Genomic DNA, 53029 nt, shown 5'->3' on the forward strand with positions numbered 1-53029 from the left:
ACAAGGCGAATTGACGCGTCAATAGCTAGCCTATTGTAAGTCGATTCAACGCAGTGAGCAGGGCAAAGGACTGTTTGAAAGGCATTTATTATCCCGAGCTCAGGTTACTTAGTACTGGCTTTACTGTTCACTTTAGAGCCAATTACAATACCTTTTTCAGTAAAATCGACAGACATGTTTAACCGCATGTCATAATCTTTTAATGCCGATAATTCTGCTGGCATTGGCTCACCGCTCATTTCAATCATGTCGACTAATGGCATAAACATTTTTTGATAATCAACTGCAAAATCAAAGAAACCATTGGCGTCTAATGTTTGCTTATAAAGACCATCAGCCAGCTCAGTGCCTCTGTCGCCCGTGTAAACGACGAGGTGATTACCTTTTATCGCCATTTTTGCGCTGACACCATACTCAGGCGGCAACATTAACATTGGCGTAATATCAACAGGATCGCCATTGTCTTTAAGATCAACACTCGCCAAAGGCGGGAAGAATGGTTTAGCCATATCAATTAACATCATCGGTTTTTCAGCCGAAATACTGATTAACGCATCAAGCTTCTCAAAGCTGGGCTCACCATTGGTTTCGGCTAACTTATAGTCTGCCAAGGTGACACTCATGCCTTTAACGCCATTGGCCATGCCGGTCATCATACCGACCATTGCTGGGTTTAAGTCATCTAACTCACCTTGCAGTTGCGCAAGGGCTTCGCACTGATAAGATGGCGTTTGTAAGTCTTTCCATATTTCATTTAACGCTGGCGCTAATTGATTAACATCCATGCCTAAACCTAGCGATAAAATGTTTTCGTGGTCGTTATTATTAAACGATGGAATAAAGCCGCGCATTTTGTTCAACGCAGACAGAATCACCTGATTATTACTTTCAACGACAACAGCAGCATCAATAGTGCTTTCTGCACGGCTAATCGAATAACTGTTAAGCCCCATTACAGTGCGAGGCCAATTGGCAGCAATTGCAGCAAACTCGGTTTGGCAAGTCGGCGTTTTAAACTCAGCCAGTGGATCTTCGCCTTGTATCTCAGCCATTTTGCTAATTTGTTTAGCAAGCATGTTGCCGTCTGTGGTGGTTAGCCCTTTAACTAGTTCAACATGGTTAATAAAGCTAATGCTGTCTTGCATAAAACCATGTGCGCTCGCGATATCTTGCAACATCGTGGTACCACTGAGTGGATTATCGACTTTTTTCTCGCCCAGTGCAGTTTCAAGCAGCGCCACATCATTAACTGAGGTGTTTAATGTAACCGTTAACCATCCTTGCTTTTCAGCAAAAATAAGATTGATTTGTTCTTTATCATCAGCATCGGTTAGTGCATAGGCGCGATATTCACTGCCACCAGCGTTACCCTTGGTATGAACTAAACCGCTTTCTTGCTCGGCACGGTCAAGCTCTAACCAAAATGCAGCAGGATTACTGAGCTGAGTTTTCATGACAGGTAATGCACCGAGTGTGTAGAAATAGCTTTTTATCGAATCGGCTAAACCATAAGTGCTCAGCAATGCATCCGGAGTAGGCAGCAATGTCATGTATTGCTTATACAAGCTTACAAAGAAACGCTCTTGTGGGCTTGAGCTGTCGTCAATTTGCAGTAACTCATCCAAACCTTGAGCCTGATAATTACCCGCAATGCTATACAGATAGTCTTTTAGTGGGAATGGCGCTAACTGTCCAGAAAACGCCAATGTGTCTGCGGGGATGTAATCCAGCATGGGGTCACTTGTACCCACTGATGCACCTTGTTGTGTCAGTAAATATCCACCAGCACCGACGGCTAATACTACAGCAGCAATTGCCATTTTATTCATCTATAAACTCCAATTTATATGTCTGGTAACTCTTCCTTGAAATGAGTTAGCGTTAAAATTTTTAAGTACGAATTATCAATTACACCGATAAACAGCGGATTAATCTAGCATTAATTAAGTCATTTAGCATCTGCAGAGGCTCGACAACAAAAAAATAAACAAAATAATAACAACTAAATTAGACGGTAGGCGGAAAAACTAAATGATGACATAAGAAAGTGAAGGTAAGTAAGTGAAGGTATTAACACGTTACCCGATAACCCATGTACATCAGGGTTATCGGGATTAACTCAATTGATTACTTATTACGCTAACAAGCCAATCAACGTGCTCGAGGATGCGAGCGAAGCTTTTGAAGGTACGTGGATTGCAAAAACAACCCCAAAACGTCCACAAAAACCGTCTACGGGAACGTATTAATTTAGACTATTATCGGCATCGCTGCATGAAATTTAAATAAAATTTAACCTATTTGTGGTTGGCTATTTCGCTAGGTCGCCACGCCATCTTAGCTCAACTCAGGGCAACGCCTGATTAATTCTCATCTTTAACAAATAGCAATGTGCGCCAAGCGCTAATAGAATCGATAAAATTCAGACTTTTGAATGAGATGCCATTACACATAAAAATGCCACCCTAAAATACATCAGGATGGCATTCATAACAGACGAGAAAAGATCACAAACTGAGGCTGTTACCTCGTTTAAATATCAAAGTGCAACCCACACTCGCGCTTTAAGCCATTAAAACGGGTTTCTTCTTCAGTCATCCCTAACTCAAGCGGCTTGCTAGAGTGGGTATCACCGACCGACACATAACCTTGCTCCCATAACGGATGGTAAGGCAAGTCATGCTCAGTTAAATACATGTGCACATCTTTATTGCTCCACTCAATGATGGGCAGCAACTTAAAGCGTTTACCACTGATAGCCAATATAGGCAACGCCTCACGTGTGCTCGACTGGCTACGACGCAACCCCGCAAACCAGGTGCCGACATTCAATTCAGCTAATGCACGCTGCATAGGTTCAACTTTGTTGATGCGGTTATATTTTTCTAAACCATCAATGCCCTGCTCCCACAGCTTACCAAAACGGGCTTCTTGCCACGCCTGAGTTTGCTCAGCCTGGTAGACTTTAAGGTTGAGGTTTAAGCGCTCGGTTAACTGGTCAATAAACTGGTAAGTTTCAGGAAACAAATAGCCAGTGTCGGTTAAAATAACCGGAATATCGCTTTGCGCTTGCGTCACCATGTGTAACATCACCGCGCCTTGGATCCCAAAACTTGACGATAACGCATGTGCACCTGGCAAATAGGCCAAGCCCCAAGCCACTCGCTGCTGCGCCGTTAACCCCGCCAAAAACTGGTTAATGTTTTCCAATGCTGCGGTTTGCTCAGCTTTAGGCGCTGATAACAGCGCCTGCAATTGAGCGGGTGTCACACTATGATTGACGGCCGCATCAGTTGATACAGTCGTTACCACTTCATTAGGCATGAAAATCCTTAGCGGCGTCATTAACCGCCTTCACAACGCCAATTCGCACTGTGAAGTTACCAAAGGTTTCGCCAGCATCACGCTCTGCAGCGTAGCGGCCAAACAAGGCATCCAATTCAGCTAAAATTTCAGCTTCTTGAATGTTTTCTTTGTGCATTTTATTTAAACGCGTGCCTTCAAAGCTGGCGCCTAAATACAAGTTATAACGTCCAGGTGCTTTACCTACTAAGCCAATTTCAGCAGCAAATGGACGAGCACAGCCGTTTGGACAACCCGTCATGCGCACCACAATAGATTGCTCGCTAATGCCGTGTTTTGCCTGTAGCGCATCAATATGATCGATAAACTCAGGGAAATAACGCTCAGCTTCAGCCATGGCCAATGGGCACGTTGGTAACGCCACACAGGCAATAGAATGGCCGCGAGTACCACTTAATACTTGCCCCAATAAACCATGTTTACGGGCTAACCCTTCAATTTCAGCTTTATCTTCTGCAGCCACACCTGCAATAATCATATTTTGATTAGAGGTCATGCGGAAATCGCCTTTATGAATTTTGGCAATTTCACGTAAACCCGTTTGCAAGGTTTGACCTGGCATGTCTTTAATGCGGCCACTTTCAATAAATAAGGTTAAATGCCACTTATTATCGATACCTTCAACCCAACCATAACGATCACCGCGATCGCCAATGATCACGTCACGCTTAGGCTCAAATTTAACCCCAGCACGTTTCTCTACCTCTGCTTTAAACGCCTCATAGCCGTGGTCAACAATGGTGTATTTTAAACGCGCACGCTTGCGCACAACACGGTTACCCCAGTCACGTTGAACGGTCATGACGGCTTCTGCAAACTTGGTGACATCTTCAGTTTTAATAAAACCAAAGTCATCCGCTAAACGTGGAAAGGTTTCAACTTCACCGTGGGTTGACCCCATGCCGCCGCCAGCCACTAAGTTAAAGCCAACTAATTCGCCTTCTTCTGCAACGGCAATAAAGCCAAGATCGTTAGTGTAAACATCTACGTCATTATCAGGCGGCACCGCAACAGCCATTTTAAACTTACGTGGCAAATAGGTTTGGCCATAAACCGGCTCTACGGTTTCGGTGCCTAATAGCTTTTCTTCATCTAACCAAATTTCAGCATAGGCGCGGGTGTGCGGTAACAGGTGATCAGATAAATGCTTAGCAACCGCGTAGGCTTGTGCATGCAGCTTTGACTCAACTGGGTTTGGGTTACACATCACATTACGGTTTACGTCACCACAAGCGGCAATAGAGTCTAGTGCGGCGCGATCAAGACCCTGGATCAAGGTTTTTAGATTACGCTTAGGAATACCGTGGTACTGAAACGTTTGACGCGTCGTTAAACGAATGCTGTTTGACGTGGTGAGCGTAGATGAAATTTTATCAACCTCTAACCATTGCTGTGGAGTACAAATACCACCAGGTACACGAGCACGTAGCATAAAGCTATGTAATGGCTCTAGCTTTTGCTCTTTACGCTCGTTACGTAAATCACGGTCATCTTGCTGGTAAAATCCGTGGAATTTAATTAACTGCTGATCGCCATCACTAAACGATCCCGTCACCTGGGTATCTAACCCTTCCTGGATGCTGCCGCGCAAATAATCACTGTCTATTTTTAAATATTCGTTTACTGCTAACTTTTGCTCACTCATGGCCTGCGCCTCTCTCAATTCTGTTCAATTCATTAGTGCGATTGGGTTGCGATAGTAAACTCACAACCGGGTCGAATTTAGTACACGTCTTTTTGATAGCGTTTTTCGCTACGTAGTGTTTCAAAGTATGCTTCGGCGTCATCAGCGCTTAAGCCACCTTGTTCAACCGCAATATTCACTAATGCTTGGTGTACATCTTTTGCCATGCGCTCTGCATCACCACAGATGTACACATGGGCGCCATTTTGTAACCACTGCCACAAGGTTTCGGCTTGTTCAGCAATGCGATGTTGCACATACACTTTATGAGCTTGATCGCGTGAGAATGCGACATCTAGGCGCGATAAGTCGCCATTTTTAAGATACTGCTGCCACTCAACTTGGTATAAAAAGTCTTGCTCAAAATGCGGATTACCAAAGAACAACCAGCTGTTACCCGACACACCGTCTGCAACACGTTGCTGCATAAAGGCGCGAAATGGCGCCACACCCGTACCTGGGCCTACCATAATCACTGGGGTTTGTGGATTTTCTGGTAAACGGAAATGATTATTAGGTTCAACATAAACATTAACCTGCTGACCTTCTTCTGCCGACGCTAAAAAGTGCGATGCGCCGCCAAAACGAGCATGACCTTGACGTTCATCTTCAACCAATGCCACGGTTAAATGCACTTCAGATTCAACCTCTGCTTGGCTAGAGGCAATAGAATACAGGCGTGGTGTTAATGGGCGCAGCATCTCAACAAGCTGCGTTGCACTGACGTTGGCAGGGTAAGCTGCAATTAAGTCAGCTAACTGATTGGATAAAATAAATTGTCTGGTTTGCTCTTTGTCTTCACAAATGGCGGCCAGTTCAGCACTGCCACTCAATTCAGCCCAAGATTTAACAAGGCCTGGATATAACTGAGTTAATTCTTTTTTATCAGTTAATGCCGCTTTTAATGAATAAGACTCTTTTGATACTGTCACTGTTTCATCAGCGTCTAAACCAAGGCCGCTGATCACTTCATCAACTAAGGCTTCGTTGTTACTAAACCACACACCTAATGCATCACCGACTTGATAGGTTAGCCCTGATTCGCCTAAATCAATTTCAACATGACGTACATCACGGTCAGAATCACGGCCGGTAATTTTTTGACTCACCAGCACTTCAGCGCTGTATGGGTTTTGCTTGGTGTATTGGCTTTGACCTGCGGTTGCGGTCGTGCCGATAGCAGTAACGCTAGCACTTGAGGTTTGAATATGAGGCTTAGCAGCTTCTATTACGCTGTCTTGCCATTGTGCAGCGGCATCTTCGTAGTCAACATCACATTCCACTAAAGGTAATAATGCTTTGGCACCTAATGCACTTAAACGCGCATCAAAATCTTTACCGGTTTGGCAGAAAAACTCGTAGCTTGAGTCACCTAACGCCAATACCGAATAGTGTAAGTTTTCTAATTTAGGCGCACGCTTTGAGGCCAAAAACTTATGTAACTCAATCGCGTCATCGGGCGCTTCACCTTCGCCATGGGTACTCACAACAAGTAATAGCAGCGTTTCTTGCTTTAATTGACGTACATTGTACTCGCCCATTGACGTAAGGTTAACCGTATACCCTTGTGCCTGTGCTTTGGCTGCAAGTGCCTGTGCAACACCACGGCCATTGCCTGTTTGGCTGCCATATAAAATGGTCACTGTTTGTGCCGCAGATGTTTCTGCAACTGGCGCCCCTGCTGTTTGGCCCTGACTCGCACTTGCTGCCAAATAACCACTAACCCATGCAAGTTGCACAGACGATAATTCTGATGTGAATTGTTTTAGCTTGTCGACTTGCCCTTGAGACAATGGCGATGCTAGCGCTGAAAGTTCTTTTAACAACATAAGACGGCCTTATAACAGTGTAATGTGAACTAGCTTACTACTAGGTTTAAAATCCAAAAAAGAATAAAAGATAATTTTTTATTCCATTTAGGAATATGCAAAGACGATTATTTAAGCTACAAAAGTGTGGCGGAGTTAAAAGTTTTAAAATTACCTCTATTTAAAACCAAGTAATTAGCCCTTAGGCTCTTGTACCGAACACGCCTCATGTCGCAAGCTAGGAGGTCCAATTAACTAATGAAAAACTATCAAGTTGATTGTTCTCTGAGTAAAACGACATATGTATATGATATCGCTATGTCATAGCAATGCCATTGATTAAATAGTTTACCCGACTTCAATGGCCATATGCTGCACTTTTTCTACCCTCTAGGTGCTCATGTGAAGCAAGTAATACTCTAACGGAATGGCCTATTGATGGGGAAAGCAATAGGCAGTCTTTTTATTAACCACCAGGAAACAGTCATGCAGATTGGAATACCGAGAGAAAGTATCGAAGGTGAAACCCGAGTCGCTGCGACTCCGGCCACTGTGGTACAACTAAAAAAACTCGGCTTTAGTGTGGCAGTCGAAGCACAGGCAGGTGTTAAGTCAAGCTTTGATAATGCCGCATTTGAAGCTGCTGGGGCAGATGTTGTCAACGATGTATATCAAGCAGACTTTATTTTTAAAGTGAATGCACCGTCCGATGAAGAAATTGCAAAAATGAAATCGGGCACTACGTTAGTCAGTTTTATCTGGCCAGCACAAAACCCAGAGCTAGTTGAAAAACTTTCACGTCAAAATATTACTGTGATGGCAATGGACATGGTGCCGCGCATTTCGCGCGCTCAATCGCTAGATGCATTATCGTCAATGGCCAATATTGGCGGTTACCGTGCAGTTGTTGAGGCCGCACATGAATTTGGGCGCTTTTTTACTGGCCAAATTACTGCAGCAGGTAAAGTGCCTCCAGCCAAAGTGCTTGTTATTGGCGCAGGTGTAGCAGGTCTTGCTGCTATCGGTACGGCAGGCTCTTTAGGCGCTATCGTTCGCGCGTTTGATACTCGCTTAGAAGTGGCTGAGCAAATTGAATCTATGGGCGGCAGCTTCTTAAAACTTGAGTTTGAAAACAAAGAAGGCGGTTCATCTGACGGCTACGCTAAAGTCATGAGTGATGAATTTATCGCTGCTGAAATGGCGTTATTTGCCGAGCAAGCCAAAGAAGTCGACATTATCATTACGACTGCGTTAATTCCGGGTCGCCCTGCACCAAAGCTTATTACCAAAGACATGGTCGACACCATGAAACCGGGGTCAGTCATTGTCGATTTAGCCGCAGCAACCGGCGGTAACTGTGAATACACCGTCAGCGGTGAGCGCTTTATTACCGATAATGGCGTTAAGGTATTAGGTTATACCGACCTTCCAGGGCGTTTACCGGCACAGTCATCACAACTGTATGGCACTAACCTTGTTAACTTGATGAAGTTAATGTGTAAGGCCAAAGACGGCAATGCAGTGCTCGACTTTAATGACGTGGTAATGCGCAACATGACCGTGACGCGCGGTGGCGAAATTACCTTCCCGCCACCAGCCATTTCAGTATCAGCCGCGCCAGCAAAACCTGCTGCCAGCGCCGAACCTAAAGCCGAAAAAGTAGAAAAAGCACCGTCAAAACTTAAGTACATCCTAGGAGCGCTCGGGATTGCCGGCTTTGCCGCGGTAGCCTCTGTCGCGCCAGCGGAGTTTTTATCACACTTTACCGTGTTTATTTTGTCGTGCGTTGTCGGCTACTACGTGGTCTGGAATGTCTCTCATGCGTTACACACACCACTGATGTCGGTCACTAACGCGATTTCAGGCATTATTGTGGTAGGGGCGCTATTGCAGATAGGCCAAGGCTCTGCCCTTGTTACTGCACTTGCGTTTGTTGCGGTGCTTATCGCCAGTATTAACATCTTTGGTGGCTTTACCGTCACTCAGCGTATGCTGAAGATGTTCCGTAAAGATTAAGGGGTAATATCGTGTCTCAAGGACTGGTTACAGCATCTTATATCGTTGCCGCGGTATTTTTTATTCTCAGCCTAGCTGGGTTATCAAAACAAGAAACGGCTAAAAACGGTAATTTATTTGGCATTATTGGTATGGCGATTGCGCTGGCAGCCACCATACTCAATCCTGCTACAAGTGGCGTAGAATGGATTATTCTTGCCATGGTCATTGGTGGTGCAATAGGTATCCGCTTAGCATTAAAAGTTGAAATGACTGAAATGCCAGAGCTTGTCGCTATTTTGCACAGTTTTGTGGGATTAGCTGCCGTATTAGTAGGCTTTAATAGCTTTATTGATATACATCCACAACAAGTGTCTGAAATCGTAGTGGTATTAGGGCAAGACCTGAACACGACGCTCGCAACCGCAAAGGCTGCCTTTGTTGAAGCCAATCAAGCGCAACAAGCCGAGCACTTAACTGGTGCAATGCTCAACATTCACCTAGTTGAAGTGTTCTTAGGCGTGTTTATTGGCGCAGTCACCTTTACCGGTTCGATTGTAGCCTTTGCTAAGTTACGCGGGCTTATTTCATCAAAAGCGTTAATGTTACCCCATCGCCATAAGCTTAACTTGCTAGCGGTAGTGGTATCATTCATTTTAATGGTGATGTTTGTTCAAGCTGGCGGCGCAATCACGCCACTCATATTGATGACCTTAATTGCCTTCGCATTTGGCTGGCATTTAGTGGCTTCAATTGGCGGTGCAGATATGCCTGTAGTGGTGTCAATGCTGAACTCATATTCAGGTTGGGCAGCTGCAGCAGCAGGCTTTATGCTGTCAAATGACTTACTGATTGTGGTCGGCGCACTAGTGGGCTCATCGGGTGCGATTCTGTCTTACATTATGTGTAAAGCAATGAACCGCTCGTTTATTTCAGTCATTGCAGGTGGTTTTGGTAACGACAGCGCTGCCGCATCGGGCGATGATACGGTTGGCGAATACCGTGAAACCAGTGCTGAAGATGTCGCTGAAATGCTAAAAGCATCAGACTCAGTCATCATCACACCGGGCTACGGAATGGCAGTTGCGCAAGCGCAATATCCTGTTGCAGAAATCACTAAAAAGTTACGTGCATTAGGCATTAAGGTTCGCTTTGGTATTCACCCTGTTGCCGGGCGCTTACCTGGCCACATGAACGTACTGCTAGCAGAAGCAAAAGTGCCTTACGATATCGTGCTCGAAATGGACGAAATCAACGAAGACTTTAGCGACACTGACACAGTATTAGTGATTGGCGCCAACGATACAGTTAACCCTGCAGCGATGGAAGATCCAAATAGCCCCATCGCCGGTATGCCAGTACTTGAAGTGTGGAAAGCGCAAAACGTCATTGGTTTTAAACGCTCAATGAACACAGGTTATGCCGGTGTACAAAACCCATTGTTTTTTAAAGACAATACCCAAATGCTGTTTGGCGATGCCAAAGACAGCGTAGAAGCGATTTTAAAAGCACTGTAGTCCATCACTAGCGTAAAAAATACCAGCGTATTCGCTGGTATTTTTTTAGTTAAAAGTTAGTTAAACTAAATAAAGTGACTTTAAAGGATTAATGGTTATTGATGGCATTGCAGGATAATAAAACCCCACAGCAGCTTGAACTTGAGCAATGTAAGCTCAAGATTAAACAACTAGAGCGTGAGAATAGCCATCTTACCTTAGTAAACAAGCGCATTAACGAGCAACTCAATGCCGCACTTGACGGTACAGGGCTGTGCCTGTGGGAGCAACATATACCCAGTGGCAACCTAACCATTTTTAATCAGCAATGGGGACATTTACTTGGTTTCACCCGCCAAGAGCTCCCGGCCCATATCAGCAGCTGGAAAAACAACCTGCACCCTGAAGACAAAGACTGGGTAATTGAAGCATTCGACAATCACATTGCGGGCAAGTCTGAAACCTACGAGGCTGTGCACCGGATGATCCACAAAGATGGTTCTGTGGCATGGGTATCAGACCGTGGCCGGATCATTGAATACGATATCAATGGCAAGCCATTGCGTATTATGGGGACACACATAGATGTCACCAAAGAAAAGCGTTACGAAGCAGATTTAGCCAAATTGGCTCACCGCGACCCGCTCACTAACTTGCTCAATCGTACCGCGCTAGTCAACGCCTTTGAGCAAGAAAAACAACAACAAAAAAAACACCACCTTGGTGCATTATGCTTTATCGACCTTGATGGCTTTAAAATCATCAACGACCATTTAGGTCATCGTTATGGCGACAGTTTACTGATCCATATTGCCAAAGCGTTAACCCGTTTATGCCAACAGTTTTTTGCACCAACCGATGCCACTACGGAGCAATATCGCTTTCATGTGGCACGCTTTGGTGGTGATGAGTTTGTTATTTTAACTCAATGTAACCAGGTTGAACGGCTCACTGAAATGGCAAACACATTACTGGCCTTATACCGACAACCTATCCAACTTGAAGGCGAAACCATTCGCATTGGATTAAGCATAGGCATCAGTTTATTCGACGAACTCGATGAGTTTGCCAATGTGTGCGAGCAAGCAGACAAAGCCATGTACAGCGTCAAAAAACACGGCAAACACAATGTCTTGTTTTGGTAACGACCCACGAGGCCAATTTCAACTAACGCATACCAATGACCAATATCACGACAACATTAACCTTAACAACACACGCAAGCCATAGTCATCGGGTGAGTTTATTTGACGTTTTAAAGTAAACTCTCGTGCAATTAAACATTTTATTAATATATTGCTGCCCAAAAGCATGTTTATTGCTGCATAATCTGTAACAAACGGCTGTGCTGAGAAAGCAAGCAACTGACCAATAAGAATAATTCTTTATGTTTTTATCACCTTATTTTACTAAGCAAGATCAAAGTGTTTTTATCTCTGCCCAGCAGGCAAGTGACTTTGCCAAAAAAGTGGCTGAAGACTTCAACCCGATACATGACGTAGGAGCCAAACGCTTTTGTGTACCCGGCGATTTACTGTTTGCATTAGTATTAACCGAATACGGGTTAAGCCAAAACATGCAATTTAAATTTGCTGGCATGGTAGGTGATAATGTTGAACTGCATTTAGATAAAAGCGTTACCAGCAAGTTCAGCATTTGCGACACCAAAGGGAAAGAATATCTGCATATTGAACGTCAGGGTGAAGTATGCAAGTGCGATGTACAAACCGCCGCATTTATTAAAAGCTACGTGGCTTTTTCGGGGCTTAATTTTATCCACGTATTAATGCCAATGATGAAGCAACATCAAGTGATGATTAATCCAGATCGTCCATTGGTGATTTACGAAAGCATGTCGTTTCACCTTGACCACTTTGACTTTAGCACCATGAGCCTGCACCTTGTTGACCAAACCCTCGCCATTAATGGCAAACGGGGTGATGTCACCCTCACCTTTGAACTTCAAAGCGAAGGCAAGGTAATAGGCAGTGGTGTAAAAACATTGGTATTGAGCGGTCTTCGTGAATATGACGATGAAAAAGCACAATTATTGTGTGACGCTTATGAAAGCAGAAAACAAGCGTAATGAATACCCCCAAACAACCTGAACACGTATGTTCAAGTTGATTGGGGATAATAAAAACGCGAGCAACGCATTATTGCGCAGCTCGCGTGAATATCATTAATCTGCACCATTTAGCATAAAGTTTGATGCTTACGGTATGGGTAATGATAGTCCGTTGTTTTATTGATCATAGCGCCAATTTAAACTCCGGAGTGTTACTTACAAGGTAAAATGACTTAGTAGTCAAATTTTATGTTTTATGCTCTACGATTGCTTGCCTATGACGCCGACTGCCCCTCTTGTAGCAGTGCTAATGCACTGTGCCCAATCAGTTGCTCAACACATTGGCTCCCAGCCATAGCAAGATGACGCTCAGCGGTCTCTCTTACTAAGTTGAGTGATTTAAGTGTTTTAACACTGTCATCTACATTACCGCACAAACTAAAAAATAGTTTTAACACGGCTTTGCGCTCTGGATGTTGCATCAATGCAACCCAAGATTGCTGTAAAGACTCGAGCGAAGAAAAATCTACACCTTCAATAAAAAACTGCCCAATGCGCTCATCTAAACGCACTAAAAACTCTGTTTTTCGTGGAAAGTGATGACTAATACCCGTTCGACTTACTCCTGTCGCAGCAGAAAGAGTGGTATAAGACATGGCTTCAAAACCAATCGTGAGGATTTGTTTAAAGGCTTCATCTAAAATTTGGTTGACGGTTAACTCAGTTTCAACGCGTGAACGCTTGGCCATAAACTTGGTCTCTCTAATTATTTTTGGAGCAAGAGCTTAACAGACCAAACTAGAAAATTCTGCTAAGAATCAGCAAATTTACAACATTTTTAACCGTACAATATCCAGAAAGTCACAGTAAAACAGAATATTATCGCGATAACGAATGGTTTACCCCTTGAAAATCAAAGGTTATAGAAATTGTCTGACAATTGGTTGTCGTACGGTAAAAAATGACGGTGATTTATTTGAGTTACAAAGCGTTACAAATTACTCAACGGTACTGAATTGATTTTGAAGCCAGTGCTGTGCGGGCGCTTTACCCATCAGCTGTTCCAGCGTAGGTAAAAGCACCTCGATCAACTTAGGTTGACGCCAAAACATATACCCAGGCAAAGGTTGTACAACGCCAGCACCAAAGGTGCGCTGTACCAAACTTGAAAACTCAGCCATATCTCGTGACGACCATGAAGGCATTAACGGAAATACCGCAGCGATAAAATCATCATACAGAATAAAATCCTGTAATTGTGTCACATTGTAGTGAGTTAAAACGACTTGTAACTGAGGAGAGCTCCAGTGAGACAAATTATCACTATCATTAATTAACGCCAGATTACGACGATGAAACTGCTGCCAAGCAAGATCCAAATCTGAATAATGCTGTGCAATTTGCCACAATAAATATAAGTCCGCTAACCACTCATGCTGATACTCAGTTAATGCCCCTGGTAATAGCTTGTTTTGTAGACGAATATTGTGTAAATGGCCAATTTCATGCCAAAGCGTTAATTGCGCCTGTTGCACTAACGGCAGTTGATAGGTTGTTAATCCGATAGAGCCACTTTGTACCAGCACATCTTTCGTTGGATTTACCACAATAATACCCGCAATAACATCATCATCTGCCGACAACACCATCGCACTTTTATAGCCTATCGCGCGCCGGATGGCTTGCGGCGAAAACCCACGCTGTTGCTGTAGGCGCTGCGGTAATAGCTGTAAACAAGTGGTTAATTGAGGCAAATGACAAATTAATGCTCGCTTGATACCAATATCGGTAAAGCGCCCCTGAGAATGAGACAACACAGTGACAACATCGTTAGGCACAGTTGATGATGCGGTAGTTGTCGATAAGGTTTCACTGGCAACGCTTGAGCAGTAACCGATAAGGCCGAGGAATAACCATTGCCAGTGTTTAACCATGACTTATTTTTTCGACATAATATTTTGGATTATCGCTGTGGTTGATACCCCTTCCTCAAACCCTAGCACCTCAACCTTGCCACCTGCTGCAATCACTTCTGCACCACCAGCAATATCTTCAACTTTATAATCGCCCCCTTTCACCAAGGCGTCAGGTAATAAACGGGCAATTATCCGTTGTGGGGTATCTTCCGTAAAAGGCACCACCCAATCGACCGAGGCTAAACCTGCCAATACAGCCATACGGCGGTCAACCGGATTGACTGGGCGACCAGGGCCTTTTAAACGAGTCACAGACTCATCACTGTTAACCGCCACAATTAAACGGTCACCTAATGCTTTTGCTTGCTGTAAATAACTCACATGACCTGCATGTAAAATATCAAAGCAGCCATTGGTCATCACAATACGCTCACCACGTAAACGCGCTTGCTCCATGGCATAAGCTAACTGATCTTCAGTCATCACACCAAAACCTGACTCGCCATGATTGAGCGCCAATGCTTGAATAAGCTCAATACGGCTAACCGTTGACGTGCCTAACTTACCCACAACCACACCTGCTGCAGTATTGGCTATTGCACAGGCTTGCGCCAAATTAGCCCCTGCGGCAATTGAAGTGGCTAATGCAGAAATCACCGTATCTCCCGCCCCCGTGACGTCATACACTTCACGGGCAACAGTAGGAATATGCAATTCAGGCTGGTCTTTGGACACTAAGGTCATGCCTTTTTCAGACCGTGTCACTAGAATGGCGTTAAAGTCGTGTTGCTTAATTAAAGCCTGCGCTTTTTCGATTAAATCAGACTCACTGGTTACGCTACCGACAACCGCTTCAAATTCGCTCATATTAGGCGTGATAAGCGACGCACCGTGATAACGTGAAAAGTCATGGCCTTTAGGGTCAACCAATACAGTCACCCCTTTGGCACGAGCTTTGGCAATAACGTCTTTGGGTTCGTTAATCGCGCCTTTAGCGTAGTCAGACAGCACTAACACATCAACCTTATCTAGCATGGCTTCACTTTGGGCAAACAATGCTTGGCTGCTGGCTTTGTCGAACGACTCCTCAAAATCCAAACGGATTAATTGTTGGTTGCGCGACAACACTCGTAATTTTGTAATCGTCGGTTTATCTGCAACACTCAGCCATTGCGGCTCAACCCCAAACACTTTAACAGCTTGTGTTAGCGCCTGTGCGGTTTCGTCTTGTCCCACAAGCCCAGCTAAATGAACATGCCCGCCCAAAGCTGCAATATTTAATGCCACGTTGGCAGCGCCACCGGGCCTATCTTCAATTTGATTAATTTTAACAACAGGCACTGGCGCTTCGGGAGAAATGCGTCCAGTTGGACCCACCCAATAGCGATCCAACATGACATCCCCAATCACTAAAATACGCGCGTTTTCAAACGCTGGCAGAGAAACCTTCATTGTGTATTCACTGTGTTGCAAAAATTTAACCGCAATTGTACCTAATTTTCATCAGAATAATGAGTTAGAATAACAAATAATTTTTGTGAACAAGACGAGTGAGCTGTGGTCGAAAAAGCCGAATTTTCTTCTAATTTATACCATCCTAAACATTGGCCGATGTGGTTTGGCGTATTATTAATGCGCACAACACTATTACTGCCCTTGCGTTGGCAAATGAAAATGGGCACAAATATTGGCCGTTTAGTTAAAATATTTGCAAAAGGTCGTGTGCACACCGCTCGTCGCAATATTGATTTGTGTTTTCCTGACATGAGCGACACAGACAAACAGCAACTTCTTGACAATACCTTTGAGGAAACTGGCAAAGCATTATTTGACACCATTAATGCGTGGTGGTGGTCAAACGAGCGTGTTCAAAAACACATGACCATAAAAGGCACAGAGCATGTCAGTAACAGTTTAGACAGTGGCAAAGGGGTGATTTTATTTGCCGTGCATTGCTTACCATTGGAAATGGGCGCACGTATTTTTGGCCAATTTGCCCCCGGTATTGGCGTTTATCGCCCCCATAACAATCCAGTCATGGAGTATTTACAAGTAAAAGGCCGCTTGCGCTCTAATAAAGGCCTAGTACCTAAACGCGATGTCCGCCAAATGATCCGCAGTTTGCGTAATCCCGATGTTATCTGGTACACCGCCGATCAAGATTTTGGCCGCTCAAGTGCGGTGTTTATCCCGTTTTTTGCCGTACCAGACGCGGCAACCATTACCGGTGCTACCTCGCTTGCCCGTTTAGGCAAAGCTAACGTGTTGCCTTTCTTTGTTGAGCGTAACGCCGATGACACCGGCTATAATCTCGAAATTATGCCCGCTCTTGACAACTTCCCTGGCGACAACGAAACCGATGATGCTATTCGTGGTAATCAAATTGTTGAGCAATTAATTAATCGCAACCGCAACCAATACATGTGGTTACATCGCCGCTTTAAAACACGCCCAATTAAAGGCTCGCCGTCATTGTATAAGTAATCTTTACTATTAACGCGCCCTTAGGCGCGTTAATAGTATGCACAACAAGCCCATCTGTATTTAGGTCTTTTTAGTAGCAAACTCAAACTCTTGTGATATATGGGACGCTTTAAACCCTGCTGGGTTTTGCATTAAATTGGTCGCGATAAAATCTGCTGCCATGCCAAAGGGCTTAGGATTAATTTGGCGCGTAAACTCGACCCCTTCGGCAGATTTCGCACTAAGATAGTCATAGGCTAAACGATTACACTCAACAACCCAATCGGCTGTGACACTGGCAGCTTCTGTTTTGGGTAGGCAACTTAACCCAATTGAATCCTCATGGTGTGTAATCGACAGCTCAACAAGTTGCCCTTGAGTCGACTGGACATCTTGGTTGTCGGCCTCGGCTAACATTGACATCATGCCACCTAAACCACACACTAACACCGCACTTGATAGTTTCATATTAACTCCCTTTAATACATATTGTTGTCGCGTAAAATATCATCAATATGGCAATAATATATCAACTTAATGATCAACATAATCCCCTGCATAACAATCCATCTATAAATGGGGTATTAATACCATTGCGCATTAATAAGTGACTACTCAGAATGCGTCCAGCGGTTTTTGATTAAGGCGTCGCTATGTAGTCATGGTTGTTCCCTTTCAAATAGCGAGAACGTAAAGCAAAAGCGGCTGGGGCATTCCTTTTTGGCGAGTGTTAAAAGGGCTTACACTGCGTTGCATGACTTCGAAAGAGAATCACTATTCATTCAGTCATTCGCCTTGTTTAAGCCCTTTTAAATTCTCGCAAAGAGATCACTTACTAACGCGCAATGGTATAACCACCGAAAGTATGAATTGCACTTACCACTCTTTATTTACAAAACATCAGCCAACAAAAAGTAACCTGTTTTTACCCGAACCTTTCAGGTAGCGCTTTTGACCATTTTTATTTATCAAGGTGTGATAAAAACAACACATCAACCTCTCTGTCGCACACTTGTATATAAATAATGGCCAACCATTGGCAGCAAAAAACGTAAAAGTTCAGCAGGCGCTATAGATTTCCCTTACAAAAAATCACATATGTCATGCAATGGCTTTTTATCCGTCGCATGCTGTGGAATGGTGGCTTCAGCAGCAGGGTAACCAGCAATAATGAGCATGTAGGGGCGCTCATTGTCATTGTCTCGGCCACATACTTTACTCAAAAAACTCATTGGCTTGGGCGTATGAGTTAAAGTAGCAAGTCCTGCATAATGCAATGCCTGAATTAAAAAACCGGTCGCTATTCCGACAGACTCATGCACATAGTAATTGGTTTTTTGTTCACCCTCATCCTCACTGCGTTTTTGACTAAACACCGCAATCAACCAGGGCGCGTGCTCTAAATACGGTTTATTCGCATCTGTGCCCAACGGTTTTAAAGCAGTTAACCACTCTTCACCAGCACGACCAGCATAAAAAGCTTGCTCTAATGCCTCCGCTTGCTGGCGAATTTGTGCTTTTATCTCAGGACGACTAATCGCCACAAAATGCCAAGGTTGGTGGTTAGCGCCGTTAGGGGCGGTGCCAGCGGCCAAGATGCACTGCTCAATAATTGCTTGAGGGACTGCGCGATCAGAAAATGATCTTATCGAATGGCGTCGTTTGACTTGCTGGTAGTTGTCTTGTGCGCGTTTAAGCATTTCATCTTGCGGGTATTCTATAAAATCGGTCAAAGGCAAATGCGCAGTCATAGTGTGTCCTTGTGTGTTGAATCGCACATAGCTATTCAATCGGTGCTAAAAATGTTAAATCATAAGCTAACAAACACACTCAAAAATGCTATCAAAATATTCTTGTTGAAAGCATTCCTCCGACAGATTAGAGTCAATGTCATAGTTATTTTTTGTTCAACTGTAATAAAGGACTATATGATTGCAGCAATAATGGGAGCTACTGGCTTAGTCGGTAATGCGTTACTCAGTCTATTAATAGAAAGTGAGCAGTACAGTAAGGTCATAGTATTAGGCCGCTCAGCACCCGCACTGGTAGATCATCAATTTGGGGCTGAAAAAGTACAATTTATTGCCTGCCAAATCGATGAAATACATGAGTTAACCCTAACAGACACGGTCGACCATGCTTTTTGTTGCCTTGGCACAACCATTAAGCAAGCCGGAAGCGAAGAAGCATTCATACAAGTAGATAAACTTGCCGTTGTTGCATTTGCAACCTTATGTCATCAACAGCGCAATCCCAAACTTAAGTTTATGGTGGTCACAGCCCAAGGAGCAAATGCCAAGTCAAACCTCTTTTATAACCGAGTTAAAGGCGAGGTAGAGCAGGTTCTTATCGGATTACACTTACCTGTGTTAACAATATTTCAACCCAGTTTACTGTTAGGCGATCGCCAACATAACCGTTTACTTGAAGGCATAGGGCAATCATTGTTCAGCGCTTTATCATGGATGTTTATTGGACCTCTTAGGCAATACAAACCCATTAGCGCCTCAGTGGTTGCGGAGTCAATGTACCAGAGGGCGCTGGCCTCTCAAATTGCACCTAAGGTACAGAAAGTCACGAATTTAATGATGCATAAACAACATCATTAACAATCTGTTCTATACTGAGAACCGTTAACTAACCTCAACTCTGGATAAGAGATGTATTGATAACGATATAAATCAATAGATTGACTAAAATCCACTGTCAAGCTTGTAATTTGTTTTGCTAACAAGGCGAATTAACGCGTCAATAGCTAGCCTATTGCAAGTTAATTCAACGCAGTGAGCAAGGCAAAGGACTGCTTGAAAGGCGTTTGTTATCCAGAGCTGAGGTTAACTACATAACGCTTACAACCAAACCGTTGTTTAGATGGAGAGAAGCATGAGTGACAATGATTATTTAACTTTAGATGAAGTCTGCAAAATACTCGATAAAAGTCCTACAACGATCAAACGCTATGCTCGAGAGAATCTGTTATCGAGTGAGCAAAACGGTGAAGAGCTGAGTTTTAATAAAGATGAAGTAATGCGCTATTTGGCTTTTTCAGAACGTTTAGGTTAGTTCTGTGTTATCAGAAACATAAAAAATCCCCAAGCACTTAACGCGCTTGGGGATTGTTATTTGTGGCGCAGATTAATCAACCTGAGCCTGGGATAATAAATGCCTTTCAAACAGTCCTTTGCCCTGCTCACTGCGTTGAATCGACTTACAATAGGCTAGCTATTGACGCGTCAATTCGCCTTGTTAGCAGAACAAATGACAAGCTTGAAAGTGAAAATGGGTAACATGTTGATTTTAAATAGTATAAGTTCATCCCTTATCCCGAGCTCAGGTTAATCACCAAAATCATCGAGTAAAATGTTTTCAGACTCAACACCGAGACTTTCTAGCATCGCGATAACAGAGGCATTCATGATTGGCGGGCCGCACATATAAAACTCGCAATCCTCTGGCGCTTTATGCTGTTTTAAGTAGTTCTCATACAACACATTATGAATAAAGCCCGTGTAACCCGTCCAGTTATCTTCTGGCAGTGGATCAGACAGTGCAACATGCCACACAAAGTTATCGTTTTCGGCGGCCAGCTGATCAAAATCTTGCTGATAAAACACTTCACGGGTTGAGCGAGCACCATACCAAAAGCTCATTTTACGCTTAGTTTTAACACTTTTTAATTGGTTAAAAATGTGCGAACGCATTGGCGCCATACCCGCACCACCGCCAACAAACACCATTTCGGCGTCGGTGTCTTTAACAAAGAACTCACCAAAGGGCCCTGAAATAGTCACCTTGTCGCCGGCCTTTAAATTAAAGATGTACGACGACATTTTACCTGGTGGTAAGCCTTCTTTTGGCGGGGTCGCTATACGCACGTTAAGCATAATGCGGCCCTTTTCGTCTGGATAGTTTGCCATTGAGTAAGCACGTAAAACATCTTCATCCACCTTAGACACCAGGTCAAATAAACCGTATTTAACCCAGTCATCACGATACTCTTCAGGAATGTCAAAGTCGGCATAACGCACTTCATGAGCTGGCGCTTCAATTTGAATATACCCACCGGCTTTAAATAGCACTTCTTCGCCATCGGGGATTTTTAACAGCAATTCTTTAATGAATGTCGCCTGGTTATCGTTTGAAATAACCTCACATTGCCATTTTTTAACCCCAAATATTTCCTCGTCAACTTCAAGCTCCATGTCGGTACGCACCGCAACCTGACACGCTAAACGACAACCTTCTTTGGCTTCTTTTTTAGTGATATGGTCAAGCTCAGTAGCCAAAATATCACCACCGCCCGATTTAACTTTAACCCGACATTGGCCACATGTGCCGCCACCGCCACAGGCAGAAGGAATAAAAATTTGTTGCCCTGCTAATGCACCCAGCAACTTGTCACCCGCAGGCGTTCTTACACTTTTAGTGGCGTCACCGTTGATGCCAATTGTGACATCTTCGGTGCTGACCAACTTACGTTTGGCGAGTAAAATCACCATTACTAGCATGCATACCACAATAGTAAACATGCCTATACCTATTGCCATTTCCATTACATAGCCCTTCTTATCAATGCGTTATAACGTGATGCCAGCAAAAGACATAAACCCAAGCGCCATCAAACCTGTGGTAATAAAGGTAATGCCAATACCTTGTAAACCATCAGGAATAGCATGAAACTTCATTCGCTCACGTAAGCCTGCAAGTAATACAATCGCCATCGCCCAACCCACAGCCGAACCTGAAGCAAATACCACAGATTCGGTTAAGTCGTAATCGCGGTTAGCCATAAAAATGACCCCAGCAAAAATGGCGCAGTTTACGGTTAATAACGGTAAAAATATTCCCAGTGACTGGTATAAAGTCGGGATGTAACGGTCTAAAAACATTTCTAAAATTTGCACTAGTGCGGCGATCACCCCAATAAAGGTAATCAGCTGCAAGTAGCTTAAATTCAGGTCAGCAAAGCCAGCCCAGGCTAATGCTCCTGGGGCAAGAATATTGACGTAAATGATTTGATTTAATGGCACCGCAAGCACCATTACCACAATCACGGCTATCCCTAAACCAAAGGCGGTAGACACCTTTTTAGACACCGCAAGAAACGTACACATGCCCAAGAAGAATGACAGGGCCATGTTGTCGATAAATGCAGCCTGGATAAATAAATTAATATAGTGTTCCATGATGCCTCCTTAACTGCGCTTACGCTGAACGACTTTAATGGCCCAAATCATCACGCCAATTAAAAAGAATGCACTTGGCGGTAACGTGAACATTTCGTTCGCTAAATACCAACCACCGTTTTCGATGGTAGTGAGTATGTCATGACCAAATAAACTGCCACGGCCCAATAATTCACGAATAAAAGCCACGCCCATTAATATCAAGCCGTAACCTAAGGCATTACCTAGGGCATCAACTAAGGCTAAATGCGGTGGATGCTTCATGGCAAAGGCTTCGGCACGCCCCATGATGATGCAGTTAGTAATGATTAAACTCACAAACACAGATAACTGCTTTGACAGTTCATACGCAACGTCTTGCAGCACCATATCAACAATAATGACCAATGAGGCAATCACGGTCATTTGCGCAATAATACGCACACTGTTAGGAATAAAGTGGCGGATGCTGGAGATAATTAAATTAGAAAACACCAGTACAAAGGTTACGGCTAGGGTCATTACTAATGCCGTTTGCATTGAGTTACTGACCGCCAGTGCCGAACACACACCAAGCACTTGCATGGCCACTGGATTATGTTCAAATATTGGCGATGTTAAAATCTCGCGAATAGAAGTGTTATTACTCATTTACTTACCCTCCGCGGCAATCGCATGTAGATAGGTTTGATATCCTTCAACGCCAAACCAAAACTCAACTAGACGCTGAATCCCTACACCGGTACGGGTTGCACCACTGACACCATCGATACCGTGAACATCACCTTCTTTAGCGCCACCCTTAATGACTTTAATGGCCATTTTGCCTTTTGCATCAAACAGTTTTTTACCCTGCCATAACGCCAACCATTGTGGGTCGGTAACAAAATCGGCAATCCCTGGGGTTTCACCGTGCTCATAAAACACGATATTTTCTATGGTGTTAAGGTCAGGTTTAATCGCCATATAGCCATAAATAATCGACCACAAGCCTTTACCGTAAATCGGCATCACAATGCTTGATAACTGCCCCTGAGTGTCATAAACCTCAAAAATACGCATATCTGTCGCCATGGTTTTAATTTTGGCGATGTCTTTTTTAGGCTTTGTTGATGTTTCAGGATTAATGGCGGCCATCCGCTCGTCATAGTCGAGCAAGTTGTCTTTTTCTGTGACTTGGCCGCTGGCCAAATTCACCATTTTTGGTTTAACACGCTGCGCAAACAAATCGCTAAAGTCACCCTGGCTAATATCTATGCCAGCCGCTTTTAATACAAACTGCTTCACTTCATCACGTTTTTTAGCCAGCTTACGCTCTTTTAATACCTCGGCGGTACCGGTGATCATAAACGAGCAAATTAAGCTTAAAACGATAATAAATATCATCGTTCCCGTAACGGTATCTTTTTTAAAGGCCATGACGTTTTAGTCTCCGTTTGATATTGGCTTGAGCGACTAAGTAGTCGAACAACGGTGCCCATAAATTGGTAAACAAAATGGCTAACATAATGCCTTCAGGCATTTTGGCATTGAGTAAACGAATGACTATGGTCATCAAACCAATCATAAAACCATAAGCAAACTTGGCGGTGCGGGTGTATGACGCGGTAACCGGATCGGTCGCCATAAACATCATCCCTAAGGCAAAACCACCTGTCACTAGGTGCCATGTCCACGGCATAGCTGACATTGGGTTTCTGCTTGAGCCAAAGTAGTTAAACAGCACTACGGTTAAGATCATCCCAACCATCACGCCAGCCACTACACGCCAATCAGCAACACGCGTCAGCAGTAAAATACCGCCACCGATTAAAATCGCTAAGGTGCTGGTTTCACCAACAGAACCAGGCGTAAAACCTAAAAAGGCATCCCACCATGTACTGTCGCTAAACACGCTAAACCATGTTGTATCAACAAAGCTGAGCTTTTTAGCCACTGTCAGGCTTAAGGTGGTTGCGCCAGAATAGCCATCTACCGCCACAAACTGACTTAATGCCACCACCTCAGTTGGGTAAGCAAAATAAATAAATGCATAACCCGCCAACGCAGGGTTTAAAAAGTTATACCCCATGCCGCCAAACATCTCTTTGGCCACCACCACGCCGAAACTCAGCCCCAATGCCACAATCCATAATGGTGTCGAAATCGGCAAAATGAGCGAAAATAATAGTGCGGTAACAAAAAAACCTTCGTGCAGTTCTTGGCGGCGTATTTTGGCAAATACCACCTCCCACACGAGGCTCACCACCAATGCCGTGAGGTAAAAAGGCACATAAAAACTGGCGCCATAGGCAAATAAACTGATTAAGCCCGAGCTTTCCGTTAACGGGCCAAACAGCAAGTGATAAATGGCCAGTTGCCATACTTCTGGTTGCGCAGCGCCGGCCATAATGGCCACCTGAGCTTGTAGGCCCAAGTTGTACATACCAAATAACATGGCAGGGAATAAACACATGCCCACAATGTGCATGGTGCGTTTAACATCAATGGCATCACGAATATGCACATGGCCTTTAGTGCTACGGCCATTGGCAATCCATAACGAACGCAAGAAGCTACGCATCGAGTCGCCATGAGCGTAATAGCTCTCTTGGCTGGGCTTTTTCTGTTGCTGACTCATTAACCTTCCCTCTCGATAATATCTAGGCAAGCACGAAGTTCTTTACCAAAGTCATATTTTCCTGGGCACACAAAAGTACATAGGGCTAAATCTTCTTCGTCGAGCTCTAATGCGCCAAGCAGCTGTGCTTCGTCGGTATCACGTACCACTAAATCACGTACAAGTAAGATGGGTAAAATATCTAATGGCATAACATGGTCTAGCTGACCAAAAGCCATCATGGCGCGAGGTGAGCCCCCAGCATGAGTGGTAAAATCAAATAATTTTTTAGTGCGGCTAAAGCCAGACATCATGATGCCGGTAAGCGAAAACTTATTGCTGTCATGACGCACCCAAGGTAACACCGCTTGACGGTCATTCTCGGTCAGTACGCTCACTTGATTATGGAAACGGCCAAGATAATCATAAACACCTTGCGCTGTATGGCCTGACAATAACGACCCAGACACAATGCGTGATTGGCGCTGATCAATTTCGGCGCCGACCCATTCGCTTAACTTAGCGCCTAACTGAGTACGCACTAAACGCGGTTTTAATACATTTGGGCCAGCAATTGCCACGTAGCGTTCGGTATACAGCTCACCCGTTAAAAATAGTTTGCCAAACGCAATCACGTCTTGATAACCCAGGTGCCATACCTGACGCTCAATACTTGCGGGCAATAAATAATGAATATGCGTGCCAACTAAACCAGCAGGATGCACTCCGCTAAAACGCTGCACACTAATAGCAGATAAATCGTAATCTTCGCTTGATTCAAGCAGTGACTCACCTGCGTCTTGGCATAAATACACTTTACCGGCAGTTAATATGCTTAACACATACAAACCCGCCTGAAATGCTTGCGGTTGCGTGGCAATCACCACCCGAGGGTCTGCCGCTAATGGATTGGTATCTATAGCCGTCACAAAAATCCCAGCAGGGCTGGCGTCAAGTTGAGGCACCCGTGAAAACGGACGCGTTCTAAACGCGGTCCATAAACCACTTTCAACCAAAGCTTGTTTTACGCTTTCAAGGCTTAAGCTTGTTAATGCTTGTGGCTGTATTACAGTGGCCGTCGTTTGCTCGGGATCACAGTCAATCACCACTGACTGTAAAACACGGCGCTCACCCCGATTAATTGCAGATACAACCCCACTTGCAGGAGCCGTAAACCGCACTCCGGGCGTTTTTTTATCTTCAAATAAGGTTTGGCCTTTGCTAACACGATCACCTACTTCAACCATCATGGTTGGTTTTAGGCCAACATATTCTTCACCAATTAATGCCACTTGCGTGGAGCTCATTGGCGCGCCATCTATTTGCTGTAGTGGTTCACCAGCAATCGGGATATCTAGCCCCCGTTTAATGGTTATCACTGGGTTTGCAGCACCAGACATGTCATTCACCATCTAAAAAATTTCGATAGCTTATGGTATATGTTTGCAACTGCTAATATATGAACAAAGATCACACTCCCAGTGCAGACTGTAATTTTGAAACATCACCTAATGACAAATTTGTGAAACAGATCAATCTATCGCTAAAAGCAAAATTGCCTCATGTAATTTTTGTATCAAAAAGGTAGTTACATTTCTGAGTATTTATGCCCATTATCTAATACAGCAAACAAGCATAAACCTCAGTGTAGACGGGGTTTTTAGGTAGGATTAACGATCAATATAAAAGCGCTGTAACGTGCCTTGTTCTAACCGATAAACCGCATTCATTTTGTCTAAAGCGGTCCTTCGGTGGCTAATCATCAATAAGGTTTTGTTGGCAGCAAAATTCAGTAACAGCGAAAGGATATCGCGCTCGGTGCGCTTATCTAGCCCTTCGGTAGGCTCGTCAAGTAGCAACAATGGCGCATCGCGCAGTAACGCTCTGGCCACCCCAATACGGCGCTGCTCACCACCCGATAATTGTCGGCCGCCCTCACCTATCCACATATCCAGCGGTTTGTCTCCTTGCAACAATCCCTCAAGCCCGACTTGCTGCAAAACAGAAATAAAGCGCTCATCATGGGCTTTTTTGGGTTCACCTGCCTGATAAGGTAACGCCAGCGCCAAGTTTTCACGCAAGGTACCCGCCAACAAATAAATCCGTTGGCTAACAAGGGTTATCGACGCCCGAAGTTCGGCTTCGCTATAGTTGCTAAGGGAATGACCATCAAGGGTTATATCGCCTTGTTGTGCCTCCCACTCTCGCGTGATCAGGCTTAGCAGGCTCGACTTACCACAACCAGTTGCACCCAGTATTGCCACCTTGTCGCCGGCATCTAGAGTTAAGTTTACCCCTTGTAAAATGGGTGCCTGCGGCTGATAAGCAAAATGCACATTGTGTAATGTTAGCGCACCCGTGTTGGCTTTTAATGTACTTTGCTCGTTAAAAGTTACCGCTGGTGTTTGCTCGGTGATATCGGTAACGCGCTGCGCGGCGAGCAAGGTGCTAGACAAATGCTGAAACGCACCAGCTATGGGCATCATCATTTCAAGGCTGGCCATCGTAGCAAATACCATTAACGCCATTAACGGTCCTGGCGGCGTTGCATCCCCCACGCCTTGGCTAGCTAAATACAACATCAGTATCACAGCACTGCCATTGACTAAAATCAACATGGCCTGGCTTAAGCCAGTAATATTAGCCATGGCAGTTTGCTGATCAAACAGCCTAATTTGGGCTTGCTCAAGTTTAGCTAAATAACGTTTATTTGCCGCAAATAAACTGAGCTCTGCCTGCCCCTGTATGACATCGAGTAACATCACACGGTATTGCTGTTTCGCATCAATCAATGCCCGTCCAGGTGCGTTGCCAAGTAGGTAAAACACCACAGGCAACACACACCAGGTTAACAATAAAACACTGCATAAACTCAAGGCTAAGCCAACATCAAACCAGACTAAAAAAGCAAACAAGCACGCAATCATCATGAATGACGCCACTAAAGGTGTCAGCAAGCGTAAATACAAATGATCTAAGGTGTCGATATCGGCAACTAGGCGATTTAATAAATCCCCTTTACGCAAGCCTTGAATATTCGCTGCACTAAGCGGCAACAACTTTTGCCATGCCCATACGCGCAATTGAGTAAGCAGCTTAAATGTGGCTTCGTGGGTGGCTAAACGCTCACCATAACGACTGGCAGTGCGGGCAATAGAAAAAAACCTCACCCCGCCTGCCGGGGTAAAAAAGTTAAACGCTTGCGCGGTTGCAACCGATAAGCCCGCCACAGCCGCTGCCGATAAAAACCAGCCCGATAATGACAATAACCCAATGCCAGTCAGTAACGTGGTAAAGGTTAATATTAACCCGACCAACATCATTAACCATTGGCGACGAAACAAGGCTAAAAATGGCACTAATACTCGTAATGATGTGCTACGCGTTGATATCGTATGTGCTGCAGTTTGAGGCGAGTCAGTTTGACGTGAGGGTTGCTCAGTTGAGTGATTCATTAGCACACCTCCTGCTGCTGATTAAGCATTTGCGTTAACAAGCCATCGCAGCCAAGTAACTCACTCACCTCACCTTGCTGAACAATAAGGCCTTTATCCATCACCAACACCTTATCCATTGCACTTAAATCGTCTAACCTATGGGTAACAGTTAATCCACTCGCTCCTTGCATGGCAGATTGCAGTGACGCCAACACAAATTGTTCGCTTTGTGCATCTAAACTGGCAGTCGGCTCATCGAGTAAAAACAATTTTGCCGGCTGTGCTAAAGCACGCGCTAACGCTATGCGCTGGGCTTGCCCAACAGAGACCCCCGCACTTTGATCGCTTATCATCAGGTCTAGCCCTTGGGCATGTTGAATAACAAAATCGCTAATATTGGCTTGCTCAAGCAGCGCCATAATTTGAGGGTCGGTTAATTGCGGATTTGCTAGGGCAACGTTATCGCGCACCGTACCATGAAACAACTGTGGGCCTTGGCCAAGCCAAGCTAAATGGCGGCGCCAGTCGCTTAATGCAATGCTCGACAAGGCTAGTTGATTAATATTAAGGCAGCCTTTATAAGGCAAAAAGCCGAGTAAGGCATTGAGCAAACTGGTTTTACCCGCACCACTTGGGCCAACAATCGCCCAGTGTTCACCTGCGGGAAGTGTAAATGAAATCGGCCCTAATAAGCGCTGCCCCTCAAGGCTAAACACCTCAAGGTCAACCGCTTCAATACTGATGGCATCGGCGGTAAATGGCACTTTAAATTGGCTGTTATCAGGTGCTTTGTGGCCTTCAACCTGGTAGTCGAGTAATTCAACTAAGGTTTCAGCAGCTCCAATAGCTTGTGCTTTGGCATGGTAATGGGTGCCTAAATCACGCAGTGGCTGAAAAAACTCGGGCGCTAAAATGAGTACAAACATGCCAGTAAATAAACTAATGCCAACACCGTAATGACCAAAATCTAAATGGTCTAAATAGCTAAAGCCAAAGTACACCGCCAGCACCGCAATCGACACTGCAGCAAAAAACTCTAACACTGCAGAGCTTAAAAACGCTAAGCGCAACACCGACATAGTACGGCTACGAAAATCTTCTGATGCCGTTTCTATATTGCTAAGTTCGGCGTCACCACGGTGAAATAGCTTAACGGTTTGTAAGCCTTTTAAGCGGTCCATAAAATGACCACTTAAACGCGCTAACGCCTTTACATTTTTACGGCTTGCGTCGGCCGCGCCCATGCCCACTAAAATCATAAACATTGGGATTAAGGGCGCTGTGGCTAATAAGATAATCCCAGCGGCCCAATTGAGTGGAAACACACACACTAAAATAAGCAAAGGGATAAAGCCGGCTAACATCATTTGCGGCACATATTTGGCGTAATAGTCGTGTAAATCTTCAACCTGTTCAAACACTAAACTCGCCCAGGCACCAGCAGGTTTTCCCTTAATAAACACCGGCCCTAACTCAACCAGTTTATTCAATACCGCGTGGCGAATATCACTGCGTAAACGTTTAGCTGCCTCAAAACTCACCCGTTCACGCACTTGTGCTAATGCCGCGCGCAATAGCAGTAAACCAGCAAGCGCGATAAATTCAATATTCGAGGCCTGCATGGGCATATTTTGCATAATCACTTGCTGCAAAATACGGGCAATACAATAAGCCTGCCCAATAATGGCAACGCCATTAAGTAACCCAAATAAAATTGATAATTTAAGAAAAACACCACAAGCAACCTGCTGACTTTTTAGCCACTGAGTTAATGATTTTTCTAACGACTTATCCATAACGCTCCGCAGTGATTCTTGACACCCTAAATTTGCTCTGCAGTATCGCAGCACTGGGCGTGTGATAACACCTTAAACAGTGTAAATGTTAACTGATTCACATTTTGCTAATAGACTCTTAGTTAAAGCTTAAATCAAGCTGAAACTACAACAGGTAAGGTTCATTCGAGGGGGTATGACCGTATTTAACCAGCACATGCCATAGCAATTTTAAATCTTGCAGCTTTTTAGTATGTGCACCTCGTTCGCTCCAAGAGGTGGGTTGTTTTTGCAGTTGATATGCCGCCCGGCCAATAATGTCTGCATTAAGGATTTCATCTTCAGCGATGCTTTTTGCTAAAGCGGGCATCACCGGGCCTCTAAAATCATCTGGCACGTCAGCGATGTGCATTTGCCTGCCATTGTGCCAATGCAGTTCAATGTCGTATTCATCACAAAGTGCCATTAAAGAATCGCCAATCTTGCTGCCATTAAAAGAGGGATCGGCCACTAACATTGCAATGTCTTTATCTAACGACACATCACCATGGATTTGCGCTTCAATGTAATGATCTAAATTACCACTTGTTTTGCTGTCAAAACGCGACGTCACCGGATCGGTTAAGTGCTGGCTAAAGTGAGAAATTAACTTACTCGGTTTAAGGCCCGCACAACCTAGGGCATACTGGCGCTCAAAACTTTCACTCATTAATGCGGCGAGAATCGCATCAAAACATTTAATGGTGCCCTTTTCTTTAGGTAAACGATACGAGTCCATATAACTAAAGGTACAACGAGATAATATTTGCGAGTGAGTGATAAAATAGCAACTGCCAAAGCGCGGCGCGGGCCCTAACGGGCATAAACCAAAATCCAGCGCACCGTATTTAGGCCGATGCTTAATACCAGAATAGCTATTACCAAATAATTGATTTTCCCAATGATCGCGCGAGCCGCCAAGCTCAGGCGATAAATGCCCATTAGACACATGGGTTTCAAATTGGCTTTTATACACTCCATCGCGCAATAAACCATCAATAACACTCAAGCCACGATTGTCAATTCGGTCGGGATGAAAATGCAACGCCACTCGGCTGTGACTAGATAGTTGACGCATGGCCAACTGCAACTCAAGGGTAGAAATGTTTGACATTAACAGCACATTTTTGATCACAGCATGAGCATGCTCTCGCTGCTCATAGGCCGATTTCTCGATATGTGATAGTGCCGTTAACTTCATCAGTGGGTAATACCTTAACGTTCAATAACCTCAGCTAAGTTGCTGAATGTAGGTTGTCATTTTATTGTATGTAATAAGTTGAGTTTTAGCACTGATCGAGGCCTCAAGATTAACACTATTTCATTCTAACTCACTATATTAACCTCAGCTCTGGATAACAAACGCCTTTCAAGCAGTCCTTTGCCTTCCTCACTGCGTTGAATTAACTTGCAATAGGCTAGCTATTGACGCGTTAATTCGCCTTGTTAGCAAAACAAATCACAAGCTTGACAGTGGATTTTAGTCAATCTATTGATTTATATCGTTATCAATACATCTCTTATCCAGAGTTGAGGTTATATTATCAACTCGCTCACCTATCTGAGTGCTTAAAAAAGCACAACACAAGGTTGTTATACCCAATCAACCTGAAGATACGCGTTCAGCGAGAATTGATTGGCTTTTAGGCGCGGCGCTGATTTGATACATAGTTGTTCTACGTTGATAATCAGCAACAAAGTATAAAAGCCAATCAAACTCGCCCTTTGGGAACCGCTCATTACGCCCATTTCTTTGTTGAAAAGCCTAGAAAGGGAATGCCATTACGTCGACTTTTCGCCTCGAACTGAACGTAATGAGCGGTTCTGTACTGTGCATCTTCAGGTAGATTGGGTATTGTGCAAAATATGATTGTTTAATAGCACTTATAGCGGTTTTCAGGTAAGCTTCACGGCCGCCGTTTCTGGCTACCTTTCATTCAAAGCAACAATGTGTTGCCCAAAGAGATTTTTCTATGAGTTTTGCCTCACTTGGTCTGAATGCTGCGATTTTAAAAGCAGTTGAAAAACAAGGTTATGACACCCCATCTCCAATTCAAGCACAAGCCATTCCTGCAGTATTAGCCGGACAAGATGTCATGGCAGCAGCGCAAACCGGCACAGGAAAAACCGCAGGTTTTACCCTGCCAATCCTAGAATTATTGTCAAAGGGCAGCCGCGCTCAACGTGGTCAAGTACGCGCATTAGTATTAACACCAACACGTGAACTGGCCGCTCAGGTACAAGAAAGTGTAGCCACCTATGGTGTTAACTTGCCGTTAAAGTCAGCGGTGGTGTTTGGTGGTGTATCGATTGTTCCGCAACTTGCCGCACTGCGTAATGGCGTAGATATTTTAGTGGCAACCCCAGGACGCCTGCTCGACTTATGCCAACAAAAAGCGATTAGTTTTAGCAAATTAGAGATTTTAGTGTTAGACGAAGCCGACCGCATGTTAGACATGGGTTTTATTCGCGATATTAAAAAAGTATTAGCTTTACTGCCACCTAAACGTCAAAACTTGATGTTTTCGGCAACCTTCTCTGACGACATTCGCGAACTCGCCAAGGGATTAGTTAACAACCCGATTGAGATTTCGGTTACGCCACGTAATGCCACCGCCAATACGGTTACTCAATGCGTATACCCATTAGACAAAACCCGTAAGTCTATGGCATTAATCGAATTGATTAAAACCAATGACTGGAAGCAAGTATTGGTGTTTTCACGCACTAAACATGGCGCCAACCGTTTAGCTAAAAGTTTAGAAGCCGCCAACATTAAAGCCGCCGCTATTCATGGTAATAAAAGCCAAACAGCCCGTACTAAAGCGTTAGCTGACTTTAAAGCTGGCACTGTGCAAGTGATGGTAGCAACAGATATTGCTGCCCGCGGTATCGACATCGACCAACTGCCATTTGTGGTTAACTTTGACCTACCAAACGTACCTGAAGATTATGTTCATCGTATTGGTCGTACTGGGCGAGCCGGTGCAACGGGTCAAGCGGTATCGTTAGTTGGCCTTGAAGAAGTGAAATTACTGCACGATATTGAAAGATTAATTAAGCGCACCATTGAACGTAAGCAACTTGCCGGTTTTGAAGCGCCATTCACTATCCCTGAAGCCAGCAGCCGTTCAGGCGGGCATAAGGCCAATAGTGTTAAAAAGCCCAACCCCAACCGCAGCAAGCATGCACAACACGCCAATACTGCACAAGGTGATAAGCCTGCGCGTCAATATGACTCGCGTCAGCAAGCACGTAGCAAAGATGGCCAGCCACAAGGCGCTAACAAAGCAAAAGCGCCGGACAACAGAGCGCAAGCAATTGCTAATGGTAATAAACCGCCACAGCGTAACCGCCCACCACGTCGCAGTGGCACAGGCAGTGCAACCAATGTCGCCTCGACAAACAAAAGCACTGGCACGGGAGCCGCGTCAAAAGGCAGCACAAACCCATACGCCAATGCCAAAGTAAAAAGCTAAAGTTAAGCGACACCATTCTATTTGCTCAAATAGCAAACAGTTGCTTAACCCATAAAAAAACCGCTGAACAGTATTCAGCGGTTTTTTTGTTTAAACATCACTTACGATTACATAAACCAAGCTCGGTAATTACGCCCTTTTAACTTACCTTTATTGAGTTTATTAAGCGCTTGCTTCGACACCTTGCTAGTTACGGCAACATAAGCACGGAACTCAGTGACTTTGATTTTACCAATATCATTAAAATCTAAACCGTTATCGCCAGTTAATGCGCCCACAATATCGCCTGGGCGAATTTTTTGTTTTTTACCAGCATCGATTTGAATGGTGATCATCTCAGCCGCTTGTGGTTGCTTGTTCAAGGCACTCATTGGCGGTAAGGTTTCACTCACAATATCTTTACCCATGGCTTCTTCAATCATGGCCATTTTGTAACCGTCATCTTCACCAATAAACGTGTAAGCAGCGCCCGAGCTACCCGCACGACCAGTACGGCCAATACGGTGAATATGCACCTCGGTATCGTAAGCAATGTGGTAGTTAAATACCGCATCTAATTCATCAATGTCTAAACCACGTGCCGCCACATCGGTTGCCACCAAAATACGCGCACTGCGGTTAGCAAATTGCAGCAGCATTTGATCGCGATCGCGCTGCTCTAAATCACCATGCAATGCCAGCACACTAAAACCAAACTCGGCTAAAGTGTCGGCCACTTGCTGGGTTTCGCGCTTAGTATTACAAAACACCACCGAACTTCGCGGTTGCTTATCAAGCAATAACAATCGCAACGCCTCAAGACGCGCTTTGTTGTCATCAACTCGGTAAAAGTGTTGTTCAATGGTTAAGTTGTCATGCTTTTGTTCAACTTTTACCATCACTGGGTTATACATTATTTGATCAGCAATCGATTTGATTTGCTCAGGGAATGTCGCGCTAAATAAAAGAGTTTGGCGCTCACGCGGCGCGGCAGCAATAATTTGGTCAATATGCTGCTGAAAGCCCATCTCTAACATGCGATCGGCTTCGTCTAAAATCAGCATGTTCATATTGCTTAAATCTAAGCGGTTACGATCTAAATGATCAACAATACGCCCAGGGGTACCAACAATAATATGCGCGCCATGCTCAAGTGAGCCGACTTGTGGCCCCATGGGTACCCCACCGCATAAGGTTAATACCTTGATATTGTGGATGCCGCGAGCCAGTGTACGAATTTCTTCAGCAACTTGGTCAGCAAGTTCACGCGTTGGGCATAACACCATGGTTTGAATACGAAAGCGCTTTACATCAAGCTTATTGAGTAAACCTAAGCCAAACGCTGCCGTTTTACCTGAACCCGTTTTTGCTTGGCCAATTACGTCTTCACCGGCCAAAATAGGCGGTAAGCTTTCAGCCTGGATTTGAGTCATCGATTCAAAACCCATGGTTTGTAGGTTTTCAAGCAATTCAGTTTTTAAATTAAGTGATGCAAAAGCCGTATTAACGGCAGGTTCGGTAGACTGACTCAAGGCGAATATCCTCTGATATCGAAAGCTAAAAAGCACGCAAATGCTGCACAAACAAATTAGCCAAGGTGATTCATCTGTGCGCAGTGACTCTGCACATCAAATTGTCCTTGGCCATATACGCGCTATTGTAGCAATTTTCTTCAGCTTTGGCTGACAATTCTTTCGCTCAAACAGGGATATTTTACGATTAGTTAGCTATTCAATCTGGCCAAAAAGCCCTTGCTGATAATCTCGCACGGCTTGGTCTATTTCGGCTTGAGTATTCATCACAAAAGGCCCCATTTGCACAATAGACTCATTGATAGGATTACCGGCTAAAATCAACAAACCAGCGCCATTTGATTCTGTCTGAAAATGGCACAGTTCAAGTGCATCTAGTACCAACAATTGCCCCGCACCTGCAGACTCACGCAAACCTTGAGCGTCAACATAATGCAGCTCACCTTGATAAAGATATACACACACGGTGTGAAAGCGCTCAAGGTTAACAATACCATGACCATCTGGCGCTAACGATACATCAGCAATTGCTCCGTTACCTGCGAGTTTTTCAATGGTTGCGGTTATTTCATCTGGGTTGTGATTAAAGCCCCAACTGCCCGCCAGCGCATGCAGTGTAGCACCATGCTCATTGACTATTTTAGGGTTTGCTTTATCGCAACTGTCTTGATAAATCGGTGCACGCATTTTGTCTTTAGCTGGCATATTGAGCCAAATTTGAAAGCCATGCAGTCCTTCTTTTGCATCCGCGAGTGGCATTTCAGAATGCACCACTCCGCGTCCAGTACTCATCCACTGTACATCACCAGCACGTATGGCTTTAACATTGCCCATTTGATCGCGATGCTCAAAGCCACCTTTACGGATATAGGTAAAGGTTTCAACACCACGATGAGGATGTGGTGGAAAACCACCAATAAAGTCTTGCTCATCGTCAGATTTGATCTCATCAATCATTAAATAAGGATCAAAACGTAACTGTTTAAAATCGCTTACACGGTTAATGTTGACCCCATCACCGTCCATTGCAGGCAACGCACTAAAACGCTGTAACACTTTCATATAAAACCCAATGAACAATCAAATAATAGTGACAGTTTAGCAGTCAGCTAATTGGATAAATATTGCATAATAGTGCTATTTTCTTTCGATTAAATCGATAAGTTGACGCCACAAGAACGTTGAATTGAAGGGCTTATCAAGATGCAGGCGATGGCAAACATGAAAGACAATATCGGTTTATTGCGCTAATGGTGTGTACCAGGTAACAGTAAACAACAACAAAAACCGTATAATCAACCTCAGCTCTGGATAACAAACGCCTTTCAAGCAGTCCTTTGCCTTCCTCACTGCGTTGAATTAACTTGCAATAGGCTAGCTATTGACGCGTTAATTCGCCTTGTTAGCAAAACAAATCACAAGCTTGACAGTGGATTTTAGTCAATCTATTGATTTATATCGTTATCAATACATCTCTTATCCAGAGTTGAGGTTAATCAGTTAACTCACCATAGTAGGGTAAAAATGTGCTAACCAAAATTTTTATTACCTTGTTCATTGTTATTGGCGCTGTAGTGTATTTACGACGTGGACGAGGCAAAAAAGTCCCCCTAGCTAACGATAACAGGGAACAGCCGCCCTTAAGAAGCAAGGTCGTTATTTATTCTACAATTGCACTTTCAATGCTGGTAACGGCCGGTTATTGGTGCTGGAGTTGGTATGACGATAACACTGTGGTTCAAGTGACTATTTCATCTCCCATTGAAGCCATGACGGCGAGTTATCAGGTGCGCAAAAAAGACATTAAAGAGCAACGCATAACCACTATAGATGGCATACAAATTCGCTTATCTAGCCAAGAGCGGTTAACCGTTAAGCCGTTAGCAACCCCGTAGCGTTAAAAACAACGCACCGTTATAGGGTCTGTTGATCTTTCAAGGTTATTTTTGCAGAAAATTGTTGGTCTTTTATACAAGGCAGAGACTTTGAAGTGTAGTTATTCTACATAAAAAGTCGATAACGCAGTAAAAATGACCAACAAACGCTGCCCACAGGGTTAGGCTAAAAACGTTTTACTCTTTGTTGAATAGATTTTGCTTAGGTGGCTAGGCTTCAATCCATTCGCCTCGATTAAAACGTTTTTAACTCGAACAAAATTCAACCAGCAAAGATCAACAGACCCTAGGTGCAATGTGTTAGCAAAGGAACTTTACTTTCTATTAACAATCAAAGGTGACAAGGGAAATTAAAACGATATTGACGCTAAATGACTGGCATTAAAACAAGTAAAGAAGGCACAAACAGGCAGATTGACCATCACGCTCAACAGTATTTAGCTAGGTCATTATTATATGCGCTAGTCATGCATAGCATTCTTATTGTGCTTATAGGGTGGTTTTGGCAAAAAGACAGCAAACAACGAATGGCCTTACAGCCGCCGCAGGTTAAGCATACCGCAATAAAAAGTTACCTCATTACCTCGCAGCAATATCAATTAATGCAGCGCAATCACGAGCCACCAAAACAACTACCACCGCCTAACCCCATCCCCCCCCAAACCCCAGCAGAGGTCGACAAAGCGCCATTATTAACAAGCGCTCCCCATACCTTAACGCCTAATAACAAACCCAAAGCGTCCACACTCAAAAAAGAGAGTAAACACGATACCTCTAGCCACGCAATCAATACGGCAACCTCTGTTCTTCAAGCTACCAGTCAATATATGCGACAACATGACAATCAACAGTTTGAACAGCTCATTGGCGAGCAAACCGCATTAAAAAATATGCCTATAGGAACAATGAGCGAAATGGATGCACCATTAGACTTTATTGAGTTAACACCCCAACTAGATACTAGCCAGCCTCATACGTTGAACCATAAATTAGACCCAAATAGAATTGTGAAACAAGGCGATTATTGTTACAGAGTAGTCAACTTGGCAACGCAAGTTAATCCCCATGGGTGGGGATTAGGGTTTGCCGAGTTTTGTGGAGAAGATAAACAAAAACAGCAGCTCACTGAAGCCATCAATAACAGAATGAGTCAAGTTAACAAGGCACATATCACTGAGCCATAAAACTATATAAACAGTATCTTAGCGACTCACTTATGATGAACCGCTAAGTTTGGCCACAACGGCATCATCTGCGACAATAGCTTGCTCACCTGCCGCGGTTACCACTTTATTTCGGCCCGTCAACTTAGCTTGATATAAACGAGCATCCGCCGTTTTATAAATGTGTGAAAAACGATCGCCGTCCTCAGGCCATCGAGACACTCCGACACTGATGCTCAGACTGATATGACATCCATCAACAACTACAACCTCGCTAATCAAGTGACGTAATCGTTCGGCAATGTCTTCGGCCTGCTGCGCACTGGTATTTGGCACTAATACACAAAATTCCTCACCGCCTAAACGAAAAGCCCAGTCGCTTTTACGACGGACTTGGTTAAGAATACGCGACACCTCAACAAGGACTTTATCACCCACATCATGACCGTACTGATCATTAACCCGTTTAAAATGGTCAAGGTCAATCAATAATACCGACACAGACTGATTCAGCTCCAGCAACCCTTCACATAACTTTTCAAAGATAGAATCTAACAATAAGCGATTATTTAAACCTGTTAATGGGTCAAGCGACGCTATTTTTTGTAAGCGCTCTACCGCCTCTGCGCGTTTATATTCGTAACTAAAAGATAACGCCCAAATCGCGGCCAAACACAACACAATATTGGCAATAGTGATAGGGTAAATCTTGGCAATATTGTATATCAAGGCATACATCAAAATCGCAATACCTGTCAGCATATACACACAGGTATAAATGGTCCCAAGCCTAATACCAAGCAGCAGATATGACAAAACAGGCACAATAAACAGCCAAGTAAACAAACCCGAATTGAACGAGGCGCTATAAATACCAATAAGAATGACCGTATACAGGGCAAATAAAAAAATACAGCACCACAGGGTTAAATGGGTTGTGCGTTTATGAATAGCGAGTATACCAATACACAAAAAAACGACGGCCAACTCAACTATTGCATACACTTGGTGACCATTGAACCAGTTATTAACAACAAAAATACCGCCCGCAATAATGATTACAATTAACACCGCCTTTAATACGGTTCGACGATACTCAAGTTCCGTTGCCCATAAATTTGGGATGATCATTAATTTAGTTTTCCTGTATTAAGTCACAGCGTCCTAATTAGCAAAATAGAAGATGACCATGATTTAAATAAGTTTTATATGATAACCAAAGACTAGTATAGAGTGTTCAAACACGCTAGATAACTTGTTCAATGTTATCTAAACACGCTAAAAATCATCACTTTTATTGATGATGTTGAGTGTACTCAATCCTTTTTATCCCCCAAAGTTAACGCTTTACACCAGCTTAGGGTTATTCAGCGGTTTCAATCATGGCAAGCTACGCTCAGCAAAAAAAGAGTCAAAACTCAACAGGCCATAGATACACACAAACCACCAACCATAAAAGCGCACAAATTAGAGATACGCACAAATGCGCTAATGCGGCCCAGCCTATTATTCACTTAGCGCTAAATAACCCACTTTAGCAGTGCTAAAAAGTAACATTAAACACCAAATTTTCGGGGAAAATAGCGATAAAGCCCTTAAACCGTGCACTTATCATTAATACCAATCAGCACAAAAAATGCGATCATGCTGACTGGTTAACATCACTTATCACTTCGTTAGACATTTTGTGGTAGAACAACGACTTTGCTGCAATTTATGCCTTGTTATATCGATATTTTCAAGGTGATTTCCGATCACTTAGTTATCTTAATTGGTATCATTAGCGATTACGATTATTTGCGAACCGGATCGCTTTTTATAAAACAAAACTGCATCTACATGCGTTATTGTGTTAAATTTAAAACTCAGAGTTCTATTTTTTTGATATTGAGAGGCCGCTATGGCACATCGTTGGCAAATTGCAATTTCTGCAGGCTTATTAGCGTCGGTTTGGGCAGGTCTTGCGGATGTTCTTCATCTTGTCACCTGGGTTGGTTTTTTGGGCTGTAGCACTTTTTTTGCTCAAACAAATACAGGTGTAAAAGGGATGCTCATGGCAATGACGACAAACCTTTCAGGTGTATTCTGGGGATGGTTAATTATTGCAGGCAGTAGCACACTAGGATCGCCAATCATAAGTTATGCGCTAACCGGCATTGTAACGGCCTTTATGTGTCTGCAAGCCAGTAATAAAAACTTTGCGTTTATTCCTGGCACCTTTATTGGCTGCTGTATCACATTTGCACTTAACGCAGATCTCGCCGCGATTATCCCACCATTAATGATAGGCGCAGTACTTGGTTACAGCATGAGCTTACTAACCAGCCTGCTCATTTACTTCACAGACAAAACAGCAGCATCGATAAAAGATGATGCCGTGAAAGAAATGTAACCACTACTTTAGAGCACAAATTGCCTATATTAACCTCAGCTCTGGATAACAAACGCCTTTCAAGCAGTCCTTTGCCTTCCTCACTGCGTTGAATTAACTTGCAATAGGCTAGCTATTGACGCGTTAATTCGCCTTGTTAGCAAAACAAATCACAAGCTTGACAGTGGATTTTAGTCAATCTATTGATTTATATCGTTATCAATACATCTCTTATCCAGAGTTGAGGTTATATTACCTAAGCCGATGAACATATCGGCTTTTTTTATATGGCTAAAAATGTTTCTTGGCTAAAACAAAACTCACTATAAAAACTCAGCCAGATATGACCTTGAAAAAAGCCACACATGTCTCGGCTTTGGCCTCCTGCGTCGCTCTACCAACTCAATCCATTGAGTCTAAGTGATATGATATTTACAGGAATAACAAACGTCAGGCAGCACTCTTTTTTTAGAAATCGTACTAAATATGCGTTTGCATGCTGTAGCGACTAAAAGCGCGATGATTTGACAGCTAAATGACAGACGAAGTAGATGAATTTGTTGATTGACCATCTTGGACACTAAAGGTAGTTGACAGCCAAAGTAGTCAAATACCTTATCTTAACAATCAAGATCGCCTATTGACTGGCAGAAGGCTCATATGTGTTAGCTGTGTTTTTTTGAATGTGCACGATAAAAGCCTGACATAAGAAAACATAAAGTTGCTGGGACAAATAATGCTGAAAATTGATACTTAGAATAAAAAAATGCACCTACTGTACCGCCAAATACAAAACCTGAAATGATAAAAAGGAATAGCTTTAGCTTGCGCTTATCAAGTGCCTCACCTCTTAAGATAGCACCAAACATTATACCTAAATCAGTGAATATGCCGGTCACATGAGTTGTTCGAATGATTGCGCCACTATATGTTGTTGCTAGCGCATTTTGAAGGCCGCAGGCTGCTGATGCGAAAAAATGCCCATAATATGAACTTGAAATTAAAAAGAATGCAGATATAAGCAATAAAATTGACTCAATAAATAGTGCTGTATCGTAGTGCCTACCAAGTTTTAAAGTTGAACCATGTACTAAATAACCTGCAGTACAAGCTCCCAGTAAAAAAGAAAATAAAATACCAATTAAATGAAAGATCTTTTGGAATGAGTAAGTCAGAACCTCTGTGCCGAGTAAAGTTGCGGTGCCAGATAGATGTGATACAGATTGATGCTGAAAACCAAGAAGACCGATGGCGTTAACAAAGCCTGCAATTAAGGCTAATACGAACGCTCCAAGCTCTACCCATTTTGGTAATTGTGAAATCAATACTCGGACTCTCCAATACAGCTAACGCTTTGCTCACCGGCGACCACTGCGGAGTGTAGCAATTTGTTATGCAATGTTAACCTTGAAACTCGAATCGAAGTTGAGTTTGTCGATAAACTTTAGCATTTCTTCCAACTCTTCATTTTCAACATGGGAAATGCTCAATTTATAAGACCTTTGTAACGCGGAAATAACAACGATTTCTTCTTTTATTGCAATTTCCTTGAGCAAGTTATTTTCCAGGTATTCATCACCTTCCATTGAAACCTGTACGCCCCGCTCATACTCTGACAATAGCACCTCTAAGGCTGGCGTTCTTTGAAGAATGAGACTTTTCACGCCGCACTCATCATCATCCAACGCAAATGACAATACCAAGTCCTGCTCTTCATCTTCAACGCCTATAAATTGAACTCTATCCATAGCTTCCCACCAACAATCTTGGGTGTCGTGTTAAAATTAAGCCACCCATTTTTTGAACAAATAACATAACTCGTTTTCATGGCTTTGGCGAGGGTTACGAACGATGTAAACAGCTCATCAATTTTTATCGATATGACTAAAATATAATCGTTAAATGAGTGATTTATGTGTCATCTAAGAAATTTAGCACAGCAGAAAAACTTGATAGCTATCAAGTGTTAGAAAAATTTTAATTTGATTGGGGATGATGACTTAAGCGCACAGCCAGCGCTGACAATTTGCCGCGCCTTGTCGTCGTTTTCGCTCTAAATGCTCACAATATTCAGTTAAGGCAGGTAGCGCTCCGACTGCACCTTTAAATAATGCACCAAACTCTGTAGTGATTTTAAGCCAATTCTCTGCGGGGATGTTTAGCCTATTCAGTATGTCCTGACTGCTTGAGCTAATGGCACCACGCTTATCTTCTCGAATAATTCGACCGGTATCTTCAACCAGTACAATGTAATCTTTAACGCTGAACATGAGTCCGTTAGGCATATTGAGCCTTTCATTTCCCACAAACGGTAACAGCTCTCGTGGTTGCTCACCTTTCATTGCTGAATTTATTCGACGTTGAATACTGGTGTAATCTGAGGTTTCAGGGGTTGTGGCCATCTTGGCGCGGATAGGACTTTCTATTAAATAAAGAGTAATCTACATAGGCCATACAGGCTAATACTGCAGCTTCATCGAGTAGTGCTTGAGATTTGAAACGTCCTTCCCACAAATTTATTGGGAATCAATTTGAACAGCTTTAGCTGGCCCGAAGGGTGAGCGCCATGGATGGCAGCGAATAGAATCGGCCTGTGCACTTATCTTCTTTATTGGCCATTCTGGCTATAGGCTCACTGAGTGAGCGCATAAACCAACTGATATCAATTAAGCGTTTACGGTATTCAGTAATGCATTCATTAACCGTTTGAAGTTCAAACTGGTTAAGGTCTTCCTCTTTAAGGTATTTGTGCGTGAGTAACGTACCTTTAAAGCCCTTGTGCCATTGAATGAGCACTTCTTTATCTGACCACTGCTTCGCTTTGTCAGCATCAACCTTTAACACCACATGTAAGTGATTACTCCCTGTTCATTACAAAGAATGCATAAGCACAAATGTCGATGGCAAAGATGGTCGCTAACTCAAGAATGCGTGAATCAACCCATTCACGCCGATGCTCAAAGTTCTCACCTGTTGAATTATCAATTCCGCACAAGAATGCCTTACGCACCACACGAGAACAGCAGTGGTAACTTTCTATTTACAAGAGCAGGCGTATCTTCCAGGCTAACGATTGTCTGTCTTGGTCTGGCCATCTTCAAGTACCATTTGGAAAGGGTAAATAAAGCCTAGTTCGGTGTTGAATATTTAGCCAGCTGGAATGGGTGGCCATGTTATTTTCTTATTCACTTGTTATATGTACTTTGTTAAATCAATTTCTTTGGTTCTTCCGCAAACCACATTATGAAACTGCACCCCTTACATGATAACAATGATGCACTGTCATTTGCCCAATCTAAATTGAGAAAAGTCATACCAGCAGTATTTAATTGAGCACTTCCCAATTCGAAATGACTATGACCGCAGTGAATACATTTAGCCTTTACACCATTAATTTGATACTCATCAGAATTAACAGCGTTCATTGCGCCTTTAAGGCCTTTGCCCAGTTTAGAAATTAATGACATTTAAAACCTCCATGTACATATAACGCCCGCATAACGGGCAAAAATACGTAGGCTACAATTACGAGCGAAGCGAGGGAGCCTACGTGTTTTTGTCCCCAGCGAGCGCAGCGAGTGGTTAATGCGTTTGTTATAAGCCGTATTAAATACAATCTAGTTGCACATAACAACCGGTAACCAAAGCAAAAAATGGCCATAAAAAACAATTAATAAATGCTAAGAAAGCAGAAATCACATGACGTGTATTGGCACTATTTCTTTGCGTAAGCCACGTTAAAAAATGACATACGATAATTGGAACTACAAATACTATTACGCTGAAGCTTATGAGGGCTATTTGCTTTGTCTCTCGCGCGTACATTGATGATGAGGAAAAATATGAGTAGAGAAATCCCAAAAGCAACCCTACTAACGACAAAACGAGTGCCGCTCTGTTTCCGTACCGACTGATTACATAGTAATGAAGTTCAATCCATAAAAATGTACAAATAAATAAGCTTATAAATAATATTGCCAAACTCAAATTCCCTGTGGCTTATAACGCCCCGCGCATGCGCGCGAACTTGTGAGCGTCGCAAGGGCCGAAGGCCCTGAATGACGCGGTTTGTTAACTGCCTTTACCAACATTACGCTTTTCCATGTAAGCACACAAACCGACAGCGTTTAAATCTGTAGATTTTTGCAAACCTGCAAATACGCCCTTTTGATCTTCTAGTTTACGATGTTGCCCCAATTTTTCCTTTGCTTGTATTTCGTCGATAACAATTTTAAAACCGACAACACCGTTACGAAGCTTTAACTGATAATCAGCAGGCATAATTTCAGGATTATTTAGCAGCTCAGGTTCATATTTAACAATTAGGTCAGCCATAGCCTGCTGATTTTCATTGTCATCAAGGATAGTGAGGTAACCATAACAATGAACAGCCGAATAATTCCAAGTGGGAACCGCTGGTTTAGTTACATACCAACTTGGAGAAATATAGGCATGTGGCCCTTGGAAAATGACGAGCACCCTCTGATTCTCAGCGATTTGCCAGTGCAGATTTGATTTTGCAAAATGACCAAATAACAAACCAAACCCTTCATCATTCGGTTCATAAATAAGTGGCAAGTGCGTTGCAGTAAGATCAGCACTAATGAGAGTTCCAAAGCCATTTTCAGCAATTAGCTCGCTGATTATTAATGGGTCTTTTACTTCAAGATTCTTGGGTATATACATAATTCTCTATCGCGATAGCAGTTAACGCTAAGCTTTGGGGCGCTAGCACGTGGGCTAAAATCCGAACGAAGTGAGTCAGCCCACGTGTTAGCGTCCCAGCGACCGAAGGGAGTGCCAACAGCGTTTTGTTAGGCGTACAACTGAAAGTACGCAGCTTTGCTGCTACCACTAGCCAAATAGACCGCGTGTTTAAATTATTGGAATTAAGATAAAACAACCCTGGGCGAAAAGCCAGATGTTAACGGAAATGCTGGATAAAAGAACGAGTTTAGACAGCAAGCGGTGCTGAATGTTGGCGTTACTATGTTGATGAAAAGCGCGTTGCTAAAGCCGTTGAAACTACCGAAAAAGTAAGCTGCAAAGACAACCTAGCGAAACAGCCTTGATGGTGTAATGTCACGGATGAGCCTACTTTTTAATGCTGTAAGTAAATGACGCCTAACGCTAAGCTAACGGGCACAGACGTGCGGCGAGAATGGCGAAGCCGCCGCGTGTTTGTGTCCCAGTGACCAAAGGGAGCGAGTTAAGCGCCTTGTTATGCCGCGTTTTTTGCATGTTTTACACTGTTGATAAAGTTGTCCGGTGAGTTTACACCTAAATACACGTCCGTTTTTCCGTTTATAGGCGAACAGAGTTTTATTGCAACATTTGGAACACCAGAATAGTTGAATCGTTTGACGTTGCTTGAGCGTTTCACAAACGCATTGTTTGGGCATATTTCTGAAACATTGCTCAGTGGAATTGTAAAGGGCGCATACACCCCGTAGCGAATGATTAAATTATTCCCATGAATTGAAACAGGCCGCTTGCCGACGGCTTTGTATTCTGCAAAGAAAAATACCAACCCAAACAAAGTAAGTCCCGTTGCAATGTTTGCTGCAGTACTTGACCATAAAAAGTGAAGGAGCAGATGAACGAGAGGAATTTCGATAACGATAAGTAGAATAAAACCTAAAAGGTTACTGTGAGCGCCATCCTTTTTATCGTAGTAAAAATGCTGATTGCCGCGATAAGCGCTACTTTGTATTTGGGACGCAAAAAGTGCAAAGCTCCAAACGCGTCCTTCGAGTGAAAGGATTGAGCTGAACAAAGAGGAGCCAAAAACTTTTTCGATAGGATTAGCGACCGCTAAATCTGGATCTTCTTTTTTCGCAAGCGAAGCGCGAACGGCTAAGCATACTGTAACCAGTGCTGAAAGCTCTAAAACAAGAATAATGGCCAACACAAAATAACGACCACTTTCGAGAAAATGGAAAATAATTTTGTTTTGTTCGGGAATGATAAAGCTTCCAATGTATACAGAGGTGCAACATAAAATGGCCGCTTTCAATAACGCTTTTTGTTTATCTGATTCGCAAAGGAAGCACAAGATTGGAAGCACCAAGAGAGCGTCAAGCATAAACAGCCACTCATGTTTCGCGTTTCCGTATTCGTTGAGAGCGTTTGATGATGCGTAATAATACCCCCACCAAATCGATATAAGGGTTAAAAACGCTAGTGGGATTTTGCTTTTAATACTCGGTTTCATAACATCCTTTGAGCGGCATAACGCCTCCTACAGAGGCAAGGAACTTGCCCTATGTTAGGGCTTGTTATACACATTTTAATTTAAGAGGGAGTAGAAGTATGACCAATTTTTATATTTTTAATATAGAGCAGGGTGAAGATTCAACAATTGTCACCCTACCACAATCACTAGTAGAGCAAGTTAAGACTGAAAATCCTGAACTACTTCAGCATAAATGTATTGAATGTCTTTCTGAGGAAGAGTACATGCTTCGTACTGAAGGTCTCCGTGGACGACAAATGAATTATGTATTTGCTTAACACTTGTAATTTTCATTCCATCTTCGAAGCTAGGGTGATTTCTTAGGTGAGTATTTATAAGGTCAATTATTGATTGTGGGTATTTTATTTCCATGATTAATATTCCTTGAGGTTACTTTTTGTGTATAACGCTTATTGAAGGGCTTGCCCGATAATGTCGGCCCTTTAACTTATTGATTACTAACATCCTACATTTACTATCTTATTGTTGTAAAGCAGTTTTATTTGACTTCATTTACAAATAAAAACGGGCTTGCGCGTTAAAAGTGGACTCAATATTAAAAATAAAATTAAAACATATTTATTTCATACTGTTAAAGAATGTATGGGTTATTTTTCATACTACTTTGGTTTACTTATTAGCCAACCCGCTTGAAAACACGCCAAAACCCATTATAACTGTATAGATATACAGTTTAGGTGGCGTAAAGGGGGAAGTGATGGCGGGATCGGGATATATCGAAGCGATTCGACAACAAATTCGAGTGAGGCATTACAGTTATCAAACTGAAAAATCATACCTTTATTGGAACCGTTATTTTATAAGATATTTTAAATTTACTGCTGCAAAACAAATTTTACCTACACACATTGAACAGTTTTTATGTTTTTTAGCAAACGAACGGCGTGTTTCCAGCAGCACACAACAGCAAGCCCTTTGCGCCCTTGTTTTTGCGTTTAAACATGTACTCGCCATCGATACCGACAATTTGCAGTTCCCGTATGCAAAAGCGCCGACTCGAATTCCGCAGGTTTTAAATGATGTAGAGGCCAAACAAGTTATTGACCAATTACACGGTAAATACCAACTGATTGGCTGTTTATTATATGGCGCGGGGTTAAGATTAACTGAAGCTTTAAGTATTCGGCTTAAGGATATCGATTTTGACAATCGAACTCTTTTTGTATTTAGAGGTAAAGGTAAAAAAGATAGAGTTTGTATTTTACCTAAAATGACCATTGACCCCATACAGCAGCAGATCTGCCACGTACGAGAAACTCATGCTAACGATTTGTCTCAGGGATTAGGGATGGCTTCTTTACCTCCTAGCTTACTCAAAAAGTTTGGCACAAGCGCCAAACAATTACATTGGCAATATCTTTTCCCTTCGATTCACTGTGTGTCACATCCTGTTAATGATTATATATGCAGACATCATATTGACCCAACAACCTTTCGAAAAGCATTAAAAAAAGCAGTTCAGAAAACCGATATCACTAAACGCATTACCGCCCATACTTTCAGGCATTCTTTTGCAACAAACTTACTGAGGCGTGGTCATGATATAAGAACCGTGCAGGAATTGCTTGGCCATAATGATGTAAAAACAACTCAAATCTATACTCATGTTGCAGGTTTACACCAAACAGGCGTACAAAGCCCAATGGATTACAGTTAAAAGAGATCATTAGCCCGCCTATGAATAAGCCTACAAGGTAAATATTTTCTAAACACCACCCACAAAAAAGGCCCTTGCGAGCCCTTTATCAATGCTTTTTGTGCTTGATATGTATTAACTTCGCAAACCAATCCCGCGAGATATAAGATAATAAGCCACAAACCATAAGCTGGCACAAAAGCCCACCATAATAGCGATAGATAACGGCACGCTAAGATCGGCAAAACCTAAAAAACCGTAACGGAATACGTTGATCATATACACCACAGGATTTAACCCCGATACGCCTTGCCAAAAGTCTGGTAATAACGATAACGAGTAAAATACCCCGCCTAAATAAGTTAGCGGTGTCAAAATAAACGTTGGGATAATGCTAATGTCGTCAAAACTTTTGGCAAATACCGCGTTGATTAACCCGCCTAGCGAAAACAGCACTGAGGTTAAAAATACCGTAAGTATGACTAAGCCGACATGGTGCAGAGTGATGTTCACAAACAGCATGGCCACAACAGTTACAATTAAACCCACACACAAACCACGGGCGACACCGCCACCAACATAACCGGCAATTAACACGTAATGCGGTACTGGCGCGACCATGATTTCTTCAATGTTGCGTTGAAACTTGGCGCTGTAAAACGACGATGCCACATTAGAATATGAGTTGGTGATAACTGACATCATGATTAAACCTGGGGCAATAAACTCCATGTAGCTTACGCCGCCCATTTCCCCAATACGGCTGCCGACTAAATTACCAAAAATAAGAAAATACAAGGTCATGGTAATGGCTGGCGGCACTAAGGTTTGTACCCAAATACGGGTAAAGCGATTAATTTCTTTGGTTAAAATGCTTTTAAAAGCCACAAAATACAGGTGATTCATTATTTTGACTCCTTGGCTTTTTCGACCAGTTCTACAAACAACTCTTCTAGGCGATTGGCTTTGTTGCGCATTGATAACACCTCAATGTGAGCCGCGCTCAATTGAGCAAATAGGTCATTCATATTGTGCGATTTTGCCACGTCTACTTCTAGCGTATGGCTGTCTGTTAAGCGGCAATTCATATTAGCCAATTGCGGCGCTGTCTCTAGGTCGTGGCGTAAATCCAATATAAAGGTTTCGACATCAAGCTTGCTGAGCAGGGCTTTCATGGTGGTACATTCCACCAGCAAACCGGTGTCAATGATACCAATGGTGCGGCACAGCATTTCGGCTTCTTCAAGGTAGTGAGTGGTTAAAATAATGGTCACGCCCTGTTGATTGATTTGTTTTAAAAAGTCCCACATTGAACGGCGCAGCTCAATGTCTACCCCTGCGGTCGGTTCATCTAAAATAAGCAGTTTGGGCTCGTGCATTAATGCGCGGGCTATCATTAAACGGCGTTTCATACCGCCCGATAACTCACGAGCTTGGGCGTGACGTTTTTGCCATAAATCAAGTTGGGTTAAATATTTTTCGGCGCGTTGCAATGCCACATCTTTAGGCACACCGTAATACCCTGCCTGGTTAACCACAATCTGTTGTACCGTTTCAAACTGGTTAAAGTTAAACTCTTGCGGCACTAGCCCGATGCATAATTTGGCTTGTTCAAGCTGTTTATCAATGTCAAAACCAAATACCGATACCGAGCCAGAGGTTTTTTGCACTAACGAGCTAATAATGCCGATGGTGGTCGACTTGCCTGCGCCATTAGGGCCAAGCAGGGCAAAAAAGTCGCCCTGCTTTACCGTTAAACTGATCGATTTAACCGCTTGCACGCCGCCTTTATAGGTTTTTTTAAGGTTTTCGATCACCAATGCATTGTTGGTGTTACTCATTGTCATACCTCTAATCCATGAATTGCGTATTAAACACTTATTATTACGTACTGCTAAAGACATTATAAAAATGAAAAGGACGCAAAAATCTGTAGACACTTAAAACAAAACTCCCGCCTATAGCGGGAGTCTATACCAGTGGTTGTGTTAATCTAATGGCACCACTTTAGCGATGTAAGGCAAGTTACGATACTGCTCTGCGTAGTCAATTCCGTAGCCCACAATAAACTCATCAGGAATAGTAATACCGATAAAGTCGACTGGCACCTCAACTTCGCGGCGCTCTGGTTTGTCGAGTAAGGTGCATAGCGCTAAGCTTTTTGGGTCACGCAGCAGTAGCATTTCGCGTACTTTATTTAAGGTGTTGCCTGAGTCGATAAGGTCTTCAACAATCAGCACATCGCGGCCTGCAATGTCAGACTGTACGTCTTTAAGCACTTTAACATCGCGTGAGCTGTTCATGCTATTACCGTAGCTAGACACAGACATAAAATCGATTTCGACATGACCTTTAATACGACGACACAAATCGGCCATAAACACGACAGAGCCTTTTAACAGGCCAACCATTAATAAGCGCTCGCTGTTGGCATAATGTGGATTAATACGCTCAGCTAGCTGGTCTAACGTTTTATTGATTTCTTGTTCAGAAATCATCATTTCAATTGTGTGCTTCATAAATATCTCAATTGTCGATGTCGTTTGGCTGGGTGTGTCCGTATCCCCAGCGACTCGTTAAGTCGTGCTCAATCCCCAAATGGTCGAGGATTCGGGAAACCATGAAGTTTACCAGATCTTCTACCGATTGGGGATTATGATAAAAGCCTGGTGCGGCTGGCATTATGGTGGCGCCATGACGAGTAAGGCTTAGCATATGCTCTAAGTGTATGGCGCTAAACGGAGTTTCTCGCGGAACAAGAATTAATTGCCCTCGCTCTTTTAATACCACGTCTGCTGCTCTTTCGAGCAAATTATTGCTCATACCTGTTGCCACTGCCGCTAACGTACCGGTTGAGCATGGGCAAATCACCATTTGTTTAGGTGCTGCACTGCCCGACGCGGGCGGCGAAAACCACTCATCTTTACCCAATACCACTAGCTCACCGTTAAGTGGGGCATCGGGGTTATCAAGCTGTTCAAGCAATTGTGCTTTAGCTTTGTCTGGGTTGGCACTGAGCTGTAAACCATGTTCGGTGGCCAATACCACTCTTGCGGCACTCGAAATCATTAAAAACACTTGGTAGTCATTAGCCAACAAGCATTCAAGTAGCTTAATACCATACGGCGCGCCCGAGGCACCGGTCCAGGCAAGACTTATTGCTTTGGCTTTTTTGGCGTAGGCCATCTTGTATCCTCTAGAGCTGTAGCCATTATGCTAAAGCCTTAATGATTTTTTGATGTATACCATTAAAGCCACCATTACTCATAATCACCACGGTGTCGCCTGCTTGGGCGGTATTGGCTACGTTAGTAATAATGTCTTCAATGCTGTGATATACAGTCACTGGAATGGGGGCATTGGTCATGCTGGCGTTTATGTCCCAACCGATATTGTCTGCCTGATACAAATAAGCCACGTCTGCCAGTGCCATTGAATTGGCAAGAGTGTCTTTATGCACACCGCTTTTCATGGTATTTGAGCGCGGCTCAAGCACGACAATAATCTTCCCTGCGCCATTGGCATCCACACCCACTTTGGCACGTAAACCCTGTAAGGTGGTGGCAATCGCTGTGGGATGGTGAGCAAAATCGTCATACACTGCTACACCGTTAACCGTATCGAGTAATTCTAAACGACGTTTTGGCGGGCTAAATTGCGCTAATGCCTCAATAGCATGGCCAGGTGCTACACCCACATGGCGTGCTGCGGCAATCGCCATGATGGCGTTTTCAATATTATGCTGGCCAATGAGTGCCCAATGTAATATGCCTTGGGACTCACCATTAAATAGCACTTCAAACTCGTGACCATCGTCAGCAATGGTACGTGCAAACCAGCCACTCGGTTCAGTTGTTGTAGGCTGTTTAGAATAGGTTTCTTGCTCGCTCCAGCAGCCCATATCAATCACTTGTTTAACCGCATCAACGTCGCGTGGCCAAATCACTTTTCCCTCGCTCGGTACGGTACGAATAACATGATTAAATTGACGTTGAATGGCTGCCAGATCGGCAAAAATATCGGCATGATCAAACTCTAAATTATTGATCACCAAAGTGCGCGGGTGGTAATGCACAAACTTAGAACGTTTATCAAAAAAAGCGCTGTCGTATTCGTCGGCTTCAACCACAAAAAACGGTGAGTTGCCTAGGCGGGCCGATACGCCAAAGTTTTGCGGTACACCGCCAATTAAAAACCCTGGTTCGTAACCGCAGTATTCCAAAATCCAGGCAAGCATGCTTGAGGTCGAGGTTTTGCCATGGGTGCCCGACACCGCCAACACCCATCTGTTAGGTAAAATATATTCAGATAAGAATTGCGGCCCAGACGTGTATTTCATGCCGCGATTTAACACCGCTTCTACACAAGGATTACCACGGCTCATAGCATTACCAATCACCACGAGGTCGGGTTGGTTCTCACCTTCTTTGCCCAATTGGATTGGGTCAAAACCTTGAATTAACTCAATACCTTGTTGCTCAAGCTGAGTGCTCATCGGTGGGTAAACGTTAGCATCGCTGCCGGTCACTTTATGGCCCATTGCGCGGGCAAGTAAGGCTAATCCGCCCATAAAAGTGCCGCAAATCCCTAAAATGTGTACGTGCATGATTTCACTCTACTGATCCATTATATGGCGCTTATTCTAATCTATTGCGCCAGTGAATGTCAGTTAACAATTATTGAGAATCATCAATAGCATTAGGGCGAATATAAAAAGAAAAATAGCCCCATACTGAGTACGGTAGTAAGCAGGGTATTGCGGGTAACATAAGCCAACACCGTAGCCACCAGCGCACAGGTTAAGTAACCTGAGCTCGGGATAATAAATGCCTTTCAAACAGTCCTTTGCCCTGCTCACTGCGTTGAATCGACTTACAATAGGCTAGCTATTGACGCGTCAATTCGCCTTG

The 53029-nt window shown here is 43.5% G+C and carries 44 protein-coding genes and 3 pseudogenes; 13 read left to right on the forward strand and 34 right to left on the reverse strand.

Translation table 11 applies throughout. From position 1 onward, the window contains the following. Positions 1-104: 104 nt before the first annotated feature. The 4 genes from L2703_RS16850 to L2703_RS16865 form a co-directional block, all read right to left on the reverse strand. On the reverse strand, positions 105-1829 hold the full coding sequence (locus L2703_RS16850) for a hypothetical protein (protein WP_248972232.1): 1725 nt from the start codon (positions 1827-1829) through the stop codon (positions 105-107). A gap of 703 nt (positions 1830-2532) precedes the next feature. After that, positions 2533-3324 carry a phosphoadenylyl-sulfate reductase gene (locus L2703_RS16855; RefSeq protein ID WP_248972233.1) on the reverse strand — a complete coding sequence of 264 codons (792 nt, stop codon included), beginning with the start codon at positions 3322-3324 and terminating at the stop codon, positions 2533-2535. Further along, positions 3317-5008, reverse strand: coding sequence for an assimilatory sulfite reductase (NADPH) hemoprotein subunit (cysI, locus tag L2703_RS16860; protein ID WP_248972234.1), 1692 nt, complete (start codon positions 5006-5008; stop codon positions 3317-3319). The genes L2703_RS16855 and cysI overlap by 8 nt, the downstream gene beginning before the upstream one ends. Positions 5009-5085: 77 nt before the next feature. Next, the gene (locus L2703_RS16865; protein WP_248972235.1) at positions 5086-6876 is read right to left on the reverse strand and encodes an assimilatory sulfite reductase (NADPH) flavoprotein subunit; all 1791 of its coding nucleotides are present in this window, start codon (positions 6874-6876) and stop codon (positions 5086-5088) included. Positions 6877-7341: 465 nt separating this feature from the next. On the opposite strand from L2703_RS16865, the gene L2703_RS16870 reads away from it, so the two are divergent. The 4 genes from L2703_RS16870 (at position 7342) to L2703_RS16885 (ending at position 12432) form a co-directional block, all read left to right on the forward strand. Next, positions 7342-8871, forward strand: coding sequence for a Re/Si-specific NAD(P)(+) transhydrogenase subunit alpha (locus tag L2703_RS16870; RefSeq protein WP_248972236.1), 1530 nt, complete (start codon positions 7342-7344; stop codon positions 8869-8871). Between the two features lie 11 nt (positions 8872-8882). Beyond that, complete coding sequence (gene pntB / locus L2703_RS16875) at positions 8883-10367, forward strand: Re/Si-specific NAD(P)(+) transhydrogenase subunit beta (protein WP_248972237.1); 1485 nt, start codon at positions 8883-8885, stop codon at positions 10365-10367. 101 nt (positions 10368-10468) lie between these two features. Then, positions 10469-11491 carry a sensor domain-containing protein gene (locus L2703_RS16880; protein ID WP_248972238.1) on the forward strand — a complete coding sequence of 341 codons (1023 nt, stop codon included), beginning with the start codon at positions 10469-10471 and terminating at the stop codon, positions 11489-11491. Positions 11492-11733: 242 nt separating this feature from the next. Further along, positions 11734-12432 (forward strand): DUF3581 domain-containing protein, encoded by a 699-nt coding sequence (locus L2703_RS16885; protein ID WP_248972239.1) that lies wholly within the window; start codon positions 11734-11736, stop codon positions 12430-12432. Positions 12433-12689: 257 nt separating this feature from the next. Here L2703_RS16885 and L2703_RS16890 read toward each other — a convergent pair whose 3' ends face one another. The 3 genes from L2703_RS16890 to hldE all read right to left on the reverse strand — a co-directional run bounded on the left by L2703_RS16890 (position 12690) and on the right by hldE (position 15782). Continuing rightward, the gene (locus tag L2703_RS16890) at positions 12690-13163 is read right to left on the reverse strand and encodes a TetR/AcrR family transcriptional regulator (protein ID WP_248972240.1); all 474 of its coding nucleotides are present in this window, start codon (positions 13161-13163) and stop codon (positions 12690-12692) included. 249 nt (positions 13164-13412) lie between these two features. Then, entirely contained in the window at positions 13413-14348 is a 936-nt protein-coding gene (locus L2703_RS16895; RefSeq protein WP_248972241.1) for a hypothetical protein, read from the reverse strand. A gap of 3 nt (positions 14349-14351) precedes the next feature. Continuing rightward, complete coding sequence (gene hldE / locus L2703_RS16900; RefSeq protein WP_248972242.1) at positions 14352-15782, reverse strand: bifunctional D-glycero-beta-D-manno-heptose-7-phosphate kinase/D-glycero-beta-D-manno-heptose 1-phosphate adenylyltransferase HldE; 1431 nt, start codon at positions 15780-15782, stop codon at positions 14352-14354. A 105-nt stretch (positions 15783-15887) separates the two neighbouring features. On the opposite strand from hldE, the gene L2703_RS16905 reads away from it, so the two are divergent. Beyond that, on the forward strand, positions 15888-16814 hold the full coding sequence (locus tag L2703_RS16905; protein WP_248972243.1) for an LpxL/LpxP family Kdo(2)-lipid IV(A) lauroyl/palmitoleoyl acyltransferase: 927 nt from the start codon (positions 15888-15890) through the stop codon (positions 16812-16814). Between the two features lie 60 nt (positions 16815-16874). Here L2703_RS16905 and L2703_RS16910 read toward each other — a convergent pair whose 3' ends face one another. After that, the gene (locus L2703_RS16910; RefSeq protein WP_248972244.1) at positions 16875-17261 is read right to left on the reverse strand and encodes a hypothetical protein; all 387 of its coding nucleotides are present in this window, start codon (positions 17259-17261) and stop codon (positions 16875-16877) included. 614 nt (positions 17262-17875) lie between these two features. Beyond that, positions 17876-18544 carry a nitroreductase family protein gene (locus L2703_RS16915; protein ID WP_248972245.1) on the reverse strand — a complete coding sequence of 223 codons (669 nt, stop codon included), beginning with the start codon at positions 18542-18544 and terminating at the stop codon, positions 17876-17878. A 177-nt stretch (positions 18545-18721) separates the two neighbouring features. Between L2703_RS16915 and L2703_RS16920 the strand changes: the two genes are divergently transcribed. Both L2703_RS16920 and L2703_RS16925 read left to right on the forward strand, forming a co-directional pair. Further along, positions 18722-19402 (forward strand): Rossmann-fold NAD(P)-binding domain-containing protein, encoded by a 681-nt coding sequence (locus tag L2703_RS16920; RefSeq protein ID WP_248972246.1) that lies wholly within the window; start codon positions 18722-18724, stop codon positions 19400-19402. 274 nt (positions 19403-19676) lie between these two features. Next, a complete protein-coding gene (locus L2703_RS16925) occupies positions 19677-19856 on the forward strand; it encodes a helix-turn-helix domain-containing protein (RefSeq protein ID WP_160053462.1) in 180 nt (59 codons plus the stop codon). Between the two features lie 272 nt (positions 19857-20128). Here the strand turns inward: L2703_RS16925 and nqrF are convergent, their stop codons facing one another. From nqrF to L2703_RS16970, 9 genes are all read right to left on the reverse strand, one after another. Next, positions 20129-21346 (reverse strand): NADH:ubiquinone reductase (Na(+)-transporting) subunit F, encoded by a 1218-nt coding sequence (gene nqrF, locus L2703_RS16930; protein ID WP_248972247.1) that lies wholly within the window; start codon positions 21344-21346, stop codon positions 20129-20131. A 24-nt stretch (positions 21347-21370) separates the two neighbouring features. Next, a complete protein-coding gene (gene nqrE / locus L2703_RS16935) occupies positions 21371-21979 on the reverse strand; it encodes an NADH:ubiquinone reductase (Na(+)-transporting) subunit E (RefSeq protein ID WP_248972248.1) in 609 nt (202 codons plus the stop codon). Positions 21980-21988: 9 nt separating this feature from the next. Continuing rightward, positions 21989-22609 carry an NADH:ubiquinone reductase (Na(+)-transporting) subunit D gene (locus L2703_RS16940; RefSeq protein WP_248972249.1) on the reverse strand — a complete coding sequence of 207 codons (621 nt, stop codon included), beginning with the start codon at positions 22607-22609 and terminating at the stop codon, positions 21989-21991. Beyond that, a complete protein-coding gene (locus L2703_RS16945) occupies positions 22610-23377 on the reverse strand; it encodes a Na(+)-translocating NADH-quinone reductase subunit C (protein ID WP_248972250.1) in 768 nt (255 codons plus the stop codon). Continuing rightward, positions 23367-24578 carry an NADH:ubiquinone reductase (Na(+)-transporting) subunit B gene (locus L2703_RS16950; protein ID WP_248972251.1) on the reverse strand — a complete coding sequence of 404 codons (1212 nt, stop codon included), beginning with the start codon at positions 24576-24578 and terminating at the stop codon, positions 23367-23369. Before L2703_RS16950 ends, L2703_RS16945 begins: the two co-directional genes overlap by 11 nt. Further along, entirely contained in the window at positions 24578-25957 is a 1380-nt protein-coding gene (locus L2703_RS16955; RefSeq protein ID WP_248972252.1) for a Na(+)-translocating NADH-quinone reductase subunit A, read from the reverse strand. Before L2703_RS16955 ends, L2703_RS16950 begins: the two co-directional genes overlap by 1 nt. 270 nt (positions 25958-26227) lie before the next feature. Continuing rightward, a complete protein-coding gene (gene cydC, locus L2703_RS16960; protein WP_428848669.1) occupies positions 26228-28012 on the reverse strand; it encodes a heme ABC transporter ATP-binding protein/permease CydC in 1785 nt (594 codons plus the stop codon). Next, positions 28012-29790: a heme ABC transporter permease/ATP-binding protein CydD gene (gene cydD / locus L2703_RS16965; RefSeq protein WP_248972253.1), complete on the reverse strand. Its 1779-nt coding sequence runs from the start codon at positions 29788-29790 to the stop codon at positions 28012-28014. Before cydD ends, cydC begins: the two co-directional genes overlap by 1 nt. A gap of 145 nt (positions 29791-29935) precedes the next feature. Further along, positions 29936-31009: a DUF3626 domain-containing protein gene (locus L2703_RS16970; RefSeq protein WP_248972254.1), complete on the reverse strand. Its 1074-nt coding sequence runs from the start codon at positions 31007-31009 to the stop codon at positions 29936-29938. A 772-nt stretch (positions 31010-31781) separates the two neighbouring features. Here L2703_RS16970 and L2703_RS16975 point away from each other — a divergent pair. Then, positions 31782-33287, forward strand: a complete 1506-nt coding sequence (locus L2703_RS16975; protein ID WP_248972255.1) for a DEAD/DEAH box helicase — start codon at positions 31782-31784, stop codon at positions 33285-33287. 107 nt (positions 33288-33394) lie between these two features. On the opposite strand, the gene dbpA is transcribed toward L2703_RS16975, so the two are convergent. Together dbpA and L2703_RS16985 are read right to left on the reverse strand one after the other, a co-directional pair. After that, entirely contained in the window at positions 33395-34798 is a 1404-nt protein-coding gene (gene dbpA, locus L2703_RS16980; RefSeq protein WP_248972256.1) for an ATP-dependent RNA helicase DbpA, read from the reverse strand. 195 nt (positions 34799-34993) lie between these two features. Then, entirely contained in the window at positions 34994-35860 is an 867-nt protein-coding gene (locus L2703_RS16985) for a pirin family protein (RefSeq protein WP_248972257.1), read from the reverse strand. 464 nt (positions 35861-36324) lie between these two features. Here L2703_RS16985 and L2703_RS16990 point away from each other — a divergent pair, with 464 nt between their 5' ends. After that, complete coding sequence (locus L2703_RS16990; RefSeq protein WP_248972258.1) at positions 36325-36693, forward strand: hypothetical protein; 369 nt, start codon at positions 36325-36327, stop codon at positions 36691-36693. Between the two features lie 2 nt (positions 36694-36695). Here L2703_RS16990 and L2703_RS16995 read toward each other — a convergent pair. After that, positions 36696-36914, reverse strand: a pseudogene (locus L2703_RS16995) (hypothetical protein). Positions 36915-37064: 150 nt separating this feature from the next. On the opposite strand from L2703_RS16995, the gene L2703_RS17000 reads away from it, so the two are divergent. Next, positions 37065-37877: a hypothetical protein gene (locus L2703_RS17000; RefSeq protein WP_248972259.1), complete on the forward strand. Its 813-nt coding sequence runs from the start codon at positions 37065-37067 to the stop codon at positions 37875-37877. A gap of 30 nt (positions 37878-37907) precedes the next feature. Here L2703_RS17000 and L2703_RS17005 read toward each other — a convergent pair whose 3' ends face one another. Continuing rightward, positions 37908-38987, reverse strand: a complete 1080-nt coding sequence (locus L2703_RS17005) for a GGDEF domain-containing protein (protein ID WP_248972260.1) — start codon at positions 38985-38987, stop codon at positions 37908-37910. A gap of 769 nt (positions 38988-39756) precedes the next feature. On the opposite strand from L2703_RS17005, the gene L2703_RS17010 reads away from it, so the two are divergent. Next, complete coding sequence (locus L2703_RS17010) at positions 39757-40248, forward strand: DUF1097 domain-containing protein (protein WP_248972261.1); 492 nt, start codon at positions 39757-39759, stop codon at positions 40246-40248. A gap of 644 nt (positions 40249-40892) precedes the next feature. On the opposite strand, the gene L2703_RS17015 is transcribed toward L2703_RS17010, so the two are convergent. The 6 genes and pseudogenes from L2703_RS17015 to L2703_RS17040 all read right to left on the reverse strand — a co-directional run bounded on the left by L2703_RS17015 (position 40893) and on the right by L2703_RS17040 (position 46441). Beyond that, the gene (locus L2703_RS17015; RefSeq protein WP_248972262.1) at positions 40893-41552 is read right to left on the reverse strand and encodes a YoaK family protein; all 660 of its coding nucleotides are present in this window, start codon (positions 41550-41552) and stop codon (positions 40893-40895) included. Positions 41553-41618: 66 nt separating this feature from the next. Beyond that, complete coding sequence (locus L2703_RS17020; RefSeq protein ID WP_248972263.1) at positions 41619-41975, reverse strand: hypothetical protein; 357 nt, start codon at positions 41973-41975, stop codon at positions 41619-41621. 252 nt (positions 41976-42227) lie between these two features. Next, positions 42228-43322, reverse strand: a pseudogene (locus L2703_RS17025) (transposase). A gap of 111 nt (positions 43323-43433) precedes the next feature. Further along, positions 43434-43694, reverse strand: coding sequence for a hypothetical protein (locus tag L2703_RS17030; protein ID WP_248972264.1), 261 nt, complete (start codon positions 43692-43694; stop codon positions 43434-43436). 604 nt (positions 43695-44298) lie between these two features. After that, positions 44299-44913: an FMN-binding negative transcriptional regulator gene (locus tag L2703_RS17035; RefSeq protein WP_248972265.1), complete on the reverse strand. Its 615-nt coding sequence runs from the start codon at positions 44911-44913 to the stop codon at positions 44299-44301. Between the two features lie 535 nt (positions 44914-45448). Beyond that, on the reverse strand, positions 45449-46441 hold the full coding sequence (locus L2703_RS17040) for a hypothetical protein (RefSeq protein WP_248972266.1): 993 nt from the start codon (positions 46439-46441) through the stop codon (positions 45449-45451). 98 nt (positions 46442-46539) lie between these two features. Between L2703_RS17040 and L2703_RS17045 the strand changes: the two genes are divergently transcribed. Together L2703_RS17045 and L2703_RS17050 are read left to right on the forward strand one after the other, a co-directional pair. After that, positions 46540-46740: a hypothetical protein gene (locus L2703_RS17045; protein ID WP_248972267.1), complete on the forward strand. Its 201-nt coding sequence runs from the start codon at positions 46540-46542 to the stop codon at positions 46738-46740. Positions 46741-47180: 440 nt separating this feature from the next. After that, the gene (locus L2703_RS17050; RefSeq protein WP_248972268.1) at positions 47181-48140 is read left to right on the forward strand and encodes an integron integrase; all 960 of its coding nucleotides are present in this window, start codon (positions 47181-47183) and stop codon (positions 48138-48140) included. A 114-nt stretch (positions 48141-48254) separates the two neighbouring features. On the opposite strand, the gene L2703_RS17055 is transcribed toward L2703_RS17050, so the two are convergent. From L2703_RS17055 to L2703_RS17080, 6 genes and pseudogenes are all read right to left on the reverse strand, one after another. Then, a complete protein-coding gene (locus tag L2703_RS17055; protein ID WP_238106261.1) occupies positions 48255-49025 on the reverse strand; it encodes an ABC transporter permease in 771 nt (256 codons plus the stop codon). Beyond that, the gene (locus L2703_RS17060; RefSeq protein ID WP_248972269.1) at positions 49025-49960 is read right to left on the reverse strand and encodes an ABC transporter ATP-binding protein; all 936 of its coding nucleotides are present in this window, start codon (positions 49958-49960) and stop codon (positions 49025-49027) included. The genes L2703_RS17055 and L2703_RS17060 overlap by 1 nt, the downstream gene beginning before the upstream one ends. A 147-nt stretch (positions 49961-50107) precedes the next feature. Beyond that, entirely contained in the window at positions 50108-50638 is a 531-nt protein-coding gene (hpt, locus tag L2703_RS17065) for a hypoxanthine phosphoribosyltransferase (protein WP_248972270.1), read from the reverse strand. Positions 50639-50645: 7 nt separating this feature from the next. Further along, positions 50646-51305, reverse strand: a complete 660-nt coding sequence (locus tag L2703_RS17070; RefSeq protein ID WP_238106258.1) for a flavin prenyltransferase UbiX — start codon at positions 51303-51305, stop codon at positions 50646-50648. Between the two features lie 25 nt (positions 51306-51330). Further along, positions 51331-52725, reverse strand: coding sequence for a UDP-N-acetylmuramate:L-alanyl-gamma-D-glutamyl-meso-diaminopimelate ligase (mpl, locus tag L2703_RS17075; protein ID WP_248972271.1), 1395 nt, complete (start codon positions 52723-52725; stop codon positions 51331-51333). 92 nt (positions 52726-52817) lie between these two features. Next, a pseudogene (locus tag L2703_RS17080) lies at positions 52818-52931 on the reverse strand (AzlD domain-containing protein); the annotation flags it as partial. Between the last annotated feature and the right edge of the window lie 98 nt (positions 52932-53029).

The organism is Shewanella basaltis (assembly GCF_023283885.1).
In the GTDB taxonomy this organism is placed as follows: Bacteria; Pseudomonadota; Gammaproteobacteria; order Enterobacterales; family Shewanellaceae; genus Shewanella; species Shewanella basaltis.

Excerpts from the sequence above, each read along its gene's own strand:
- nqrE (WP_248972248.1), bottom strand. The coding sequence starts at position 21,979 with ATGGAACACTATATTAATTTATTTATCCAGGCTGCATTTATCGACAAC.
- L2703_RS16940 (WP_248972249.1), bottom strand. The coding sequence starts at position 22,609 with ATGAGTAATAACACTTCTATTCGCGAGATTTTAACATCGCCAATATTT.
- L2703_RS17000 (WP_248972259.1), top strand. The coding sequence starts at position 37,065 with ATGACTGGCATTAAAACAAGTAAAGAAGGCACAAACAGGCAGATTGAC.
- L2703_RS17020 (WP_248972263.1), bottom strand. The coding sequence starts at position 41,975 with ATGGATAGAGTTCAATTTATAGGCGTTGAAGATGAAGAGCAGGACTTG.
- L2703_RS16920 (WP_248972246.1), top strand. The coding sequence starts at position 18,722 with ATGATTGCAGCAATAATGGGAGCTACTGGCTTAGTCGGTAATGCGTTA.
- L2703_RS17005 (WP_248972260.1), bottom strand. The coding sequence starts at position 38,987 with ATGATCATCCCAAATTTATGGGCAACGGAACTTGAGTATCGTCGAACC.
- L2703_RS17055 (WP_238106261.1), bottom strand. The coding sequence starts at position 49,025 with ATGAATCACCTGTATTTTGTGGCTTTTAAAAGCATTTTAACCAAAGAA.
- L2703_RS16955 (WP_248972252.1), bottom strand. The coding sequence starts at position 25,957 with ATGTCTGGTGCTGCAAACCCAGTGATAACCATTAAACGGGGGCTAGAT.
- mpl (WP_248972271.1), bottom strand. The coding sequence starts at position 52,725 with ATGCACGTACACATTTTAGGGATTTGCGGCACTTTTATGGGCGGATTA.
- L2703_RS16975 (WP_248972255.1), top strand. The coding sequence starts at position 31,782 with ATGAGTTTTGCCTCACTTGGTCTGAATGCTGCGATTTTAAAAGCAGTT.
- L2703_RS16910 (WP_248972244.1), bottom strand. The coding sequence starts at position 17,261 with ATGAAACTATCAAGTGCGGTGTTAGTGTGTGGTTTAGGTGGCATGATG.
- L2703_RS17030 (WP_248972264.1), bottom strand. The coding sequence starts at position 43,694 with ATGTCATTAATTTCTAAACTGGGCAAAGGCCTTAAAGGCGCAATGAAC.
- L2703_RS17050 (WP_248972268.1), top strand. The coding sequence starts at position 47,181 with ATGGCGGGATCGGGATATATCGAAGCGATTCGACAACAAATTCGAGTG.
- hldE (WP_248972242.1), bottom strand. The coding sequence starts at position 15,782 with ATGAAGGTTTCTCTGCCAGCGTTTGAAAACGCGCGTATTTTAGTGATT.
- L2703_RS16925 (WP_160053462.1), top strand. The coding sequence starts at position 19,677 with ATGAGTGACAATGATTATTTAACTTTAGATGAAGTCTGCAAAATACTC.
- L2703_RS16950 (WP_248972251.1), bottom strand. The coding sequence starts at position 24,578 with ATGAGTCAGCAACAGAAAAAGCCCAGCCAAGAGAGCTATTACGCTCAT.
- cydC (WP_428848669.1), bottom strand. The coding sequence starts at position 28,012 with ATGAATCACTCAACTGAGCAACCCTCACGTCAAACTGACTCGCCTCAA.
- L2703_RS16890 (WP_248972240.1), bottom strand. The coding sequence starts at position 13,163 with ATGGCCAAGCGTTCACGCGTTGAAACTGAGTTAACCGTCAACCAAATT.
- hpt (WP_248972270.1), bottom strand. The coding sequence starts at position 50,638 with ATGAAGCACACAATTGAAATGATGATTTCTGAACAAGAAATCAATAAA.
- L2703_RS16945 (WP_248972250.1), bottom strand. The coding sequence starts at position 23,377 with ATGGCCTTTAAAAAAGATACCGTTACGGGAACGATGATATTTATTATC.
- cydD (WP_248972253.1), bottom strand. The coding sequence starts at position 29,790 with ATGGATAAGTCGTTAGAAAAATCATTAACTCAGTGGCTAAAAAGTCAG.
- L2703_RS16850 (WP_248972232.1), bottom strand. The coding sequence starts at position 1,829 with ATGAATAAAATGGCAATTGCTGCTGTAGTATTAGCCGTCGGTGCTGGT.
- L2703_RS16865 (WP_248972235.1), bottom strand. The coding sequence starts at position 6,876 with ATGTTGTTAAAAGAACTTTCAGCGCTAGCATCGCCATTGTCTCAAGGG.
- nqrF (WP_248972247.1), bottom strand. The coding sequence starts at position 21,346 with ATGGAAATGGCAATAGGTATAGGCATGTTTACTATTGTGGTATGCATG.
- L2703_RS17060 (WP_248972269.1), bottom strand. The coding sequence starts at position 49,960 with ATGAGTAACACCAACAATGCATTGGTGATCGAAAACCTTAAAAAAACC.
- L2703_RS17070 (WP_238106258.1), bottom strand. The coding sequence starts at position 51,305 with ATGGCCTACGCCAAAAAAGCCAAAGCAATAAGTCTTGCCTGGACCGGT.
- L2703_RS16870 (WP_248972236.1), top strand. The coding sequence starts at position 7,342 with ATGCAGATTGGAATACCGAGAGAAAGTATCGAAGGTGAAACCCGAGTC.
- L2703_RS16970 (WP_248972254.1), bottom strand. The coding sequence starts at position 31,009 with ATGAAGTTAACGGCACTATCACATATCGAGAAATCGGCCTATGAGCAG.
- L2703_RS17010 (WP_248972261.1), top strand. The coding sequence starts at position 39,757 with ATGGCACATCGTTGGCAAATTGCAATTTCTGCAGGCTTATTAGCGTCG.
- L2703_RS17040 (WP_248972266.1), bottom strand. The coding sequence starts at position 46,441 with ATGAAACCGAGTATTAAAAGCAAAATCCCACTAGCGTTTTTAACCCTT.
- L2703_RS16895 (WP_248972241.1), bottom strand. The coding sequence starts at position 14,348 with ATGGTTAAACACTGGCAATGGTTATTCCTCGGCCTTATCGGTTACTGC.
- L2703_RS16855 (WP_248972233.1), bottom strand. The coding sequence starts at position 3,324 with ATGCCTAATGAAGTGGTAACGACTGTATCAACTGATGCGGCCGTCAAT.
- L2703_RS16880 (WP_248972238.1), top strand. The coding sequence starts at position 10,469 with ATGGCATTGCAGGATAATAAAACCCCACAGCAGCTTGAACTTGAGCAA.
- L2703_RS17035 (WP_248972265.1), bottom strand. The coding sequence starts at position 44,913 with ATGTATATACCCAAGAATCTTGAAGTAAAAGACCCATTAATAATCAGC.
- L2703_RS16985 (WP_248972257.1), bottom strand. The coding sequence starts at position 35,860 with ATGAAAGTGTTACAGCGTTTTAGTGCGTTGCCTGCAATGGACGGTGAT.
- L2703_RS17045 (WP_248972267.1), top strand. The coding sequence starts at position 46,540 with ATGACCAATTTTTATATTTTTAATATAGAGCAGGGTGAAGATTCAACA.
- cysI (WP_248972234.1), bottom strand. The coding sequence starts at position 5,008 with ATGAGTGAGCAAAAGTTAGCAGTAAACGAATATTTAAAAATAGACAGT.
- L2703_RS16915 (WP_248972245.1), bottom strand. The coding sequence starts at position 18,544 with ATGACTGCGCATTTGCCTTTGACCGATTTTATAGAATACCCGCAAGAT.
- L2703_RS16885 (WP_248972239.1), top strand. The coding sequence starts at position 11,734 with ATGTTTTTATCACCTTATTTTACTAAGCAAGATCAAAGTGTTTTTATC.